The organism is Mesobacillus jeotgali (assembly GCF_031759225.1).
Classification (GTDB): Bacteria; Bacillota; Bacilli; order Bacillales; family Cytobacillaceae; genus Mesobacillus; species Mesobacillus jeotgali_B.
In genome coordinates this window covers 3,065,064-3,121,728 of sequence record NZ_CP134494.1, presented here as the reverse complement: position 1 = coordinate 3,121,728, position 56,665 = coordinate 3,065,064, and the positions used below count along the sequence as shown (strand labels likewise).

At 44.3% G+C, this 56,665-nt stretch carries 62 protein-coding genes (2 of these 62 only partly in view); 48 read left to right on the top strand and 14 right to left on the bottom strand.

Annotation, left to right across the window (positions count from 1 at the left end; translation table 11 throughout):
* From scpA to RH061_RS15715, 8 genes are all read left to right on the top strand, one after another.
* A protein-coding gene (gene scpA, locus RH061_RS15750; protein WP_311071545.1) for a methylmalonyl-CoA mutase crosses the window boundary here: on the top strand, window positions 1–737 show its 3' end. 1,495 nt of this gene lie to the left of the window's left edge; the window shows 737 of its 2,232 coding nt (coding positions 1,496–2,232); the start codon falls outside the window, past its left edge; the stop codon is at window positions 735–737.
* Complete coding sequence (meaB, locus tag RH061_RS15745) at window positions 737–1,864, top strand: methylmalonyl Co-A mutase-associated GTPase MeaB (RefSeq protein ID WP_311071543.1); 1,128 nt, start codon at window positions 737–739, stop codon at window positions 1,862–1,864. The genes scpA and meaB overlap by 1 nt, the downstream gene beginning before the upstream one ends.
* A 251-nt stretch (window positions 1,865–2,115) precedes the next feature.
* Window positions 2,116–2,553 carry a BrxA/BrxB family bacilliredoxin gene (locus RH061_RS15740; RefSeq protein WP_311071541.1) on the top strand — a complete coding sequence of 146 codons (438 nt, stop codon included), beginning with the start codon at window positions 2,116–2,118 and terminating at the stop codon, window positions 2,551–2,553.
* A 218-nt stretch (window positions 2,554–2,771) separates the two neighbouring features.
* Window positions 2,772–3,563 (top strand): transporter substrate-binding domain-containing protein, encoded by a 792-nt coding sequence (locus RH061_RS15735; RefSeq protein ID WP_311071540.1) that lies wholly within the window; start codon window positions 2,772–2,774, stop codon window positions 3,561–3,563.
* A gap of 83 nt (window positions 3,564–3,646) precedes the next feature.
* On the top strand, window positions 3,647–4,306 hold the full coding sequence (locus RH061_RS15730; protein ID WP_311071539.1) for an amino acid ABC transporter permease: 660 nt from the start codon (window positions 3,647–3,649) through the stop codon (window positions 4,304–4,306).
* On the top strand, window positions 4,299–5,021 hold the full coding sequence (locus RH061_RS15725) for an amino acid ABC transporter ATP-binding protein (RefSeq protein WP_311071538.1): 723 nt from the start codon (window positions 4,299–4,301) through the stop codon (window positions 5,019–5,021). The genes RH061_RS15730 and RH061_RS15725 overlap by 8 nt, the downstream gene beginning before the upstream one ends.
* A gap of 205 nt (window positions 5,022–5,226) precedes the next feature.
* Window positions 5,227–6,216 (top strand): aromatic acid exporter family protein, encoded by a 990-nt coding sequence (locus tag RH061_RS15720; RefSeq protein ID WP_311071537.1) that lies wholly within the window; start codon window positions 5,227–5,229, stop codon window positions 6,214–6,216.
* A 26-nt stretch (window positions 6,217–6,242) separates the two neighbouring features.
* Entirely contained in the window at window positions 6,243–6,758 is a 516-nt protein-coding gene (locus tag RH061_RS15715; RefSeq protein ID WP_311071536.1) for a L,D-transpeptidase, read from the top strand.
* A 42-nt stretch (window positions 6,759–6,800) separates the two neighbouring features.
* Here the strand turns inward: RH061_RS15715 and prli42 are convergent, their stop codons facing one another.
* Complete coding sequence (prli42, locus tag RH061_RS15710; protein WP_167831477.1) at window positions 6,801–6,896, bottom strand: stressosome-associated protein Prli42; 96 nt, start codon at window positions 6,894–6,896, stop codon at window positions 6,801–6,803.
* Between the two features lie 265 nt (window positions 6,897–7,161).
* On the opposite strand from prli42, the gene mce reads away from it, so the two are divergent.
* The 5 genes from mce (at window position 7,162) to RH061_RS15685 (ending at window position 13,427) form a co-directional block, all read left to right on the top strand.
* Entirely contained in the window at window positions 7,162–7,575 is a 414-nt protein-coding gene (gene mce, locus RH061_RS15705) for a methylmalonyl-CoA epimerase (RefSeq protein WP_311071534.1), read from the top strand.
* Between the two features lie 2 nt (window positions 7,576–7,577).
* Window positions 7,578–9,128, top strand: coding sequence for an acyl-CoA carboxylase subunit beta (locus tag RH061_RS15700; RefSeq protein ID WP_311071533.1), 1,551 nt, complete (start codon window positions 7,578–7,580; stop codon window positions 9,126–9,128).
* A gap of 74 nt (window positions 9,129–9,202) precedes the next feature.
* Window positions 9,203–10,324 carry a tripeptidase T gene (locus tag RH061_RS15695; RefSeq protein WP_311071532.1) on the top strand — a complete coding sequence of 374 codons (1,122 nt, stop codon included), beginning with the start codon at window positions 9,203–9,205 and terminating at the stop codon, window positions 10,322–10,324.
* 308 nt (window positions 10,325–10,632) lie between these two features.
* Window positions 10,633–12,186, top strand: coding sequence for an IS1182 family transposase (locus RH061_RS15690; RefSeq protein ID WP_311071405.1), 1,554 nt, complete (start codon window positions 10,633–10,635; stop codon window positions 12,184–12,186).
* Between the two features lie 758 nt (window positions 12,187–12,944).
* Complete coding sequence (locus RH061_RS15685; protein ID WP_311071529.1) at window positions 12,945–13,427, top strand: chemotaxis protein CheW; 483 nt, start codon at window positions 12,945–12,947, stop codon at window positions 13,425–13,427.
* A gap of 54 nt (window positions 13,428–13,481) precedes the next feature.
* Here the strand turns inward: RH061_RS15685 and RH061_RS15680 are convergent, their stop codons facing one another.
* Window positions 13,482–15,194: a methyl-accepting chemotaxis protein gene (locus RH061_RS15680; RefSeq protein WP_311071527.1), complete on the bottom strand. Its 1,713-nt coding sequence runs from the start codon at window positions 15,192–15,194 to the stop codon at window positions 13,482–13,484.
* Window positions 15,195–15,384: 190 nt separating this feature from the next.
* Here RH061_RS15680 and RH061_RS15675 point away from each other — a divergent pair, with 190 nt between their 5' ends.
* The 3 genes from RH061_RS15675 (at window position 15,385) to RH061_RS15665 (ending at window position 19,083) form a co-directional block, all read left to right on the top strand.
* Window positions 15,385–16,665: a DNA polymerase IV gene (locus tag RH061_RS15675; RefSeq protein WP_311071525.1), complete on the top strand. Its 1,281-nt coding sequence runs from the start codon at window positions 15,385–15,387 to the stop codon at window positions 16,663–16,665.
* A 130-nt stretch (window positions 16,666–16,795) separates the two neighbouring features.
* Window positions 16,796–18,205: an NADP-dependent phosphogluconate dehydrogenase gene (gndA, locus tag RH061_RS15670; RefSeq protein ID WP_311071523.1), complete on the top strand. Its 1,410-nt coding sequence runs from the start codon at window positions 16,796–16,798 to the stop codon at window positions 18,203–18,205.
* A 134-nt stretch (window positions 18,206–18,339) separates the two neighbouring features.
* The gene (locus RH061_RS15665) at window positions 18,340–19,083 is read left to right on the top strand and encodes an alpha/beta hydrolase (protein ID WP_311071521.1); all 744 of its coding nucleotides are present in this window, start codon (window positions 18,340–18,342) and stop codon (window positions 19,081–19,083) included.
* A 72-nt stretch (window positions 19,084–19,155) separates the two neighbouring features.
* Here the strand turns inward: RH061_RS15665 and RH061_RS15660 are convergent, their stop codons facing one another.
* Entirely contained in the window at window positions 19,156–19,848 is a 693-nt protein-coding gene (locus RH061_RS15660) for a YwaF family protein (RefSeq protein ID WP_311076425.1), read from the bottom strand.
* A 234-nt stretch (window positions 19,849–20,082) separates the two neighbouring features.
* Between RH061_RS15660 and RH061_RS15655 the strand changes: the two genes are divergently transcribed.
* A complete protein-coding gene (locus tag RH061_RS15655) occupies window positions 20,083–20,289 on the top strand; it encodes a zinc ribbon domain-containing protein (protein WP_311071519.1) in 207 nt (68 codons plus the stop codon).
* Window positions 20,290–20,339: 50 nt separating this feature from the next.
* Here the strand turns inward: RH061_RS15655 and zwf are convergent, their stop codons facing one another.
* On the bottom strand, window positions 20,340–21,842 hold the full coding sequence (gene zwf / locus RH061_RS15650) for a glucose-6-phosphate dehydrogenase (protein WP_311071517.1): 1,503 nt from the start codon (window positions 21,840–21,842) through the stop codon (window positions 20,340–20,342).
* Window positions 21,843–22,099: 257 nt separating this feature from the next.
* On the opposite strand from zwf, the gene rnz reads away from it, so the two are divergent.
* From rnz to RH061_RS15625, 5 genes are all read left to right on the top strand, one after another.
* Window positions 22,100–23,029, top strand: coding sequence for a ribonuclease Z (gene rnz, locus RH061_RS15645; RefSeq protein ID WP_311071513.1), 930 nt, complete (start codon window positions 22,100–22,102; stop codon window positions 23,027–23,029).
* 17 nt (window positions 23,030–23,046) lie between these two features.
* Complete coding sequence (locus RH061_RS15640; protein ID WP_311071511.1) at window positions 23,047–23,595, top strand: histidine phosphatase family protein; 549 nt, start codon at window positions 23,047–23,049, stop codon at window positions 23,593–23,595.
* A 410-nt stretch (window positions 23,596–24,005) separates the two neighbouring features.
* Window positions 24,006–24,374, top strand: coding sequence for an ArsR/SmtB family transcription factor (locus RH061_RS15635; RefSeq protein ID WP_311071509.1), 369 nt, complete (start codon window positions 24,006–24,008; stop codon window positions 24,372–24,374).
* Window positions 24,367–26,502 carry a heavy metal translocating P-type ATPase gene (locus RH061_RS15630; RefSeq protein ID WP_311071508.1) on the top strand — a complete coding sequence of 712 codons (2,136 nt, stop codon included), beginning with the start codon at window positions 24,367–24,369 and terminating at the stop codon, window positions 26,500–26,502. Before RH061_RS15635 ends, RH061_RS15630 begins: the two co-directional genes overlap by 8 nt.
* Before the next feature lie 35 nt (window positions 26,503–26,537).
* Window positions 26,538–27,158 (top strand): class I SAM-dependent methyltransferase, encoded by a 621-nt coding sequence (locus RH061_RS15625; RefSeq protein ID WP_311071507.1) that lies wholly within the window; start codon window positions 26,538–26,540, stop codon window positions 27,156–27,158.
* 68 nt (window positions 27,159–27,226) lie between these two features.
* Here the strand turns inward: RH061_RS15625 and namA are convergent, their stop codons facing one another.
* From namA to proC, 3 genes are all read right to left on the bottom strand, one after another.
* Window positions 27,227–28,249 (bottom strand): NADPH dehydrogenase NamA, encoded by a 1,023-nt coding sequence (gene namA, locus RH061_RS15620; protein WP_311071506.1) that lies wholly within the window; start codon window positions 28,247–28,249, stop codon window positions 27,227–27,229.
* Between the two features lie 80 nt (window positions 28,250–28,329).
* Window positions 28,330–29,478 carry a glycosyltransferase family 2 protein gene (locus RH061_RS15615; protein ID WP_311071503.1) on the bottom strand — a complete coding sequence of 383 codons (1,149 nt, stop codon included), beginning with the start codon at window positions 29,476–29,478 and terminating at the stop codon, window positions 28,330–28,332.
* A gap of 58 nt (window positions 29,479–29,536) precedes the next feature.
* On the bottom strand, window positions 29,537–30,382 hold the full coding sequence (gene proC, locus RH061_RS15610; RefSeq protein ID WP_311071501.1) for a pyrroline-5-carboxylate reductase: 846 nt from the start codon (window positions 30,380–30,382) through the stop codon (window positions 29,537–29,539).
* 534 nt (window positions 30,383–30,916) lie between these two features.
* On the opposite strand from proC, the gene RH061_RS15605 reads away from it, so the two are divergent.
* Entirely contained in the window at window positions 30,917–31,882 is a 966-nt protein-coding gene (locus RH061_RS15605; RefSeq protein WP_311071499.1) for an MBL fold metallo-hydrolase, read from the top strand.
* 11 nt (window positions 31,883–31,893) lie between these two features.
* Window positions 31,894–32,685 (top strand): SDR family NAD(P)-dependent oxidoreductase, encoded by a 792-nt coding sequence (locus tag RH061_RS15600; protein ID WP_311071498.1) that lies wholly within the window; start codon window positions 31,894–31,896, stop codon window positions 32,683–32,685.
* A 58-nt stretch (window positions 32,686–32,743) separates the two neighbouring features.
* Here the strand turns inward: RH061_RS15600 and RH061_RS15595 are convergent, their stop codons facing one another.
* Complete coding sequence (locus tag RH061_RS15595) at window positions 32,744–32,935, bottom strand: YqzH family protein (protein WP_311071497.1); 192 nt, start codon at window positions 32,933–32,935, stop codon at window positions 32,744–32,746.
* A gap of 230 nt (window positions 32,936–33,165) precedes the next feature.
* On the opposite strand from RH061_RS15595, the gene RH061_RS15590 reads away from it, so the two are divergent.
* Both RH061_RS15590 and RH061_RS15585 read left to right on the top strand, forming a co-directional pair.
* Window positions 33,166–34,425: a Y-family DNA polymerase gene (locus RH061_RS15590; protein WP_311071495.1), complete on the top strand. Its 1,260-nt coding sequence runs from the start codon at window positions 33,166–33,168 to the stop codon at window positions 34,423–34,425.
* A gap of 21 nt (window positions 34,426–34,446) precedes the next feature.
* The gene (locus RH061_RS15585; protein WP_311071494.1) at window positions 34,447–34,785 is read left to right on the top strand and encodes a YolD-like family protein; all 339 of its coding nucleotides are present in this window, start codon (window positions 34,447–34,449) and stop codon (window positions 34,783–34,785) included.
* Between the two features lie 99 nt (window positions 34,786–34,884).
* Here RH061_RS15585 and RH061_RS15580 read toward each other — a convergent pair whose 3' ends face one another.
* Window positions 34,885–35,109: a CDGSH iron-sulfur domain-containing protein gene (locus tag RH061_RS15580; protein WP_311071492.1), complete on the bottom strand. Its 225-nt coding sequence runs from the start codon at window positions 35,107–35,109 to the stop codon at window positions 34,885–34,887.
* A 137-nt stretch (window positions 35,110–35,246) separates the two neighbouring features.
* Here RH061_RS15580 and RH061_RS15575 point away from each other — a divergent pair, with 137 nt between their 5' ends.
* Window positions 35,247–35,573, top strand: coding sequence for an iron-sulfur cluster biosynthesis family protein (locus RH061_RS15575; protein WP_311071490.1), 327 nt, complete (start codon window positions 35,247–35,249; stop codon window positions 35,571–35,573).
* 89 nt (window positions 35,574–35,662) lie between these two features.
* The gene (locus tag RH061_RS15570) at window positions 35,663–36,208 is read left to right on the top strand and encodes a hypothetical protein (protein ID WP_311071488.1); all 546 of its coding nucleotides are present in this window, start codon (window positions 35,663–35,665) and stop codon (window positions 36,206–36,208) included.
* 371 nt (window positions 36,209–36,579) lie between these two features.
* Here the strand turns inward: RH061_RS15570 and RH061_RS15565 are convergent, their stop codons facing one another.
* From RH061_RS15565 to RH061_RS15555, 3 genes are all read right to left on the bottom strand, one after another.
* Window positions 36,580–37,515 carry an alpha/beta hydrolase gene (locus RH061_RS15565; protein ID WP_311071485.1) on the bottom strand — a complete coding sequence of 312 codons (936 nt, stop codon included), beginning with the start codon at window positions 37,513–37,515 and terminating at the stop codon, window positions 36,580–36,582.
* Between the two features lie 429 nt (window positions 37,516–37,944).
* Complete coding sequence (locus RH061_RS15560; RefSeq protein WP_311071483.1) at window positions 37,945–38,076, bottom strand: hypothetical protein; 132 nt, start codon at window positions 38,074–38,076, stop codon at window positions 37,945–37,947.
* 72 nt (window positions 38,077–38,148) lie between these two features.
* A complete protein-coding gene (locus tag RH061_RS15555) occupies window positions 38,149–39,051 on the bottom strand; it encodes a hydroxymethylglutaryl-CoA lyase (RefSeq protein WP_311071481.1) in 903 nt (300 codons plus the stop codon).
* 150 nt (window positions 39,052–39,201) lie between these two features.
* Here RH061_RS15555 and RH061_RS15550 point away from each other — a divergent pair, with 150 nt between their 5' ends.
* The 6 genes from RH061_RS15550 (at window position 39,202) to RH061_RS15525 (ending at window position 43,596) form a co-directional block, all read left to right on the top strand.
* A complete protein-coding gene (locus tag RH061_RS15550) occupies window positions 39,202–40,389 on the top strand; it encodes an acetyl-CoA C-acetyltransferase (RefSeq protein ID WP_311071480.1) in 1,188 nt (395 codons plus the stop codon).
* A gap of 91 nt (window positions 40,390–40,480) precedes the next feature.
* Window positions 40,481–41,170, top strand: coding sequence for a CoA transferase subunit A (locus tag RH061_RS15545; protein ID WP_311071479.1), 690 nt, complete (start codon window positions 40,481–40,483; stop codon window positions 41,168–41,170).
* A gap of 29 nt (window positions 41,171–41,199) precedes the next feature.
* The gene (locus tag RH061_RS15540) at window positions 41,200–41,868 is read left to right on the top strand and encodes a CoA transferase subunit B (RefSeq protein ID WP_311071478.1); all 669 of its coding nucleotides are present in this window, start codon (window positions 41,200–41,202) and stop codon (window positions 41,866–41,868) included.
* Between the two features lie 137 nt (window positions 41,869–42,005).
* The gene (locus RH061_RS15535; protein ID WP_311071477.1) at window positions 42,006–42,254 is read left to right on the top strand and encodes a YqkE family protein; all 249 of its coding nucleotides are present in this window, start codon (window positions 42,006–42,008) and stop codon (window positions 42,252–42,254) included.
* Window positions 42,251–42,778 (top strand): GrpB family protein, encoded by a 528-nt coding sequence (locus tag RH061_RS15530; protein ID WP_311071475.1) that lies wholly within the window; start codon window positions 42,251–42,253, stop codon window positions 42,776–42,778. The genes RH061_RS15535 and RH061_RS15530 overlap by 4 nt, the downstream gene beginning before the upstream one ends.
* 83 nt (window positions 42,779–42,861) lie before the next feature.
* The gene (locus RH061_RS15525) at window positions 42,862–43,596 is read left to right on the top strand and encodes a hypothetical protein (protein ID WP_311071473.1); all 735 of its coding nucleotides are present in this window, start codon (window positions 42,862–42,864) and stop codon (window positions 43,594–43,596) included.
* 61 nt (window positions 43,597–43,657) lie between these two features.
* On the opposite strand, the gene RH061_RS15520 is transcribed toward RH061_RS15525, so the two are convergent.
* Both RH061_RS15520 and mciZ read right to left on the bottom strand, forming a co-directional pair.
* Window positions 43,658–44,569 (bottom strand): aldo/keto reductase, encoded by a 912-nt coding sequence (locus RH061_RS15520; protein WP_311071472.1) that lies wholly within the window; start codon window positions 44,567–44,569, stop codon window positions 43,658–43,660.
* 58 nt (window positions 44,570–44,627) lie between these two features.
* Window positions 44,628–44,774, bottom strand: coding sequence for a Z-ring formation inhibitor MciZ (gene mciZ, locus RH061_RS15515; RefSeq protein WP_311071471.1), 147 nt, complete (start codon window positions 44,772–44,774; stop codon window positions 44,628–44,630).
* A 75-nt stretch (window positions 44,775–44,849) separates the two neighbouring features.
* On the opposite strand from mciZ, the gene RH061_RS15510 reads away from it, so the two are divergent.
* The 14 genes from RH061_RS15510 to RH061_RS15445 form a co-directional block, all read left to right on the top strand.
* Window positions 44,850–45,401 (top strand): NUDIX hydrolase, encoded by a 552-nt coding sequence (locus RH061_RS15510; RefSeq protein WP_311071469.1) that lies wholly within the window; start codon window positions 44,850–44,852, stop codon window positions 45,399–45,401.
* A complete protein-coding gene (locus RH061_RS15505) occupies window positions 45,402–46,565 on the top strand; it encodes an endonuclease Q family protein (RefSeq protein ID WP_311071467.1) in 1,164 nt (387 codons plus the stop codon).
* A gap of 243 nt (window positions 46,566–46,808) precedes the next feature.
* The gene (gene spoIIM / locus RH061_RS15500) at window positions 46,809–47,450 is read left to right on the top strand and encodes a stage II sporulation protein M (protein ID WP_311071466.1); all 642 of its coding nucleotides are present in this window, start codon (window positions 46,809–46,811) and stop codon (window positions 47,448–47,450) included.
* A gap of 115 nt (window positions 47,451–47,565) precedes the next feature.
* Window positions 47,566–48,027, top strand: a complete 462-nt coding sequence (fur, locus tag RH061_RS15495; RefSeq protein ID WP_311071464.1) for a ferric iron uptake transcriptional regulator — start codon at window positions 47,566–47,568, stop codon at window positions 48,025–48,027.
* A gap of 181 nt (window positions 48,028–48,208) precedes the next feature.
* Window positions 48,209–48,436 (top strand): YqzK family protein, encoded by a 228-nt coding sequence (locus RH061_RS15490; RefSeq protein ID WP_311071462.1) that lies wholly within the window; start codon window positions 48,209–48,211, stop codon window positions 48,434–48,436.
* Between the two features lie 5 nt (window positions 48,437–48,441).
* On the top strand, window positions 48,442–49,335 hold the full coding sequence (gene xerD, locus RH061_RS15485; RefSeq protein WP_311071461.1) for a site-specific tyrosine recombinase XerD: 894 nt from the start codon (window positions 48,442–48,444) through the stop codon (window positions 49,333–49,335).
* Window positions 49,336–49,598: 263 nt separating this feature from the next.
* A complete protein-coding gene (gene deoB / locus RH061_RS15480) occupies window positions 49,599–50,780 on the top strand; it encodes a phosphopentomutase (protein WP_311071460.1) in 1,182 nt (393 codons plus the stop codon).
* Window positions 50,781–50,792: 12 nt separating this feature from the next.
* Complete coding sequence (locus tag RH061_RS15475) at window positions 50,793–51,611, top strand: purine-nucleoside phosphorylase (protein WP_311071458.1); 819 nt, start codon at window positions 50,793–50,795, stop codon at window positions 51,609–51,611.
* A 45-nt stretch (window positions 51,612–51,656) separates the two neighbouring features.
* Window positions 51,657–52,961, top strand: coding sequence for a pyrimidine-nucleoside phosphorylase (locus tag RH061_RS15470; RefSeq protein WP_311071456.1), 1,305 nt, complete (start codon window positions 51,657–51,659; stop codon window positions 52,959–52,961).
* A 141-nt stretch (window positions 52,962–53,102) separates the two neighbouring features.
* The gene (locus tag RH061_RS15465) at window positions 53,103–54,272 is read left to right on the top strand and encodes a D-alanyl-D-alanine carboxypeptidase family protein (RefSeq protein ID WP_311076423.1); all 1,170 of its coding nucleotides are present in this window, start codon (window positions 53,103–53,105) and stop codon (window positions 54,270–54,272) included.
* 145 nt (window positions 54,273–54,417) lie between these two features.
* Window positions 54,418–54,768 (top strand): anti-sigma F factor antagonist, encoded by a 351-nt coding sequence (spoIIAA, locus tag RH061_RS15460; RefSeq protein ID WP_167831432.1) that lies wholly within the window; start codon window positions 54,418–54,420, stop codon window positions 54,766–54,768.
* A gap of 3 nt (window positions 54,769–54,771) precedes the next feature.
* Window positions 54,772–55,212: an anti-sigma F factor gene (gene spoIIAB / locus RH061_RS15455; protein ID WP_311071454.1), complete on the top strand. Its 441-nt coding sequence runs from the start codon at window positions 54,772–54,774 to the stop codon at window positions 55,210–55,212.
* Between the two features lie 13 nt (window positions 55,213–55,225).
* Window positions 55,226–55,984 carry an RNA polymerase sporulation sigma factor SigF gene (gene sigF, locus RH061_RS15450; protein WP_311071452.1) on the top strand — a complete coding sequence of 253 codons (759 nt, stop codon included), beginning with the start codon at window positions 55,226–55,228 and terminating at the stop codon, window positions 55,982–55,984.
* 451 nt (window positions 55,985–56,435) lie between these two features.
* Window positions 56,436–56,665, top strand: partial view of a stage V sporulation protein AA gene (locus RH061_RS15445; protein WP_311071450.1) — the start only. 388 nt of this gene lie beyond the right edge of the window; only the first 230 of its 618 coding nucleotides appear in the window; the start codon lies at window positions 56,436–56,438; its stop codon lies beyond the right edge, outside the window.

Sequence of the window (56,665 nt, the reverse complement as noted above, 5' to 3'; positions counted from 1 at the left end):
ATAATACAGCCGTTCGAGCGAAACAGATTGAAAGGCTCAAACAGTTGAAAGAAAACCGTGATGATGAAAAAGCCGAGTCAGCTCTAAATGAATTAGCAAGGGTGGCTGAAACTGGAGAAGGCAATCTTCTGGAGTTTGCAGTAAGGGCTGCTCGCGCCAGAGCAACACTTGGAGAAATTTCCGACGCAATCGAAAAGGCTGCCGGCAGACATAAAGCGGTCATTCGTTCAGTCAGCGGAGTCTACAGCTCAGCCTTCACAAATGGTGAAGAAATTGCCGAGGTACAGCAAATGACCCAGGAGTTCCTTGAAAATGAAGGACGCAGACCTCGTATCATGATTGCGAAAATGGGGCAGGATGGGCATGACCGAGGAGCAAAGGTCATATCAACGGCTTTTGCGGATTTAGGTTTTGACGTGGATATTGGCCCGCTTTTCCAAACGCCTGAAGAAACAGCGATCCAGGCAGTCGAGAATGATGTCCATGCCATTGGAATCAGCTCTTTGGCGGCTGGACATAAAACATTATTGCCTCTGCTTGTGAAGGAATTGAAAAAGTTAGGCCGCGAGGATATTGTCGTCATTGTCGGGGGCGTGATCCCAGCTCAGGATTATCAATTCCTTTACGAAAATGGGGCGAGCGCGATCTTTGGACCTGGAACGGTCATCCCTGTTGCGGCGCAGAAGGTTTTACGGACGATTTATGAGCGACTGGGCTATGAGGAAGTGTCTAGTTAATGACTGATGAAAAAAAGCCAGAATGGTTCGACCCCGACAAGGCAGATTCGTTTTCCAGCGTTGTGAAGCCTGGAGTCTCAGCTGGAAATACCGAAAGGCCCGCAGCGAAATCCGGGCGTTTCGTCAAGAAAAAGAATGTACCAAGGATTGATCCAGTTTCACTAGCTGAAGACATCAAGGCGGGAGGCAGGACAGCGCTGGCCAAAGGAATCACATTGATTGAAAGCAATGCGGAGCATGACTTTCAAACGGCCCAAACTCTTTTGCAGAAGCTTCTGCCTGAATCAGGTCGCTCCATCCGGGTTGGAATCACAGGTGTGCCAGGAGCGGGCAAGAGTACGTTCATTGAGAGCTTTGGCAGCTATTTGTGCGGATTGGGTCATAAAGTTGCGGTCCTTGCGGTTGATCCTACCTCAAGCCTGACTGGCGGCAGTATCCTCGGGGATAAGACAAGGATGGAAAAGCTTGCTAGGAATCCGAGGGCGTTCATCCGGCCATCACCTTCTGGAGGAAAACTTGGAGGTGTCCACCGCAAAACGCGGGAAACAATGCTGTTATGTGAAGCAGCTGGCTTTGATATCATCCTGGTTGAGACAGTGGGAGTCGGCCAAAGTGAGGTCATTGTCAGAGATATGGTCGATTTTTTCATGCTTCTCGTCCTGACAGGTGCCGGAGATGAACTGCAGGGAATGAAAAAAGGAATCATGGAGCTTGCGGATGCTGTCATTGTGAATAAGGCAGACGGTCCTAATGAACAAACAGCGAAGAAGACCAAAGAAGAGTACAACCGGATCTTGCATTTCCTGCAGCCTGCGACAAAAGGCTGGCAGACAGCGGCCCTGACCAGCTCAGCGGTACAGGAAAAGGGAATTGAAGAAATCTGGGAAACAATCAGAGCCTTTGAGAGTTTTACCAAGAATAGCGGGATCTTTGACGAAAGAAGGCGACTCCAGACAAAACAATGGCTGAATGATATGATCGTCGATCAGCTTCAGGCAAGTTTCTTTCATCACCGGCAAGTTAAACACCTGCTTCCCAAGGTGGAAAATGAAGTCATCTCAGGAAGCAGGCCAGTCGCATCCGGAGTCGAGGAATTATTCAAAGCATTTTTTGAGGCAAAAAAATAAGCTGTCCAATTTTGGGCAGCTTTTAGTCTGTTAAACAAGGCTGTTTTCTCATCGAATATGAAAAGAGCATAAAAAAAGCGGACAACAGAATGTTCTGTTGTCCTTCATCTAGGGAGTTTAGGGGTATGGATCTAGCTGTATTGTTACCTTTCCCGGAATCCGTGGGAGTTAAACATACTTTGAAAAATTTATTTTAATTGGTATCATATATTTATGTACTAGTTATTATTCAGCAGAGGAGAGATGTATCGATGAGCATGGATTTCAATTTTTTCATGAATGATGTAGTCCGCCAGGCACGCCAGGAAATCGTGGCAGCTGGATATACAGAATTAACTTCCAGTGAGGAAGTAGAACAGGCTTTGGCTAAAGAAGGAACAACCCTTGTAATGGTTAACTCAGTTTGCGGTTGCGCCGGAGGCATTGCCCGTCCTGCAGCAGCACATGCAGTTCATTATGATAAGCGCCCTGACCACCTTGTAACTGTTTTCGCAGGCCAGGATAAGGAAGCAACAGAAAAGGCAAGAAGCTATTTTACAGGCTATCCGCCATCATCCCCATCTTTCGCATTGTTGAAGGACGGAAAACTTTGCAAAATGGTCGAACGCCACGAAATCGAAGGCCATGATCCAATGCAAGTCGTTAACAAACTGCAAAATGCATTCGAAGAATATTGCGAAGAAGTATAATAGCAGAAGAACCCCGCATTGCCGGGGTTCTTTTTTTATGATGAAAAATTCTTGTTATTTATATTTAAAAATATTATTGCATATTTATTAATATGTGTTAAAATACATTTTAGTTAATAATTATTAGTTATTATTCATAAATACATAAGTTTAATAGCTAATATATTAATAGACTTGTATAAAATTACAGAATGGACATTATAGGGGGAAAATAACAGATGAAAAAAGCAGTTTCAATTTTTATGATGAGTATTTTATTAATGGGAATTCTCGCAGCATGTGGGACAAGCACTGAAAAAACCTCAGGTGACGGCGGTGAGGAAAAGAAAGTTCTTAAAATGGGGACTTCAGCTGACTATCCGCCATTTGAATATGTGGAAACAGCAACAAGTGATGAAATCATTGGTTTTGATGTAGACCTAGCCAATCTGATCGCAAGTGAATTAGGGTACGAAGTAGAAATTAAGGATATGGATTTCAACGGCCTAATCGGTGCAATCCAGGCAGACCGCGTTGATTTTGTCATGGCAGGCATGACTCCTACTCCAGAACGTCAAAAGAACGTAGACTTCACTGATGTTTACTATACTGCGAAACATATGATTGTTTCTTCTAAAGAAAGCAATATCAAATCTATCGAAAATCTAAAAGGAAAGACTGTTGGTGTCCAGCTTTCATCCATCCAGGAAGAAGAAGCTGAAAAAATTGCCGAAACAGTAGAAATCAAGATTGAGAAACGCACAAGGATCCCTGAACTGGTTCAGGAAATCAAAGCTGGACGTATCGATGCAGCGATTATTGAAGATACAGTTGCAAAAGGTTATTTCGACAACAACCCTGATCTGGAAGGATTCACAATTGAGGATGGCAGTGAGGAAGAAGCTGGTTCAGCGATTGCGTTCCCTAAAGGAAGCAAGCTGACAGAAGAATTCAACAGGGTTCTGAAAGAAAAAATGGAAAACGGTGAAGTAGACAAATTGATCGTGAAATGGTTTGGCGGAGAAAAGTAAGTTTCAAAACAGGCGTTCAGAATGCTAATGTCTTCTGGGCGCCTTTCTCCTTCATGAAATAGACAGAGAGGGCTGTTAAGACTATGAATCTTGATTTTACCGCCATCCTTCCTTCATTGCCATATATCTTGAAGGGAATCGGCGTCACTTTGAAAATAGTAATTGTCGCAGGGCTATTGGGCTTTGCGTTTGGAATTGTCCTGGCAATTTTCAAGATCAGTAAAGCGAAACTACTAAATTGGTTTGCGGATGCCTATACATCGATTTTCCGCGGAACTCCGCTCATTTTGCAATTAATGATTATTTACTATGGTGCTCCGCAGATCATCGGATTTGAGATTTCGTCCTATACAGCTGCAGTCGCTTCTTTTTCTTTAAATTCGGCTGCCTATATTTCCGAAATCATTCGTGCAGGAATTTTAGCCGTTGATAAAGGACAGAAAGAAGCAGCAATGGCTCTTGGTGTTCCCGGCAACCGAATGATGCGGGACATCATTCTTCCTCAAGCCCTGAAAAATATCTTGCCAGCGTTAATGAATGAGTTCATTACCCTGACAAAGGAATCGGCAATCGTAACGGTTATTGCAGTAAATGATATTATGCGCAGGGCTTATGTTGTTGGCGGAGAGCAATATAGATTTTTTGAGCCGATGATTTTTGCCGGCCTGATCTATTACCTCATGGTCATCTCCTTGACATTCATCGGCAAGCTGGTTGAAAGGAGAATGAGACAAAGTGATTAAAGTACAAAATCTTCATAAATCATTTGGCAAGCTGGAAGTTTTAAAAGGTATCTCAACGACAATTGAAAATGGGGAGGTCGTTGCCATCGTCGGGCCTTCAGGTTCAGGAAAGTCGACGTTCCTCCGCTGTCTTAATTTACTCGAGCAGCCTACAGGCGGCCAGATTTTGATTGGTTCAGATGATATTACCAACAAGAAAACGGACATTATGAAAGTCCGTGAAAATGTCGGCATGGTGTTCCAGCACTTTCATCTGTTCCCGCATATGACCGTGCTGCAAAACATAACGTATGCACCAATTAAGGTTAAGGGTGCAGGGAAGGCCGAAGCAGATATGCAAGGCTTGGAGCTGCTGAAAAAAGTAGGTCTCTCCGAAAAAGCAAATGAATATCCGAACAGGCTGTCTGGAGGACAAAAGCAGCGCGTTGCAATTGCACGGGCACTTGCAATGAACCCTGAAGTCATGTTGTTCGATGAACCCACCTCTGCTTTGGATCCGGAGATGGTCAAAGAAGTGCTTGAGGTAATGAAGTCGCTCGCCCATACCGGTATGACAATGGCAATAGTGACGCATGAAATGGGCTTTGCCCGTGAAGTTGCGGATCGAGTGCTCTTCCTTGATGGCGGAGTATTGGTCGAGGATGCCCCTCCAGCAGAATTCTTCAGCAACCCGAAGAGCAGCAGGGCAAAAGAGTTTCTTGAAAAAATGCTGTGATACACTTCCCTAGCTTTTATAAAGGATGTCGAATCTGATAAACTAATGGATGATCATATCTTAGATGTGGTCATCTTTTCATTTTTTGCAAAGAAATTTCCCGAGTTTCAAATGGACATTGGATACAAATTTTGGTGCTAAGAGGATCAGCTTTCGGGTATTTGCAAATTATTAGAGCTTAAGTTTTTTGATGGGAGAAAACATTGTGAAATTCAGAATTGGTTATCGTACGTTAAAAACAGCGCTTGGTACGGCCCTCGCCATCGTCATTGCCCAGTTTTTCGGCTTTGACAATTATGTTTCAGCGGGTATCTTGACGATTCTTTGTATACAGGTGACAAAGAAGCGATCGCTGCAGGCATCCTGGCATAGATTCCTGGCATGTGTAATTGCCATGGCGTTCTCCGCAGTGTTCTTTGAGGGAATCATGTATCACCCTATAGTCATTGGATTGTTGCTGCTCTTTTTCATTCCGACTGTCGTCATGTTCAGGGCGAAGGAAGGAGTCGTTTCCAGCAGTGTCATCATCATGCATATCTACTCTGCCGGAAAGGTAACAGCAGATCTTTTAATTAATGAATTGGGAATCATCACGATCGGAATTGGTGTTGCACTGATCATGAATTTGTATATGCCGAGTGTCGACAACAAGCTGGAGGAATGCCAAAGAGAAATCGAAGCCCAGTTCAAAAAGATATTCAGGGAGATTGCACTCTATCTTAGAAAAAACGATTCGGATTGGGATGGAAGGGAATTGACAGAGACTGCAAGACTGATTGAAAAAGCGAAAAGTCTGGCCATCCAGGATGTAGAAAATCACTTTTTGAGAGATGAAAACCTGTATTATCAATATTTTAAAATAAGAGAAAAGCAATTCGAAATAATTGAGAGGGTTCTGCCTTCTGTCACCTCGATTCCTAAGCATGTAGAGCAGGCTAATATGGTAGCGGACTTTGTTGAAACTCTGTCCAAAGGAATCCATCCGGGGAATACGGTCCTGTTTTATCTTGAAAAATTGTTAAGAATGAGAACGGAGTTTGAGAACATGGAGCTCCCAAAAACACGGGAAGAGTTCGAGGCGAGGGCATCCCTGCTCCATTTTGTGAATGAGATGGAACAATTCCTTTTGCTGAAAAGGTCGTTTAAAGGGTTGAACACTGGGAAGAATAAAAATCAGCCCTCCGAGGCAAACTAACGGAAATAGACCGCGGAGGGATCATCATGCCAGTGTTTATTTCTATGCTTCTAGCAGCTTTCATTTTTTCACCAATTTGGCCGCTTGGACCAAATCCGATGCCTGGAGACCCATTCGTGATTGTGAATAAAGAGACGAACGAAGTCGCTTTAATCAATGAGAACAGAGTCCAGACGGTTGTCAGTGCGGCTACAGGCAAATCTGAGGACCTTACGCCTGAAGGGCTTTTTACCGTCACTGTCAAAGCACCTGATCCTTACTATCGCAAGAAGGACATCCCGGGTGGGGACCCGAAAAACCCACTGGGCAGCAGATGGATTGGATTTGACGCTGAAAATACAGATGGCCGGACATATGGGATCCATGGGACGAACGACCCTTCAAGCATCGGGAAAAGGATATCACAGGGCTGTGTACGCCTCCAAAATGAGGCAGTTGAATCATTGTACGACTATATTCCATTGGGAACAAAAATCCTGATCACATCTACTTCTAAAGATTTTATAGAAATCGGCAAAGAATATGGAGCAATCGGTGAATAGAAAAGGGCTGTCAGATGACAGCCCTTTGATTATTTATATCAATTAAAGAAATGTTGATAATCCCATAAGAAGGGTTGATGCTAGCATAGTAAAAAGCATGATGTATACTACGACCTTCCTGACATTGGTTTTACGCATAAAGAGATCCCCCTTCCAAAACTAAAGCATTCTACCACTACTATTTTACATCCCTGTGTTGATTTGAACAACCCTTTTAGCAAAGCTTGAATGCCAACCTTTAAATAAAATTTATGATAGTGTAAAAGTAAAGTGAACTTAATATTATGTCAATCATAATTTCTCTATTATCCGTAATGTTCATTAAAGTAAGAAGGAATTGTGACATTTTTGTCGAATATTAAAACAGTTAAATATATTTAAATAATAATCTGGAGGGAATTACATGATTAAAAAGGTCGACCATATCGGCATTGCTGTCAAATCTATTGAGCATGCCCTCCCATTTTATACAGATGTGCTGAAGCTGCCATTACTTGGGATAGAGGAAGTGGAAAGCGAGAAAGTAAAAGTAGCTTTCCTGAAAGCAGGGGAAACGAAACTAGAGCTTCTTGAACCGTTATCTGAGGAAAGCGCCATCGCAGGTTTTATTGAGAAGCGTGGGGAAGGAATCCACCATGTTGCCCTTGGCGTAGAGTCGATCCAGGAAAGGATCAATGATATGAAGGAAAATGGAATCAGGATGATTCAGGATGTTCCTAAGAAAGGTGCAGGGGGAGCGTTAGTCGCATTCATGCATCCAAAATCGACAGGAAGTGTTTTATACGAACTTTGCGAGAAGAACGGGGAGGCTGAATAGAAATGCCAGACATCTATGAGAAAATCAATGAACTATATGATAAACGCAGGGAAATCGAACTGGGCGGCGGTGACGAACGGATCGAAAAGCAACATGAAAAAGGGAAGCTGACTGCTCGGGAACGAATAGAGTTGCTAGTCGATCCAGGCAGTTTTGTGGAGTTGAATCCATTCATCCAGCACCGGAGCACAGACTTTGGACTTGAGAACCAGAAGGGCCCAGGGGATGGAGTTGTAACCGGTTACGGTAAGGTGAATGGCAGGCCGATTTACTTGTTTTCCCAGGATTTCACCGTGTTTGGCGGAGCCTTAGGTGAAATGCATGCAAAGAAAATTGCCAATGTGATGGATCTGGCTGCTAAAAATGGCGCTCCATTCGTGGGTCTGAACGATTCCGGCGGAGCAAGGATCCAGGAGGGTGTCGTTTCACTCGATGGCTATGGGCATATTTTTTACCGCAATTCTATCTATTCTGGTGTAATCCCGCAAATTTCCGTGATCATGGGTCCTTGTGCCGGCGGAGCGGTATACTCGCCAGCCATTACCGACTTTGTATTCATGGTCGAAAAAACGAGCCAGATGTTCATTACCGGTCCCAAAGTAATCGAGACGGTTACCGGGGAGAAAATTTCTGCTGAAGATCTCGGCGGAGCGATTGTACATAACACGATCAGTGGCAATGCACATTTCCATGGCCAGTCTGAAGAAGAAACACTGGAGCAGGTAAGGCTGCTGTTAAGCTATCTGCCGCAAAGCTATGAAGAAAAGCCGCCGAGGCTAGAGGCAGATGATGAAGATGACTACAGGCCAGATTTGACGGATGCCATTCCTTTCGATGCAATAAGACCATATGATGTGCGCAAAGTGATTGAGCAGGTAGTCGATTCCGAATCATTCCTGGAGATACAGAAGGACTTTGCCAAAAATATTGTCATTGGGCTTGCAAGAATTAAAGGCGAGGTCGTCGGTCTTGTCTGCAACCAGCCGAAGGTGATGGCAGGCGGGCTTGATATCGATTCTTCTGATAAGGCATCCCGCTTCATCAGATTCTGTGATTCTTTCAATATCCCAATCATCACTTTTGAGGATGTCACAGGATTCTTCCCGGGCATCAAGCAGGAGCATGGTGGCATTATCCGTCATGGCGCGAAAATCCTTTATGCTTATTCAGAAGCAACAGTTCCTAAGCTCACCGTTATTTTACGAAAAGCGTACGGCGGAGCATATGTCGCCCTGAACAGTAAATCGATCGGGGCGGATCTTGTTTTTGCGTGGCCGAATGCTGAAATCGCCGTAATGGGACCGCAGGGTGCTGCCAATATTATTTTTGCGAAGGAAATCCAGAACAGTGATAATCCGGAACAGATAAGGCAGCAGAAAATCGATGAGTACCGTGAGAAATTCGCGAATCCTTATGTCGCTGCAAGCCAGGGAATGGTCGATGATGTCATCGATCCGCGGGAAACTCGAATCAAACTGATTCAGTCCCTGGAAATGCTCCGGACGAAGAAGGAAGACAGGCCAGGCAAAAAACACGGCAACATCCCACTGTAGGATTTTGTGTTTGGTATTGAGATTCAATTAGCGTTATACTCTAGTAGTATATACATAATTGGAGGTCGGCTAGGATGATTAATCACGAACGTTTATTGAATGAATTTTTAGAGCTTGTCCAAATTGACTCTGAAACAAAGTATGAAACTGAAATCGCACGCGTCCTCAAGAAGAAATTCGAGGACCTCGGCGTAGAGGTTTTCGAGGACGATACTACTGCACAAACTGGCCATGGCGCTGGAAACCTGATCTGTACTTTACAAGGTACAAAAGAAGGAGTAGATACAATCTACTTTACTTCCCACATGGATACGGTCATTCCTGCTAATGGCGTTAAGCCATCCATTAAAGATGGTTATGTTGTGACGGATGGTACGACGATCCTTGGTGCTGATGACAAGACTGGGCTTGCTGTCATGCTTGAAACAGTGCGTGTCTTAAAGGAACAATCGATTCCGCATGGTACAATCCAGTTCATCATAACTGTTGGAGAAGAATCCGGCTTGGTTGGTGCAAAGGCATTGGATTCTTCATTGGTTAAAGCAAAATATGGCTACGCCCTCGACAGTGATGGCAAGGTAGGGAACATCATTGTTGCAGCACCTACGCAGGCAAAGGTAGCAGCTGTCATCCATGGTAAAACTGCTCATGCAGGTGTTGCTCCAGAAAAAGGTGTTTCAGCCATTACAATCGCAGCCAAGGCAGTTTCAAGAATGCCGCTTGGCCGTATCGATGAGGAAACAACGGCGAACATCGGCCGCTTCCAGGGCGGAACACAGACAAACATCGTCTGCGATCGTGTAGAGATTCTTGCAGAAGCGCGTTCGTTGATTCCGGAAAAAATGGAAGCGCAAGTGGCAAAAATGAAAGAAGCATTTGAATCAGCAGCTCAGGAAATGGGCGGCAAGGCAGATGTCGATGTTCAGGTCATGTACCCTGGCTTCAAATTTGGCGAAGGCGACCTGGTCGTCGAGCTTGCAAAAAAAGCAGCTGCAAAAATCGGCAGAAGCTCAGAATTGCTCCACAGCGGCGGCGGAAGCGATGCAAACGTCATTGCCGGCTTTGGCGTCCCAACCGTCAACCTTGCTGTAGGATATGAAGAAATCCACACAACGAATGAAAGAATGCCAATCGAAGAGCTCAACAAGCTTGCCGAAATGGTCATCGCATTGATTGAAGAAGTAGCAGCACAGTAATACCTTAAAGAGGGTGTCCCAAAAGTATAAACTTTTGGGCACCCTCTTTATTTTTGAGACTACTTGTAAAAATGGTCCGTTGATTTCCGTTCCAGGCGCTTCGCTTTCCGCGGGGCTGGCGCTGAGCCTCCTCATCGCTTCGCTCTTGCGGGGTCTCACCTGACCAGCTGCGCCCGCAGGAGTCTACGCGCCTTCCACTCCAATCAACTCAGGTTTCTAAATTCATTTTTTGTGCAAAAAAATACAAGAAAAACCTCTTTTGTTATAATTAAGTCACCACAACCAACTATACAAAAGGAGAGATTTTCTTGTATAAAAATTATAACACAAACCAATTGACCCTTCCAATGGACATTCAAGTTTTGATTCCTCAACAGCACCTTGTTCGATTGATTGATTTTGCCGTCGACCAGATGAACCCCAATATCTTTCTCTCTCTTTATCCTGGTGGAGGACGGCCGCCTTACCATCCTCAAATGATGTTAAAAGTCATTCTTTATGCATATGCCAACCGTATTTATTCCTCTCGACAAATCGCGAAACAGCTAACAGAGAATATTATGTTCATGTGGCTCTCCGGCGAACAGAAGCCTGATTTTCGTACCATCAACCGTTTCCGTTCCGAACGCATGAAAGATGTCATCTATGAGACGTTCTTTTCCATAGTCGACCTCCTTCGGGAGGAAGGACTTGTGAAGCTAGAAGACTATTTCCTGGATGGGACCAAATTGGAGGCAAACGCCAACAAGTATACTTTTGTTTGGAAGAAGTCCACTGAAAAATACGATAAAAAGTTGGACGAGAAATTCCGCCAGATTGTCTTTGGGATTGAACAAATCACCAAAGAAGATGAAGAAGCAGAAAGGGAACAAGATTTTCAGGAAAAGCTCGAAGAGACACCCATCTCTTCTGCAAAAATTGAAGAAACCATTAAAAAGCTGGAAGAGAGACTGGAACAGGATCCAAAAAACAAACCTTTAAAGAAGGCAAAGCGCCAACTGGAAAAAGACCTTCTACCTCGAAAGCAGAAGTATGAACTTCAGAAACAGACTTTTGGAGAGAGAAACAGCTTTTCTAAGACGGATACCGATGCCACTTTTATGCGAATGAAAGAGGACCACATGATGAACGGGCAGTTAAAGCCTGGATATAATGTTCAGATTGGAACAGAAAATCAGTTCATCACCAACTTCAGCCTCCATCAACGGGCTGGAGATCCTGGATGCATGATTCCCCATCTTGAACTTTTGGAAAAACATAACCGCCCGAAGCCAAAGGCCGTTATTGCCGACTCTGGTTATGGAAGCGAAGAGAACTATGCACATTGTGAAGAACAGGAAATAGAAGCGTACATTAAATACAATACTTTTGACAAGGAACAGACAAAGGCATGGAAGGAACAAATTGGCCGAGTTGAAAATATGGAGTATGACGAAGAGCTAGATGAATGGATTTGTGCAAACGGAAAACGCCTGGTTTTCCAGTATGAGAGTCAAAGAAAGTCCGACAACGGTTACGATTCCGTGAAGCGCACGTACCGCTGTACCGATTGTATGAACTGTCCATTCCAAACAACCTGTGCCAAAGACAAAGATACAAAGACCGTACAGGTCTCAGTGAAAAACCAACAACAACGAAAAGAAGTTCGGGAACGATTGGCTGCGGAAGAAGGAAGCCAAAGATACAGGCAGAGAAAAATAGATGTCGAGCCAGTATTTGGGCAGATTAAACACAATCGAGGGTTTAAAAGATTTGGGTTAAGAGGCCTCTCCAAAAATACCACGGATTGGGGTCTTATTTGCGCTGCACACAATCTTTTGAAGTGGGCAGCCAACAAGGAAAGCGAACAAAAATTAGGGTAACTAAGGGGAGGAATATCCCTCTTTCCCTTATAAATCCATCAAATCCAAACCCATAAATTGGATAAAAAGTAAAAGAGGCGACTCTCAGGTCGAATTTATTCAACCTTTTGAGTCAGCCTCTTTTTTAAATGAATACGCCTAAGGGAAGAATTTGCGGGATACGAATTTTGCAGACAATTTCATAAGTAGAGAGTCTAGTTCAAGATAATAGACATTTTGGGGAGAGAAAGAAGTCAAAATGTCCAAGAACCAAGCTTTAATAGACATTTCGGAGACAGCACGACGTTAAAATGTCCAAGAACCGAGCTTTAATAGACATTTCGGAGACAGCACGACGTTAAAATGTCCAAGAATCATGCTTTAATAGCCATTTTGGAGCGAGCAGGAAGTCAAAATGTCCAGGAACCATGCTTTAATAGACATTTTGGAGAGAGCAGGAAGTCAAAATGTCCAAGAACCATGCTTTAATAGGCATTTTGGAGAGACCAGGAGTCAAAATGTCCAGGAACCAAGCTTTAATAGACATTTTGGAGAGAGCAGGAAGTCAAAATGTCCAGGAACCATGCTTTAATAGACAATTCAGAGAGAGCACGAAGTCAAAATGTATATTACATACACTCATTCTTCAATAATCCTAAAGATGCCCCTGAAGACTCCGATATAATACATGGAATGGTCTACCAGATTTCCAATCTGGAATCATATGAGGATTAAACAGAGTGATAGATAGAAATTTAATTAAAGGAAGTGTACTCCAAATGGCTGATAGCAATAAGACGGTTGTATTCCAGGCAGGAAATGAAGAATACGCTTTTCCGATCCTTTATGTCATTTCAATTGAAAAATTGGAAGGGATGACAGCGATTCCGCATATGCCTGATTATGTCACCGGAATCACGAAGGTACGGGGAGAGTTGATTCCGGTCATTGATCTTGAAAAGGTCCTATACCATCGGGATATTCGGGCTGATGACAAGACGAGACTGATCGTGCTTGAGACTTCGGAAATCTCATTGGGTGTCCTCGTCAGGGATGCAAAGGAAATCCTTGAGATTCCTGAGGTAAATATGAAGCAGCCTGGCCTTATCGCCTACCAAAATACGATATTCATTACGGGAATAGCCAATTTGGATAAACGGATGATCATGATCATTGACCCGCAAACCCTGATCAATTCACTAGAAGGAATAAAAGAAATCAAAGACTATATGAAACAGCAAAAGCAGGAAATACATAATTAATGGCATCAAAATAAACAAGCTGACCCCATCTAATCCGGGTCAGCTTGTTTCCTTTTATAGTTTGAAGCTGGAGAATGACTTTCTCAAGTCCTCGGCCATGTTGGACAGCTTGTTGGATGATTCTAACAGCTCTTGCATTGTAGCATTTTGTTCTTCGGTTGTTGCGGCAACCTGCTCCAAGAATAGTGCAGACCTAGAGGAAGCAGTGATCACTTCATTGGCTGACTGAGCCATTGATTCCATCTTTTCATTTGCATTCATGACAGCACTGCTCACTGTGTTTCCCTTCGAGCTGACTTCCTCAATCGATTGCGCTATTTCAGTGAAGATTTTCGCTACTTTCTCAACCAGTTCATTTCCTTTTTGTACGGTCGTCTGGCTTTCATCCATGACGTTTACGGCCTGATTCGTTTCTTTTCCAGTCTCCTCAAGGATGGTACGGATGCTGTCTGCTGCACCGGCTGATTGTTCAGCGAGCTTGCGGACCTCCTGTGCGACGACACCAAAACCTTTTCCATGCTCCCCGGCTCTTGCTGCTTCAATTGCAGCATTCAATGCCAGCAGATTGGTCTGATTTGAAATATCCGTGATGATTTCGATGATTCGATGAATTTCCAGAGAATTGTTTTTCAGTGAATGAATCACACTCGCTAATTCTGACACTTTTCCATTGATCTGGTCCATTTGTTCTGTGACACTAAATGCATATAGTTTGCCTTCCTCGATTTTATCCTTCGTGCTAGAGGTTGTATAAAGGGTCTCTTTTAGCGACCCGGTGACTTCAATTAATTGGGAAGATACATCTTCGACCGCTTCATTTGTACGTTCAGAAATTTTCACTTGTTCGTCAGATGAAGATGCCACCTGCATGATGGATGCAGTAATTTCATTATTGGCTTCAGTCGTGGCTTCCGCATTAAGTTTTAGGTTCCTAGACATATCATTTACCAGGTCCGATGATGCCAGGATACTGGAAATCGAAGTTTTCAAGTTCCCGGATAATTGGTTCATGGCGAGGATGATCTGCCCAACTTCGTCCTTACTCTTCGCTTCCAATGCTTTGACATTCAATTCACCATTAGCGAGTCTCTTACAGTAAGCTACCACTTTTTTGAGATTCTTGCTGATATTGCGAGAGACAAAGTACATGGCTACTGAAGAGAGGATAAAGGCTAATATGATAATAATGAACGTATTCCGTATCATCGAGGCAATCGTAGAATGAGTTTCCTTCATGATCCTTGTACGTTCATCAAGAATCGATGTCCTGAGTTCATTAAGCTTATCGATGTTCATATCGCGAATCGTTTCAGCCTTGTTGGCCAGACTGATTTGGGTGAAAATATCAACCTGTTCGCCGTTAGTCTTGAAATTTTCAACAGTCCTTAAAATTTCATCTTCCCAGATTTTGTCCATATGCTTATCTGTTTGGACAATTGCATTGAACAAGCTTTTGGCTTCCTCTGTTTTTACGTTGTTTTTCAGCTTGTCAGCAGAGCTGTTAAATTGATCAGTTTCTTTTTTGTACAGTGTAAGAAGCTCTGGTTTCGGTTCGGTTATGTAGTCTGTGATAATGATATACTTCTGGCGAAATGTGGCCCCCATTTCACTGATCATGATTGCATAATCACTTTTTTCTTCGGCAAGGTCGATTGCATTCTGAAGGTTTGATAAAACAGTCGTTACATAAATGAAGCTGCCTAAAAAGATAAACATAATGAATGCGAAAACGCTTGCATACTTTCTGCCAATAGACCAATGCTGCATAAAAATTCCCCCATCTTTTCTATATCCTCATGGTTATTTATCGGTTTCTGTATAAAAATATTAAACGTTTAAAGCCTTTTCTTCACATAATGTTCAAAACTGCACCTTAACCTAAATTCAAGCCCGATATAAGTAATGAATGAGTTTTTTTGATACACTAGAAGGGAACGTATATTTGGGAAGTGGGATCATGAAAGAAATGTATCCAAAGAACGGCAAAGTCATTTTGCATGTTGATATGAATAGCTTCTATGCCTCAGTTGAAATGGCTTACGATCCTGAATTGAAGGGTAAGCCACTCGCGATTGCCGGCAATCCAGAAGAAAGACGCGGTATTATTGTCACGTGCAGTTATGAAGCGAGGAAATTCGGCGTCAAGACGACAATGCCTTTATGGGAAGCCAAAAAGCTTTGCCCCGAATTAATCATAAAGAAACCGAACTTTGATAGATACCGTACAGCATCAGCTGCAATGTTCGATATTTTGCGCCAATACACAGAGGTTGTAGAACCTGTTTCCATTGATGAAGGATATATGGATATAACGGATTGCTCAGAACTGGGGGCGCCGCTTGAAATCGCAGGAAGCATCCAAAAAAGAATTTATGAGCAGCTAGACTTGCCCTGCAGTATCGGGGTGGCTCCAAACAAATTCCTGGCGAAAACGGCTTCCGATATGAAGAAGCCAATGGGAATCACCGTTTTAAGAAAGCGAGAAATCCCACGGATCCTCTGGCCGCTTGAGGTCGGTGAAATGCATGGAGTAGGAACAAAAACAGCGGACAAACTAAAAAGTATTGGAATCCATACAATAGGCGGATTGGCGGCAGCAAATGAAATCCAGCTGAAAGGACTCCTGGGCATCAATGGATTAAGATTGAAAGAAAGAGCAAATGGACAGGATAACCGCCGGGTGGATCCCGACTCTGTCTATGATTTCAAGAGCATAGGCAACTCGACTACACTGCCGCGTGATATTTCGAATCAGCATGAGCTCCTGAAAGTTCTTGATGTGCTGTCAGAGCAAGTAGCGGCAAGGATGAAAAGGAAGGAAGCTGTCGCGACTAGCATTAGTGTGACGATCCGCTTTAAGGACAGGAAGACGATCACCAGGAGCCAGAAGCTGCAGAACCCTGTATCGAAGCAGGACGAAATAGCCACAGCCGCCAAAGCGCTTTTCTTGAAGCATTGGAATGGAGATCCTATCAGGCTGCTAGGAATTACTGGAACCGACTTGCTTGAAGCAGATAAAGCTGTCAAGCAGCTAGACCTTTTTTCTTATGAGCTGGATGCGAAAAAGGAGCCGCTGATCAATACGATGAGCCAGCTGCGTGAGAAATACGGCAAGAGCATCATTGAAAGTGCAGGTTCACAGGTGAAAAAGCCCCGAACCAGCGAGAATCCGGGGGCTGGGACGAGCTTCAATAAAGATTTCCTCCAGGGGCGTAAAAGAGAGAAAAAAGATTTTTAATGACGTTTAGCATAACAAGGTTAAGTCAAAATAAAGAGGGACAAACCAGATTGTTTGCATCAGTTTGTTATCATTGTTAAATTAGTGTGTATGTCTAAAAACCTATTCTAAAATGAAGGGAAGTTATCATATGTCAAAACAGCAAATCGGAGTCATTGGCCTTGCTGTCATGGGAAAGAACCTCGCCATGAATATCGAGAGCAGAGGCTATTCTGTTTCAGTATATAACCGCTCCAGGGAAAAGACGGATGAAATGCTTGAGGAAACGAAAGGCAAGAAGGTCGTCGGAACTTATTCTATCGAGGAATTTGTTCAATCTCTTGAAAAACCAAGGAAAATCCTCCTGATGGTAAAAGCGGGAGCCGCAACGGACGCGACGATCGAACAATTAAAACCTCATCTGGAAAAGGGAGATATCATCATTGACGGTGGCAATACATATTTTGCAGATACTCAACGTCGTAACCAGGAATTACGCGAGCTCGGTCTTCACTTCATCGGCACTGGCGTATCTGGCGGGGAGGAAGGGGCACTTCACGGACCTTCCATCATGCCTGGCGGACAAAAAGAAGCGTATGACCTGGTGGCCCCAATCTTCCAGGATATCGCTGCAAAGGTCAATGGTGAAGCATGTACTACTTACATCGGTCCGGATGGTGCAGGACATTATGTAAAAATGGTACACAACGGCATAGAATACGGAGACATGCAATTGATCTCTGAATCCTATTTTATGTTGAAGCATGTACTTGGCTTAAATGCTGACGAGCTGCATGAAGTATTTGCAGAATGGAACAAAGGTGAGCTTGATAGCTATCTGATTGAAATTACGGCTGATATTTTTACAAAGAAGGATGATGAAACCGGCAAGCCGCTTGTTGATATGATTCTCGATACCGCTGGCCAAAAAGGCACTGGGAAATGGACGAGCCAGAGTGCGCTTGATTTAGGGGTGCCGCTGCCAATCATCACTGAATCTGTTTTCGCACGCTTCATCTCGGCAATGAAACAAGAGCGTGTGGAAGCAAGCAAAGTACTCTCTGGTCCTGAAGTTAGATCATTTGATGGCAATCGTGAGGCCTTCATTGAATCAATTCGAAAGGCGCTTTATTTGAGCAAAATTTGTTCTTACGCACAGGGATTTGCCCAAATGAGAGCGGCGTCCGAAGAGTATGGCTGGGATCTGAATTACGGCGATATTGCGATGATCTTCCGTGGAGGCTGCATTATCAGAGCTCAGTTCCTTCAAAAAATCAAAGAAGCATACGATCGCGATCCAGCTCTGAAAAACCTACTGCTCGATCCATATTTCAAGGAAATCGCAGAAAGCTACCAGCAGTCGTTACGTGAAATAATCTCAGCTGCGGTCATGAATGGAATTCCAGTGCCAAGCTTCTCTGCTGCACTTTCCTATTTCGACAGCTACCGGACGGAAACACTGCCTGCCAACCTGATCCAGGCGCAACGTGATTATTTCGGTGCCCACACATATCAGCGAATTGATAAAGAAGGAATCTTCCACACTGAGTGGATGGAATAACAAAGAAGCACAGCGAATTATTAATGTTCGCTGTGTTTTTTAATATTATAAAAGTTTATTCAGCAGCAGGGAGGGTTTTCAAAAGGCCCAGTCGAACCCTTTAAATGATGGTATTAAGATTGGAGGGATTGAGTATGGCAGAAGATTATCCAGTTTTAAAGGGGGCGGAACCCTTTTATTTTGAAGGGAGTTCAGTAGGTATATTGGTATCGCATGGTTTCACTGGTTCTACACAGAGTATGCGGCCGCTTGGCGAGGCATTCGCTGCTGCGGGATATACTGTTTGCGGACCGCGATTGAAGGGGCACGGAACCCATTATGAGGACATGGAACAAACAACCTATCAGGATTGGATTGCTTCGGTAGAAGAAGGGTTTCAGTGGCTAAAAGAACGATGTGATAAGATTTTTGTAACTGGACTGTCAATGGGAGGAACGCTGACTTTATACATGGCTGAAAAATACCCTGAAATCAGGGGAATTGTCCTGATCAATGCGGCTATTGATATTCCGGCAATGGAGCCGGTCCTTCAGTTGGAAGGAACTAGATTCCTGGATGCCATTGGTTCCGACATCAAGAAGCCAGGAGTTGTAGAGCTTGCCTATGAAAAAACCCCGGTTCAATCCATTAAAGAGATATTGCCTTTTATGAAAGCTGTAAAAGAAAATCTCTCAAAAGTTTCTTGTCCAGCCTTAATTTTCGTTTCGGATGAGGACCATGTTGTCCCGCCAGATAACTCGCAAAGAATCTATAATGATATCAGCTCGGAAATAAAAGAGGTCCTTCGTCTTAAAGAGAGCTATCATGTGGCTACACTTGATAACGACCAGCAAATGATCATCGATAACACACTGGCATTCATAAAAAAAATTAGTTGATATCTGATTTGCTTCTTCGAGGCTTGCGGAGTTCTTCCGCAAGCCTTTTATAGGTACAATCAATAAATCCACTCATGACTCTGAATAAGAGCTTTTTTTCTCACCTCTTAGCCAGCTTCGCATGCACAGCCATGCAATTAAACTTAAAATCACCAATAAACTTTCCAAAGAAAAGATGTACCATGGGTAGGGGCCGAGTAAGTCCATGAAGCTTGGACTCTTCGGTTTATGGCGCAAAAACCAGTAATTTCCGTCAGCTGTCTTATTAATGAACAGGATAGCTGGCAGCAGCAGGTTTATAAAGAGAACTACTTTTATGACTGAACTGAAAGTAGGATAAAAACCTTTAGCCCATAAAAAATACAGAGTCACCCAAACAATCATCATATGGGCATAGAAAAAGTGGAAAAATCGGAAGTGGGGAAAATCATAGGTTAATGCAGGTGTTATTATAGCTTGTGTTGCCCCTAATAAAGCAATGAAAAATAAAAGCTCAAACAGTATTTTTTTCCTGGTCAGTAATAAACCGATCGCGAGCAAAAGCCCGATATTGCATAATTCCAGCGGCATTGACCGTCCAAATTTCCAGACAGCATGCTTGTACATCCAAAGATGGTTGGTGATCTCGATCAATATTAATGATAGGGCTGTGGCCAGCTCGGCTTTCCTCCATCGCTTATCACTTAATTTCTTTCGATGAATGAAAATGAAAGTGCTAATGAAAAAAAAGATAGTCAGAGTCACAAAATGACTCAAAGAAAACATGTCAAAGGTAAAAGCTTTATTGCTATGACCAAACCACTCCATGCTGCCACCTCTAGTCTGTAATAGAACAAACATAAGTTATCCTTTTTCGGTGATTTTTATGTAGGCCAGGAGCATTAACTTGCCCTCATCGTTAACGAGAGTAAGGTGAGCTGTTAGAATGATGAAAAAAGTGAAACCAAACATTGCTTGATGCGTAAATGTAATATAGCTTAAAAAAGGGAGATGGATTACATGAAAGGAAATGGCTGTATTAAATGCGGAAGCAGAGATGCAGGGCAGAAAGATGTGGCAATGACCGGAACAGGCTTATCTAAGATGTTTGATATCCAGAATAATCAATTCACCGTCGTTTACTGCAAGAATTGCGGATACTCAGAGTTCTATAATAAGAATGCATCTGCTGGCTCTAATATCCTTGATTTCTTTTTTGGAGGCTGACCAGTGCAAATACAAAAATCCCGCCTGTTAACAGGCGGGATTTTTGTATTTTAACAATTTTCTACGTCGATGTCATTGAATGGCCACCAGAAGAACCCGTCTTGCTCAAGCAGTTTGTCTGCTGCATCGGGACCCATTGAACCTGATGCGTAGTTCGGGAATGACGGTTCCTTCGTGTTTTCCCAGACTTTTGAAATATTATCAACGAAACTCCACGATAATGCGACTTCATCCCAATGCGTGAAGTTTGTAGCATCACCGCGCAATGAATCATACAGCAGTTTTTCATAAGCTTCCGGCGTATTCAGTCCGTCAATGCCTTTATTGGCGTAATTCAATTTCACAGGAGTAGCATCTCCCTGGCCGGATTTCTTTGCATTCAGATGGAGCGTGATCCCTTCTTCGGGCTGGATATGAATCACAAGCAAATTGGGATTGACGGTCTTTTCTGGCTGATAATACAGATCCATCGGGATATCTTTGAATTGAATCACGATTTTTGTGGACTTGGCCTTCATCCTTTTTCCAGTACGGATATAGAATGGAACTCCAGCCCAGCGGAAGTTATCAATCATTAGCTTTCCAGCTACAAATGTTTCTGTATTGGATTCAGGATCAACCATCTCTTCCTGGCGGTAAGCAGGTACTTCTTTTTCGTTCATGACGCCTTTGTCATACTGTCCGCGAACAAAGTATTCATTGACCTCACCGTCCTTTATTGGGCGGAGGGCACGGAAAACTCTAACTTTTTCCGAACGGATTTCATCAGTCGTCAGCTTGATCGGCGGCTCCATCGCTAGCAAGGAAACCATTTGCAGCATATGGTTCTGGACCATGTCCCTTAGTGCACCGCTTTTCTCGTAATATCGCCCGCGTTCTTCGACTCCAAGAGTTTCGCTGGATGTCACCTGGATATTTGAAATGTAGCGGTTATTCCAGAGTGGTTCAAACATCGCATTCGCGAAACGGATGACTTCGATATTTTGGACCATTTCTTTTCCAAGGTAGTGGTCAATCCGGTAAATTTCATCTTCTGTAAAAGCGGTCCGGATTTGCTTGTTCAATACTTTGGCTGACTCAAGATCATGTCCGAACGGCTTCTCAATGACCAGGCGCTTGAAGCCGGAAACATCGGTAAGCTTATCCTTCTTTAAGTGCTCGGCAATTGTCCCAAAGAATTCTGGTGCCATTGCCAGATAAAAAATCCTATTGCCGTTAAGTCCATAGTGGCTGTCCAATTCTTCCGAAAGCTTTCCCAGGGCAAGATAAGAACTAGAATCAGTTACATCATGGGAATGATAATAAAACTTGGAGACAAACTCGTCGAGATCGGCCTTTGGATCTGTCTCCCCATTCTCCTTAACAGACTCTTTTACCTTAAGCTGGAATTCTTCATTTGAAAGTGCTCGGCGGGCAACGCCAACGACCGCGAATCTGTCCAGTTTTCCTTTTTCAAACAAATTATAGAGGGAAGGAAACAATTTACGGTTTGCCAGGTCTCCCGTAGCTCCGAAGATCATAATTAAAGCTGTTGGTTTTTCGGTATGTGCCACAATATAGAACCTCTCTTTTATGTGAATTTAAATGTATGTAAAAAAACACTCTACAAATACAAAATTTTATCTGTTTCGAGAACAATTAGCAACTGTTTGAACTGTACTTAGTTTTGTTCCAATTAAGTGGAACTATCCCTTTCTGTTCAAATCCGGTGTTTGTTTTAGAGGAATAATGGCAGTTGTGATATATTGAAAGGAATAATGAACCTGCCTGCCAGGATTGCAGGCGTTTTGTACGGGAGGATGTTAGGATTATGGATGTGTTTTTTCTTGGAACAGGTGCGGGTGTACCGGCCAAGCTGAGGAATGTGACGTCAATCGCATTGAAATTGCTGGAGGAGCGCGGAGCTGTCTGGCTGTTCGATTGTGGCGAAGCAACTCAGCATCAAATTCTACATACTAGCTTAAAGCCGCGCAGGATCGAGAAAATATTCATCACCCACCTGCATGGAGACCATATTTATGGCTTGCCAGGACTGCTGTCCAGCCGTTCCTTCCAGGGAGGGGAATCGATGGTTACCGTTTATGGACCTCCCGGGATTAAAGAGTATATTGAGGTATCTTTGAAAATTAGTAAATCCTACTTGAAATATCCGATTGAAATCATCGAGCTGGAAGAAGGCGTAATCTTTGAAGATGAACAGTTCATCGTAGAAGCAAAGCTACTGGAGCATGGAATTCCTTCGTATGGGTATAGAGTAATGGAAAAAGACCGTCCGGGCACTCTTCTTGCAGACAAGCTCCAGGCAGCGGGAGTTAAACCAGGGCCTGATTACCGGAAAATCAAGAATGGTGAAGAAATCCTGCTTGATGATGGAAGTGTCATCAACCCTGTGGATTTCGTCGGTCCGCCGCAAAAAGGCAGAGTTGTTACGATTCTGGGTGATACAAGAGTGTGTGAAAATGCTGCATTGCTTGCGCAAAATGCAGACCTTCTCGTCCATGAAGCAACTTTTTCAGCAGATGAAGGCACACTTGCTTATGAATATTTTCATTCGACCACTCTGCAGGCTGCAGAAACAGCATTGAATGCCGATGTGAAACAGCTTTGCCTGACCCATATTAGCTCCAGATATGACCGGAATGACTGGCAGGAGCTTGAAGCGGAAGCTCGAACCGTGTTTGCCAATACGGTAGTCGCGGAAGATTTTATGGAAATCTCCGTTTCTTATGACCATGACTGAGTGAAGGGGTGTTATGTATGAAAACAATCTATCTTGTACGACATGCAAGTGCTGCCGGACAGCCTGTTGAATCTCCCCTGACTGAACAGGGCAGGAAACAGGCACTGGCGCTCGTTGACTTTTTCAAGCAAAAAGAAATAGACATCATCTATTCAAGTCCTTTTAAAAGAGCGATCGATACAATCAGACCACTTTCTGATTCAAGAGGAATAAGTGTTCAACAAGATGAACGACTCGGAGAAAGAGTGCTCAGCACGGTCAACCTTGAGGACTGGCGGGATAAATTAAAGCAAAGCTTTGAAGACTTCGAGCTTGTATTTGAAGGTGGGGAGTCCCATTCAACGGCGATGAATCGCGCGAAATCGCTTTTAGAGGATGTATTATGCTCAGAACATGACCATATTTTACTGGTCAGCCATGGCAACATGACCACACTGCTCATGAGGTATTTCAATGAGAGCTTCGGATACGACTGCTTGATGGAAATGACGAACCCGGATGTTTTCGAACTTGTCGTTTCTAGTGAAAAAACAATGCTTAATCGAATATGGGATGATAGAATTTAAGTTTTTATATGGCTCAGTATTCCTTTGGTGTAGATTTGTGTATTCATAAGCGGAGCATTTCCGGCTATTGTATATAGAGGCCGCTTTTGAAGCAGTAAGGCGGAGATATTCCGGTTACTTGCTATAAATAAGACAAAATCCAATGATTTTGATTAAATAAACGGAAAAACGCCCCTTATTTTTCATAAAATAAGGGCCTTTTCCAATTAAGCGGAATCTCTCCGTTTATTTTTCGTACACTGTGAAATCAACATTCAGTTTTCACAGCGCCTAGGGTTTAAGGTAGGAACCTAAGTGGTGGACATCTAAAACTGGGAAATCTCCTGGTTTTTTTATTTTTGTTTGACAATCAAACATTCATTTGAATAAGATATAATCAAATGAACATTTGAATGAGTGAGGTGAGCAACTTGAAGGAGCAAGATGTCTGCCAGATCAATTGCGTCCACGATGAAAAAGTGGAGCAGGTTTCAGCAGAAGTGAAAGAACAAAATACTTCTGCAGCAGCAAAAATTTTCAAGGCTTTATCAGATGAAACAAGGATTAAAATCGCATACTCACTATATGTAGGCAACGAACTTTGTGTTTGTGATGTAGCTGCAGTCGTCAATTCGTCCACTGCTACTGCTTCTCACCATTTGAGGCTTTTGAAGAACCTTGGGCTCGCTAAATACCGCAAGGAAGGTAAGCTTGTTTATTATTCACTTGTCGATGACCATGTAAAGCAATTGATTCACCTGGCGTTTGAACATCAAAAGGAGATGGATGTGAATGACTGAAGCAGCACAATCTGGAGAGAAAACCATATACCGGGTACAGGGCTTCACCTGAGCGAGCTGTGCCGGGAAGTTCGAAGAGAACGTAAAGCACCTGGATGGTGTTTTTGATGCAAAAGTTAATTTTGGCGCTTCCAAGCTGACGGTTTACGGGAAAGCCTCGATTGAGGCCCTGGAGCATGCGGGCGCTTTTGAGAACCTGAGGCTTTATCCAGATAAAGCCGAGATTCTTCCTGAAAAAAAGAAGCCGTTCTGGCAGGAAAATTCTAAGGTACTGATCAGCCTCGTGATGATCATTGCCGCCTATTATTTTCAGTTTAATTATGGTGAAGGAAGTGTGCCCGCGATCTTTTTATTCTTAGGCGCGATTATCATAGGCGGCTTCTCCCTTTTCAAAAGTGGAATCAAGAATCTTCTCAAGCTTGATTTTGACATGAGGGCACTGATGACTGTGGCCATTATCGGTGCTGCCATCATTGGCGAATGGAGCGAGGGAGCCGTCGTCGTCATTTTATTTGCGATTAGTGAAGTGCTTGAGAGGTATTCAATGGATAAGGCGAGGGCCTCGATCCGTTCGTTAATGGATATCGCCCCAAAAGAAGCGCTAGTTCGCCGGAATGGCAGGGAATACAGTGTTCATGTAAATGAGATACAAGTCGGCGATATCATGATTGTAAAACCTGGTGAAAAAATTGCGATGGATGGTGAAGTCGTTGCTGGTTCATCGGCTGTCAATCAGGCGGCAATTACAGGTGAATCTGTACCAGCATATAAGAAGATAGGCGATGAGGTGTTTGCCGGGACACTGAATGGGGAGGGTCTCATCGAAGTTGAAATCACTAAACTGGTCGATGATACAACGATTGCCAAAATCATTCACCTTGTCGAAGAGGCACAGGCGGAAAAGGCACCTTCGCAGGCTTTCGTGGACCGGTTCGCAAAGTATTATACACCGATTATTATCTTGGTTGCCTTCCTGGTTGCGATTGTACCGCCGCTTTTGTTTAATGCAGATTGGAGTGATTGGATCTATCAGGGGCTGGCTGTCCTTGTTGTCGGCTGCCCATGCGCACTCGTGATTTCGACACCGGTGTCTATCGTGACCGCGATTGGCAATGCGGCTAAAAATGGTGTATTGGTTAAGGGCGGAGTCTATTTGGAAGAAATGGGCATGCTCAAAGCAGTTGCCTTTGATAAAACCGGGACGCTGACTAAAGGTATTCCAGCAGTTACTGACTTCGAGATGCTTGCATCTGCAGACCACACCGAGCTTTTATCAGTGGTGGCAGCTGTTGAAAACAAATCACAACATCCGCTTGCTGCTGCAATCGTCCGCAAGGCAGAAACGGAAGGAGTTCTTTTCAGGGAAAAGCAGGTTGAAGATTTCACTTCGGTAACTGGTAAAGGGATAAAAGCTGTTGTTGACGGAGTCAGGTATCATGTTGGCAGCCCTAAATACCTTGAGGAAATAGTGGATGGGGGAATACCATCTGCTGTCTCTGAAAAAATTGCTGGTATGCAATCGGAAGGGAAAACCGTTATGGTAGTAGGCTCACAAACCAGCTTGCTTGCGTTAATTGCGGTTGCCGATGAAGTGAGAGAGTCAAGCAAGGAAGTGGTATCTCGTCTGCACGAGCTTGGCGTTGAAAAAACAATCATGCTGACAGGGGACAATAAAGGGACTGCCCGGGCAATTGGCAGCCAGGCAGGCGTGTCGGATATCCAGTCCGATTTGCTTCCTGAAGAGAAGTTGAATTTCATAAAGGCTTTACAGAAAAACCATGGGAAAGTCGCGATGGTTGGTGACGGGATCAATGATGCGCCGGCACTTGCCGCAGCTACAGTCGGTGTCGCAATGGGCGGAGCTGGAACCGATACTGCACTCGAAACCGCTGATATCGCCTTGATGGCAGATGATTTGAAAAAACTGCCGTTCACAATAAAATTAAGCCGCAAAACACTGGCTATTATCAAGCAAAACATTGCTTTTTCAATTGGCGTGAAATTGCTGGCCCTGCTGCTTGTCATTCCTGGCTGGCTCACCCTGTGGATCGCGATTTTCGCAGATATGGGAGCGACCTTGATTGTCACTCTGAATGGCTTGAGGCTTTTGAGAGTCAAAGATAAATAGATGTAGCACATACTGATTCTGGCTGGAGGATTCCCATGAATAATTCCTGGAATAAGCTCATTTACAAAGGCTGGGCCCCGATCTACGACAGATTCTTCAATGCTGGCCCTTTTTCGAAAGCAAGGGACATACTGTTCAACGAAATCCAGTTCCGTCCGGGGGACAGGGTGCTGTTCGTAGGTGTAGGCACTGGGGCAGATATCGAGAGATTGCCATATGACCAATTGGAGATTACGGCAATCGATTACTCTGAGGATATGCTGCAGAGAGCAAAAGATAAATTCAGGGATTCTTCGATAACCTTTTTAAAAATGGATGCCCAACAGCTTGAATTTGACGTTTCATCTTTCGATTATGTGATCGGAAGCTTGATATTATCAGTAGTACCCGACAGCAAAAAGGCATTTGGCGAAATGATCAGAGTTTGCCGCAGGGAAGGTCTGGTGGTCATTTTCGATAAATTTGCACAGCCTGGCAAAGAACTTTCATATGTTAAAAAAGCGTTTAGAAATGTGATTAAACTGCTTGGCACGGACATCGGTGTATCTTTTGAGGAAATCAGCTCAACAGAAACAGCCAGAGTTAAGCGGATTTCAGATGAAGGGGTCATGTTCGGAGATATGTACCGGAGAATATTGCTGGAGAAAGTCTGTTAAAAGAATGATTTCATAGAAAAAGAGGCTGTTTGAATGACAGCCTCTTTTTCTATATTGATGGTTCTATCTTAAAAAATCCATCCTCGTTCATATTGCTTAGGTGATTCAATGCTTGTGCCGAGCTCTTTTGCTGCTGTCCTTGGCCAGTATGGATCGCGCAGCAGTTCGCGTGCGATGAAAATTAGATCAGCGCGTTCATTTTGGAGGATTTCTTCAGCCTGGATTCCGGTGGTGATCAAACCGACCGCGCCAGTAGCCACATCGGCTTCATGTTTGATTTTTTCAGCGAATTTAACCTGGTAGCCTGGATAGGCATGGATCCTTGCAGGTACAACCGCACCTGAGCTGACATCAATCAGGTCTACTCCCAGTTCCTTGAGCGATGCACCGATTGATACATAATCATCGACAGTCAAGCCTTCTTCATGATAATCGCTTGCAGAAACCCTGACAAACAGAGGTCCATCCCAAACTGTTTTTACCTCTTCAAGGACTTCCCGAAGGAAGCGGAAGCGGTTCTCGGCAGTGCCGCCGTATTCATCTTCGCGTTTGTTCGTAAGCGGGGAGAGGAACTGGTTGATCAAATAGCCATGTGCAGCATGGATTTCGATCACATCGAAACCAGCACGTTTTGACCTCTCAGCAGCCAGCCTGAACGCCTCGACAGTTTCCTTGATTTCTTCAACCGTCATTGCCTTTGGTTCCTTATACTTTTCATCAAATGCTAAAGCAGAAGGAGCGATGATTTCATCACGCAATGCGGCTTTTCGGCCGGCGTGTGCAAGCTGGATTCCTGCTGCAGCACCGCTCTGCTTGATTTGTTGAGTCAATTTTGTCAGGCCGGGCACATGCTCATCGTTCCAGATTCCCAGGTCCTGATGCGAAATCCGGCCCTGCGGTGTGACGGCAGTTGCTTCGAGAATGACCAATCCCACCTGGCCGACAGCACGGCTCACATAGTGTGCGATATGAAAGTCTGTGACGATCCCATCTTCTTTTTCACATGAGTACATACACATCGGAGCCATGACAATCCTGTTTTTCAGTGTTAAATCCTTGATTTTATAAGGGGAAAATAATTTCTTTTCCAATCCAGAAGCCTCCTTTTATTTCGTTAACCAAAATATATTTTAAGTATAACAGGGCTTAATCAGGAAAGGAAAAATTGTACTCACCGCAATGTGTTTTTTCTTAATTCAGCCAGGGTATATTTCGTTCCGCGCCAGATGATGCCGCCTCTTTTAATAGTCAGGTAGCTGGCTCTCAGGATGGAGAAAATGAACAGCAGGGCAGTGAACGGAAGGACAAAGAACAGCCATGGTGAAAATCGAGTCATCTTCTTTGTGACCATCACATAAAGAAAAGCCAGGAATACGAGATTAACAGCACTTAAAATAGCCACAGCCTGATTTTTCGAAAAAAGAGTGAAAAAAGGAACGACTTGGGATACAAAGACACCGAATACTGAGAAGAGTACCATGCTGATCCTGTAGTGTAGGCCGGCGAAGGTGTTCTTCTCCAGGCCTCCTAATGCTTCACTCAGGCTCTGGTACCATTCTACTTCAATGAGCGTCATGGCGGTGACGATCCGCTGCTTGAGACCCAGCCGCTTTACCATCATTCCCAGCTGCAAATCATCATCAGGCCGCATCTTTATATATTCATGTGTGCCGACTTTTTCATAGGCCGACCGGGTGATCATATTGAATGCGCCGATGCCGACTCCCGTTTTCGAACGTGGATTATTGCCGAGCCATGGTCTCTTGTAATAGGAAAAGCCAAATAAGAAGAAGGCAACAAAGGCCTTCAGCCAAAAGGGCTTTGCGCTAAGATTTGGAGCAGCAGTCAAATGATCAAGGCTATGTTTCTCGAAATAGCCAACCGCTTTTGAAAAAGCCTCAGGATGATACAAGACATCAGCGTCTGTAAATAAGATAAGGTTCCCTGTCGCATGCTTATAGCCTTTATAGAGTGCGTGGTTCTTGCCAAGCCACCCTTCTGGCAAACTTTCGATGTGGATTACTTTGATTCTTGAATCGAAACTTTTCAAGCTTTCCATCACACTTCCGGTGCCATCTTCGGAGCGGTCATTGACCAGGAGCCACTCGGTGTTTTTGTAGGTTTGGTTCAGCTGCGTGCGAACGCTTTGTAAAATATGTTCTTCTTCATTCCTGGCAGCCACGATCACGCTGAGCTTTTGTCCTTGCTCAACAGCCTCGGCCTTTTCGAGTGGATCCATTTTCCTGAAACCAATCAAGGCATCGATTGTCGCTAAAATCCAAATGAGCAATGTTAAAGACAGTAAGGTTAGGATCACCATGTACACGTCCCTGTTGTTTTTCTCCATTGTAGAGAAACAGGGGACACTTTTGCAATTTTTATAGCGGGCGGTTTGCAGCTGCCAGTTGATCGCCAAGTAGGTGGCCCAGCCTTTTTGATTGAGCGGTGGCTTCCTTGATGCAGGATACGAATGCTGATTGGACGCCATGCTGCTCGAGAATGGTGATGCCTGCTTCAGTCGTGCCTCCCGGGCTGGTCACTTCAAAACGGAGCTGGGCTGGCTCCTTATCAGACTGCGTGAGCATCTCAGCTGCGCCCAGCAGCGTCTGGATAATCAGCTGCTTTGCTGTCTGCTTTTCGAGACCGATTTCAGCCGCGCTTTTTTCCATCGCTTCGACAAGGTAATAAATATAGGCAGGTCCGCTTCCTGATAGGCCTGTAACGGCATCAAGCTGGTATTCCTCTACGATCGTCGTCAGGCCAACAGTGTTAAAAAGCTCCTGCACCAGCAACTTTTGCGCTTCACTCACATGGGAGTTCACTGCCAGGGCAGTTGCCGATTTGCCAATCGCTGCCGAGGTGTTTGGCATTGCCCTAACCACAGCAAGCGATTTTTCCGCAACCGTTTCAATGGCGTCAATGGAAACTCCGGCGAGCACGGAAATGATCAGCATTCCGTCGGATAAATAAGGTTTAATCTCCTCAATCGCTCCTGCTGCATCCTTTGGTTTCATCGCCAGGACGATTGCATCAGCGTCCCTAAAAAGCACTTCATAATCATATGTCGCTTTTATTCCATATTTCTGTTCCAGTGTTTTTAATCTGTCAGTATCCTGTCTATTCGTGACCCACATTTGCTCTCCCGGAAGAAGCCCGCTTGCCCCTATTCCGGAAATCATCGCTTCTGCCATCGAACCTGCCCCAACAAAAACAAGCTTCTTCATCAAGATCGCCTCCATAATTTTTCTTCTGTTTGTTACAACTTTCACTGGAAAAACAAAAAGGCCCTTCATCCAAAAAAGGACGAAAGGCCATGCTTCCGTGGTACCACCTTCATTCACTTCCTCGGCCAGTGCCGAAAAAGTGCAGCTCAACATCCGTTAACGCCGGTTTACGTCCAGGTTTGCCTGGCAGCTCGCAAGGTAGGGTTCAACATGAAGAGGGCGGCGGAGCCTTTCAGCCGGTGGACTCCACTCTCTATCACCATTCCTGTCTACTGATCTTGCTCGAATGCTTTTTAAGATTTACGAAATTTTAATAGTGATTATGCAAGAAAGACAACCTCTATGTCAAGAGGAAAATGATAAATTTTTAGTTTTTTCTGATAACAAAAAGTGAATATAATGACATTTGTCTCCTTTAAAGGTAAACTTATCTTTATATTGGAAAAATGCCAGGTCCATTAAAGTTTAATGATTATCACGACAATCACTGTGTTTACCTTATAGAAAAATAATGTTTTGGGGTGTATGGATAATATGGCTGAATGGAAAAATGGAATTGCCAAACTGACTTTGCCGACGCCTTTCCCGGTCGGTGATGTGAACGCATATTTAATAAAAGGGGACAGGTTGACCCTTGTTGACGCGGGAACGAAGACGGAGCAGTCCTGGGAGTCATTCAAATCACAGCTTGCCGATTTGAAACTGAAGCCGGAGGATATCGAGCAGGTCATCCTGACTCACGATCATCCTGATCATGTTGGAATGCTGGATTATTTTTCGCCAGACCTCAGCGTATTTGGCCATCAGCTGAATGAAAGGTGGATCAACAGGACTTTGGCATTCGAGAAGGAACATCAGGAATTCTATGAGCAGTTCTTCCTGCAATCGGCAATACCTGAACAATATTTTGTGCCATCGATGAAAATCATGAAAAAGACATTGGTATTTTCATGCAATCGCTCGTTGACTGGGACTATTTCGGAAAACGATGTTCCGCCGGCGCTGCCAGGGTGGAGGGTGATCGAGACGCCGGGACATGCCCAGAGCCATATCGTGCTGCTGCGTGAAAAAGACGGCACAATGATTGCCGGGGATACAATCCTTGCAGGAATCTCACCCAACCCATTGCTTGAGCCGCCGCTGCCAGGTGAAACGGACAGACCGAAGCCGCTGGTACAATATAATGCATCACTGAAAAAACTGCAGCAGTATCCGATTGGGCTAGTATACACCGGACATGGGACGGAAATAACAGAATTACATAGCCTGATTGAAAAAAGGATCGCCCGCCAGCATGATAGGGCCTTACAGGTAAGGGGAATGCTCGAAGGCAGGGAGCTCACTGTTTTTGAAATCTGTAAATTTCTATTCCCGACAGTTTATGAGCGGGAACTGAATCTGACCATTTCGGAAACAGTCGGCCAGCTTGATTATTTACAATCCCTGGACGCAATTTCAGTCAGGGAAGAAGGTACCTCCTTCGTTTATACAGCAAAATGAGGTGAAAGACGATGCCATCCTTAAAAGGAAAAAATATTATCATTACCGGAGCTTCCGGGGGAATAGGGGCAGAGATTGCCAAGCTTTGTGCAGCGCGCGGTGCGAACCTCGTCCTTTTGGCCCGGAGTATCGATAAACTGGAGACTTTAAAAAAGGAATTGCAATCGAAGTATGCGATCAATGTCCATGCCCAGCAGCTGGATGTTGCAGATCCAGAAGCGGTCAAGCGGGTTTTTGCAGAAGTTCTTTCGGACATCCGCTATGTGGATATACTGGTCAACAATGCAGGCTTTGGTATATTTGATTATGCACATGAAGCGAAAATCGATGAGATCAAAACGATGTTCGATGTCAATGTCGTCGGCTTGATGGCATGTACGTCGATGGTACTGCCTGCAATGAAGCAGAGAAGAAGCGGCCATATCATCAATATTGCTTCCCAGGCTGGCAAAATTGCCACACCTAAATCAAGTGTCTATTCGGCAACAAAGCATGCGGTGCTTGGCTACACGAACAGCCTGCGGATGGAGGTTGCTGATGACAACATCTATGTCACTGCAGTCAATCCAGGCCCAATCGCTACGAACTTCTTTGAGGTCGCAGATAAACAGGGAACATACGTCAAAAACGTAAAACGTTTTATGCTGCAGCCTGAATACGTCGCGAAACAAGTGGTCAATCGCATGATGACGAGAACACGTGAAATCAACCTGCCGCGATGGATGAGTCCAGGAAGCATCTTTTATTCGCTGTTTCCACGGACATTCGAGCTCTTTGGAAAAAGAGTTTTCAACCAGAAATAGTATGTCAATCAAAAGGCTGTCCTGTTTTCCAGGGCAGCCTTTAACTTTCAGTTTTTTTTTACGTTGCTAAAAATTCATATACCGCATCATTGATGATGTCATGCAAATCCGCCTCAGGGTCCTCATTTTTCTGTTCCAAAATCTTTAGGTATATTTCTTCGAACTCCGCCTCGCTGAACGGCAGTGAATCATCATGCCGGTACTGCACGAAGCATTTCTGGACCATTTTGCGAATGAGTTTTTTATCCATAAAAAAGCACCTCTCCACTCTTGATTATACTTGGAATTCTCCTTGAAAACACTCATCCATAAAAATCTCCAGTCCTGGCATGACTCACCATTTACACCTTAATTAAGTCAGTCAACCGGAAAATTACCATTGAAACCGAACGCATATTCGCTTAATATAATGGGTATAATGAAACGGAACAGATGTTCTTATTATTGGTGGATTACCCTTGCGGAAAGGAGAGAAGAAAAATGGTCGATTACAGCGAAATGCCGCAAAATAAAATTTTATGCGTGGACATGAAGAGCTTCTATGCGAGCTGTGCTGCCGTGATGCTCGGCCTCGACCCTCTTGAATGCTACCTGGCTGTCGTAGGGAATCTTGATCGCCCGGGAAGCGTCGTCCTCGCAGCCTCACCACGTTTGAAAAAGGAGTTTGGCATCAAGACGGGGTCACGGAAATTTGAAATTCCCGATGATCCGCGAATTATTGTCGTTGATCCGCAGATGTCCACATACCTGCGCATTTCCACAGAAATCTCCCGCGTATTCAATCGCTATGTACCAAAGGAAGCCATCCATACCTACAGTGTTGATGAAAGCTTCATAAAGGTGGACGGAGCTTCGAAGCTTTGGGGAGACGCTGCTTCGATCGCCAAAAAAATCAAAGATGATATTGAGCGCGAGTTCCAGCTTCCCTGTGCAATTGGAATCGGGCCGAACATGCTTATGTCAAAACTCTGCCTTGACCTTGATGCTAAAAAGAAGGGCATTGCTGAATGGACGTATGACGATGTCCAGACGAAGCTGTGGAACGTCTCACCTCTCAGGGAGATGTGGGGAATTGGCCGCCGCGTCGAAAAAACACTGAACAGCATGGGGATTTTTACAGTAGGCCAGCTGGCCCGCTATGATCTCGAGAAATTGGAGAAGAAGTTCGGCATCATGGGCAACCAGCTGTACTGGCATGCATGGGGGATCGATTTTTCGGATATCGGCGCGCCGATCATGGAAGGGCAGGTCAGCTTTGGGAAAAGCCAGATTCTGCTTCGCGACTATAAGGAAGAAGAGGAAATCAAGCATGTCATCCTTGAAATGTGCGAGGAGGTCGCTCGCCGGGCAAGGAGCCATGGGAAGGCAGGCCGGACCATCAGCTTCGGGGTTGGCTACAGCCAGGATGAATTCGGCGGTGGCTTCCATCGCTCAAGGACAATTGAAGAACCGACAAATATCACAATGGATTTATATCGTGTCTGCCTTGAGCTTTTTGCCGAGAACTATGCAGGAAAAACGGTACGGAGCATTTCCATTGCACTTGGGAATCTCGTCACCGATAGCGAATTCCAATTGAATCTTTTTGAAAAAAACGGCTGGAAAAAGAAAGAGCTTGGCTACGCAATGGACCGGATCCGCAGCCGTTACGGATCGACAGCGCTCCTAAGGGCAGTATCATATACGGCAGCCGGGACAGCAAGGCATCGCGCCGCACTCGTTGGCGGGCATAAGGGTTGATAAAAAGAGGAGGAGAGCAAGATGATTCGCGACCGCGGAAGAATTAAATGGACATCAATGATGCTTCCTGAACATGTAAAGATGCTGCGTGACTGGTCACAGGAGGACGAACATGAAAAGGAAAAGCAGCTGGATGAACAGCAGCTGGAACAATTGAATGATACGATCCTCGAAGCAATGGAGTATAACCGTCCGCTCAGCATCACCTATTACAGGCAAAGAAAATATGAATTGGTGATTGGAAAAATCCATTATTGGAATGAACTTGGGCAGAAGCTCCATATAGTTGACCGATTCGAAGAAATCCATCGGATCGGGATTTCCAGCATTGCCGATGTCAGGCTTGCGGAAGAATGGTAGCTGAACATTGATCAGCCCAAAGGGACCACCTTTTAAGGTGTTCAATAGAAAGACTCCCCGTAAAAAAGAGCAATGGATGAACCATTGCCCTCACATGAATTATTCCGTTTCATCAGCTTGCGGAGCACGGACAACCGATTCGAATTTCCCTTTATGGGAAGCATCGCAGAACGGCATGTTCTTGCTCATGCCACAGCGGCAAAGCGAGAATACAGGCTTTGTCTCATACTTGTTGCCGGCACCATCCAGCAACTCAACATCACCAGTAATCCTTAATGAACCATTATCATTTACTTTAATTGTTACTTTAGACAAAAAAAGCACCCCTTTCCAAAATTGTCAGAATTATATTTGATAGTAAGAGTTAAACTGAAAAAAAGCAAGACATTTCGGCAAAGGGTTCTGAAACGAAAAAATTTCCCCACTATGATAAAATGAAGCATCGAAAGGGGATGGCGAGCATGAAATTAAAAATCACCGAAGCAGCATCGAATAAATTGAGCGAAAAAATATCAGATAAACAAGGGTATGTAAAGTTGAAATACGATATAGATGGATGCGGCTGTGCAGTAAATGGGGTAGCTGCCCTCTGGTTTGAAAGTGAAAAAAATGAGGAAGAACAACAAATAGAAACGGGTGGAATTCCAATTTACATTGAAAAAGCAAAAGAGGTCTTTTTTGATGAGGAAATGACGCTGGATTTTAAAGCTAGCAATGGATGTTTCCAGTTAAAGAGCCCGAATGAATATCTGAATCCAAGAATGAGCTTTTATGATAAAAGAAGGTAATAAGTTTACAAAAAATTGAAAAAAAGGTTAAATAAGAGAGAGGAATGCAGAAATACATAGAAGTTTGACGCAAAGGCAGGGGGAGAAAGATGGGGAAATTGTGGAGGTCAGCGATCACCATTTTATGCGTGCTGGTGCTATCGGCGTGTGCCTATAAAACTGCGGGGGAAGCAATCCAAAACGACATTCCGTTCAACATCAAACAAATCGTCCACAAGGAAAAGGTGGAGGATGGATATCTCATCTTTTACACAACAGAGCAAAAAGACGGCTCAAACACATTCGACGCGCTGGCAGTCGCCTATATCAAAGGCAGCGAAAAAGAAGGCTGGGAAAATGCTGGGCATAACCACTGGACTTATTATAAAAGTGATTTCATGATCCTGTATGCCGACACTTTCACAACCTTTGATGAAGACGGAACATTGGACACAAAGATTCCCGTGATTTTCGGGAAAGTCGTGAATCCGGACATCAAAACAGTTGAAGCTGCAGGACCAGATGGCAAGTTTACCAAAATAGAAATCTTAGAAAAAGAAAACGAACGCTTTTATTACGCAATTGGCGATTATAAGGAAGTCAGGGCATTGGACGGCGCCGGCAAAGAAATGGATCGCCAGGGAGAAAAACAATAAAAGATTGGCTCAGGAGATGAGCCAATCTTTTTTTGCGCTCAATAAACTAGTGACAGGGTGCCTAAAAGCCAGGGTGAAACCGCGCCCCGGAAAAATGTCAATAGGAAAGGTCTATCGGACAAACAGGAGCTGGAACGGAAGAAAAGTGTCCGATAGAAAGGCTCTATCGGACAACCGGAAGCTGGAATAAGAGAAATATGACTCATAGGAGGGCTCTATCGGACAAACAGGAGCTGGAACAAGAGAAAAGTGTCCGAAAGAAGGGGTCTATCGGACAAACAGAAGCTGGAACAAGAGAAAAATGTCCGATAGATAGGCACAATTGGCTACACGAGCCTGATAACAGACTAGATCGTAGGATACGGCCTCGCTCAATCAGCATCTGAGGTTTCATGATCGGCAAAGACATATTCCTCCAGGAATTCATCGAGCACCTTTTCATACTGCTCCCGGTTCTCGCTATAGGATTGGGCATGGAGTCCGTTTTCAGCCATGAATAGCTTCTTCGGTCCTTGTTTCTGTTCGAACAAAGCTTCAGTCATCGAGGGGAGGATGAAATCGTCTTTGCGGCTGTGGACGAAAAGGATTGGATTCTTGATATTTTCGATAACCGCAATCGGTGATACCTGACTCAAAGAATATTTATCACGGATGCGGACGAACATGCTGGCGACTGGCAGCAATAGTTTTGGCGGCAAAAACTTGACCTCTTCCTTGATGCGGTAAGCAAGCTGTTCGCTGAAGTCAGAGAATGGACAATCAGCAACATAGAAGTCAGCACCATCCTCAAGCATGCCAGCATAAAGGAGGAGGGTTGCCGCTCCCATTGACTCCCCGTGGATGCCTAGAAGCAGATCAGGACCTTTCTCTTCCCTGAGCCAGTCAACTACCGACTTCAGATCGAACTTCTCATAATATCCATAGCTGGTGGTCTTCCCCCCTGATTCACCGTGACGCCGATGGTCGTAGATGACAGCATTAAAGCCTCGATTCAAAAAAAGGTTCATATATTTTACCGAATTCGTCTTGCTCTGGGTCACTCCATGGGCAATGATGATGTAACGGTTTGTGTCATGTGGTTCAACGAGGACGGCCTTCAATGAGTAGCCAAAGGACGAAGGGATGGTGACTTCCGTTTTTGGCAGCAAATCATATTCATCAGGCACCAGATGCCCAGCTTTCGTTTCTCGGTTGAAGATTTCTTCGTCATCTTTCCTTTTTAGGAACATGACTTTATTGGATATAAAAACCCCGAGAGAGGTCAGGACAAACAAAAAAGAAAATAGCACGCGGAACGCTCTTCTCAAGCTCAACCCTCCGATAACCTGTTTTCTTTATTTTACCATTAGTCTGGGCAGTACAAACATGAAAAAGACCGCCGAATCAGGCGGTCCACCGTAAATTTAGTGAATGAATTATATCACTTCGAGAAATGTCCAGCTCCAGCGCCTAGCCAGTTTTCATCACTGAGAAGGCTTCATGGAGTATCTTGCGAGAAGCGTTAGCTTCAAGCAGCTCGAGTCGCTTGTCTAGCTGCGGCTCCTAACTCCTCGAGACGCTTCGGTCCTGCCCATGAAGTCAAAGAACGACTTCACGGTCAGGCCCTCCAGCGCTTTTCGGAGTTGAGCAGTCGCCTCCGCTTTTCGATTTCGATCCGCCCAATGAAGTCAAAGAACGACTTCACCGGTCGGCTCTCCAGCGCTTGTCGGGGCTGACCAAGGCGCTTACGCTTTTCTTTATTGCTGTGAATTTTGGCGCTTTGTCGGATGAAGCGCTTTTTCAAGATCCTCTGCGGCAATCTGCTGTTTTACATTATCTGCGTTTGGCTTGCCTTGCTGGCTGTAGCCTTTGTCCCGTTTTTGGCTCATGCAACATGCTCCCTTCATCAAAATTACCTCATCTAATAAGATGGATTTTAAATCAGGAGCTTATGCAAAAAGTTAAACAGTCACAGAATTCAGCTTGAAATAGGTGCTTTCGATCGGCCTTGAGAGATGAGGCTTGACCACCTCGATGGCTTTGAGCATCCTGTCAAGGTCGACACCGGTTTCGATTCCCATCCTGTGCAGCATATAGACGACATCCTCAGTAGCGGCATTGCCTGCAGCACCAGGGGCGAAAGGGCATCCGCCCAGGCCGCCCGCAGAAGTGTCAAATCGGGTGACTCCTGCCTGGAGAGCGGCGAATATATTCGAAAGGGCCAGTTTCCTTGTATCATGAAAATGCGCAGTCAACAGAACATCTGGATAGGCATCCTTCAATTTTGTGAATAAAGAATAGGACTCATGGGGTGCAGCCATGCCTATTGTGTCGGCAACACTTAGTTCATCGACTCCGGCACGAACGAACTCCCCACATAGTGCAAGGACTTCATCTTCGTCAATCTTGCCTTCATATGGGCAATAAAAAGCAGTTGAGATGCACGCACGCACAAAATAGTCTTTCTCCTTAAGCTCAGCGATCAGCGGCAGAACCTCCGCAAGGCTTTCGGAAGTCGTTTTGTTAATATTTTTCTGGTTGAAGGTATTGCTGACACCAACGAAGACAGCGACCGCTTTGCAATCTGTCATATAAACTCGTTCAATTCCTTTTTTATTAGGAGCAAGGACGATATTCCTTGTATTGCAGTCAAGACAGTCAGCAACAATTTCGGCGGCATCCCCCATTTGCGGAACCCATTTAGGGGAGACGAAGGAAGTAAGCTCCATCTCTTTAACTCCCGCATCCTTCAATGAATTGATAAATTCTTTTTTCACTTCCGTGGGAACAAAACTTTTTTCATTTTGAAGCCCATCTCTCGGGCCAACTTCTATTATTTCAACCTTCTCGGGAAGCTTTAGCATTTGAAATACCCCTCCTCTTAAGATATCTTAATTGTAAATAGAATATTTTTAAAAATGCAAGAATAAATAAAATTTTGATAAAATAAAAGGGATTTTATCAAAAGCAATAGAAGTTATTAAAATGTGAGAATCAGAGAAAGGGTGAGCAGTTTGAGTAAGACAGAAGCAGTAATCGTAGCTGCTGTAAGAACGGCTATTGGCAGTTTTAATGGGAGTTTAAAGAATATATCCGCACCAGATCTCGGGGCTGCGGTAATTAAAGATGCATTGAAGCAGGCAGGTGTACAGCCTGATCAGGTGGATGAAATCATTATGGGGAATGTTCTTCAGGCAGGTCTTGGGCAGAACCCTGCTAGACAGGCAGCTATTAAGGCGGGAATCCCTGAAAGCGCTTCCTCTATGACCATCAATAAAGTATGTGGTTCAGGATTGAAAGCCGTCCATCTGGCAGCACAGGCGATTATCGCAGGAGATGCTGAGGTTGTCGTTGCCGGCGGAATGGAAAACATGAGCCAGGCACCTTATTTATTGAAAAATGCCCGTGATGGCTTCAAAATGGGTGACCAGAAGCTCGTCGACAGCATGACTTCCGACGGACTCACGTGTGCTTTCAATGACTATCATATGGGTGTAACCGCAGAAAATTTATGCTCTCGATACGATATAAGCCGCGGAGAACAGGACGAGTTCGCAGCATCCAGCCAGGAAAAGGCTGCAAAAGCAATTGAAGAAGGAAAGTTCAAAGATGAAATTGTACCGATTGAAATTCCTCAGCGAAAAGGAGATCCGGTTGTTTTCGATACAGATGAGTATCCGAAAAAAGGAACTACTGCTGAAAAGCTTGGCGGACTGCGTCCTGCATTCAAAAAAGATGGCAGCGTAACAGCGGGGAACGCATCTGGAATCAATGACGGAGCTGCAGCTCTCGTTGTCATGAGCAGGGCAAAAGCGGAAGAGCTTGGCCTGAAACCGCTTGTCGTGATCAGGGCTAACGCAAGTGCTGGTGTTGATCCGAGTGTCATGGGCATCGGACCGGTTGACGCAGTTAAGAAAGCTTTGAAAAAAGCAGGCATGACAATGGAAGACATGGAGCTGATCGAGGCGAATGAAGCGTTTGCTGCACAGTCACTCGCTGTCGACCGTGAGCTGAAATTCAACAAGGAAATCCTGAATGTCAATGGCGGAGCAATTGCTCTAGGCCATCCGATTGGAGCCAGCGGTGCAAGGATCCTTGTTACGCTGATCCATGAAATGCAACGGAGACAAGCGAAAAAAGGCCTTGCCACGCTTTGCATCGGAGGCGGACAGGGTGTCGCCACTGTTGTGGAACTTGCATAAAGCTATTAATCTTTCATACTAACAAGCAACTCTGGCAGCCTGTCATTTAGACGGAGGACCAGGGCTATCCATTGTAAAAGGGGGAAAAACGATGAAAAGAATTTGCACATCCTTTCAAGATGCCGTAGCGGATATCCATGATGGCGCAACCCTGATGGTGGGAGGATTCGGTCTCTGCGGAATTCCTGAAAACGCCATTCTCGCACTTGTTGAAAAAGGAGTAAAAGACCTGACAGTCATTTCAAATAACTGCGGTGTCGACGATTGGGGCCTTGGCCTTTTGCTTAAAAACAAGCAGATCAAGAAAATGGTCGGTTCCTATGTAGGGGAGAACAAAGAGTTCGAAAGGCAGGTACTGTCTGGTGAAATCGAAGTCGAATTGATTCCTCAAGGAACACTGGCTGAAAAAATCAGGGCTGGCGGTGCTGGAATCCCAGCATTCTATACCCCGGCAGGAGTGGGCACTCCAATTGCAGATGGCAAAGAGACCCGCATGTTCAATGGCAAGGAATACCTCCTGGAAGAGTCGCTGACAGCGGATTTCAGTATTGTCAGGGCATGGAAGGGCGATAAGATGGGCAACCTTGTCTACCATAAAACGGCAAGGAACTTCAATCCTATGATAGCAGCAGCCGGCAGAATCACGATTGCCGAAGTCGAAAATCTATATGAAGTTGGGGAATTGGAGCCGAACAGTATTCATACTCCAAGCATCTATGTCCAAACGCTGATTGAAGGAAACCAGGAGAAGCGGATTGAAAGGCTGACGGTGAGAGGTTAACTCTGGCTGAACATGAAAGGAGAAGGCTTATGATTAAAAACAAAGGGAATGTCCGGGAGAAAATCGCGCGCCGGGCTGAAAAAGAAATTCAAAATGGTTTTTACGTAAACCTTGGAATCGGAATGCCGACGCTCGTGGCAAACTTCATCTCTGATGACAAGCAGGTTGTCCTTCAATCAGAAAACGGCCTCCTCGGTATCGGACCGTACCCAACGGAAGAAAGCGTCGATCCTGATCTGATCAATGCAGGAAAGGAAACGGTCACTGCCATTCCAGGTGCTGCGTATTTCGATTCTGCTGAGTCCTTTGCCATGATTCGCGGCGGACACATCAATATAGCGATTCTCGGCGGGATGGAGGTTGCTGAATCAGGTGACCTGGCAAACTGGATGATTCCAGGCAAGATGATCAAAGGAATGGGCGGAGCGATGGACCTTGTTCACGGTGCCCAAAAGATCATTGTCATTATGGAACACGTAAATAAAAACGGCGAGCCGAAAATCCTGAAGGAATGCAGTCTGCCACTCACCGGAAAAGGTGTGGTCAATCGGATCATAACCGACATGGCAGTCCTAGACGTGACACCTTTCGGGCTAAAGCTGGTTGAAGTAGCTGCCGGCTACTCTGTCGATGATGTCATCAAATCAACAGAACCAGAATTGCAGGTAGACGACTCAGTCATCTTAGACGCATATTGATAAAACGGGAACGCCTGATAAAGGGCGTTCCTTCTTCATGAAATCTCTGCTTATTTAACCTGAGAGATTTCATGATATAATCTTAAAAAATAGGCTAAGCAGCTATGCTTCTGCTGAGTAAAAAAGAGGGATCAACGATGAAAAAGAAACAAAAACGCCAGCAACAAGTGAAAAAAGAGGATAAGCCAGCAACACTAGGCGATCTCCTGAATCAAGATATCATGCAAAAGCTAAAAGACCAGCAGCAACAATTAAAGGACGAAGAAGAAAAGAAAAAGCAGGCTGAATTGGAGCGCAAGAAGGAAGAAAAGCGTCTAAGGGAGAAGAATAAATCGTTTGAAGAATTGCTTTCGGAAAGCGACATGGATTGGAAGAAGTTCAAATGACCCGGAGAAGAGTGGAGGTAGTTCCATATAATCCCGAGTGGGAAACTCTTTTTGAAAAAGAGAAGCAGCTTCTTGAATCCATCTTTGAAGCAGCAGACGTTGAAATCCATCATATCGGCAGTACATCTGTCCCGGGCCTCAGCGCCAAGCCAATCATAGACATCATGTTAGCAGCGGAAGCCCTTGATCAAGTTGAAAGGGCGACACCCGCGATTGAGGCAGCCGGTTACGATGCGAAAGGGGAAAACGGCATCCCCGGGCGGCGTTATTTTCAAAAACATGACGAAAACGGGATTCGAAAAGTTCATTTGCACTCTTTTGAAAAAGGCAGCCCCCAATTATACAGGCACCTTGTTTTTCGTGATTACTTAAGGGCTCACCCATCGGAAGCCAGCAAGTATGCTGAGGTAAAAGAGATAGCTGCCCAAAAATATGAATATGACATTGATTCCTACATTGCTGAAAAGTCACCAATCGTGAAGGAGCTTGAGCAAAAAGCAATGTTATGGAGACCGGCAAGATAAAGGGTGGAAAAGAGGTTGGATAAAATGTTTTGCTTCCTGTGCGAAAGGGCAATTAGGTAACAAAAAGCAAAGGAGCAGAGCATTTGTTACTAATTACTTTCATGCTGGCCGCTGGATTTGTCTGCATCCATTTATTTTCAAGATATTTACCTTTCCTCGACGATTTTCCTCGCAGCAGATTGCTTTCTGCTGCAGGAGGCATTTCTGTTGCCTATGTGTTCATCCACCTGCTTCCTGAGTTGAATAAACATAACGAGGTCCTAGACAAGAATATCCAAACAGATGCCTTGAAGTTCTTCGAAAACCATACATATATTGTTGCCATGATTGGTTTGGGCATTTTTTATGGACTGGAACGGTTGGTTAAAACCTCGAAAAAAAGACAGCAAGAGAAACACAATTTGGACCGTGCTTCGAAAGGAGTGTTTTGGGTCCATATCGTTTCGTTTTTTCTTTATAACAGTTTGATAGGATATTTGCTGCTTCATGGTGAACAGGAAACAAAAACGGGACTCATCTTTTACTTTATAGCACTGGCGGTGCATTTTATCACCAGTGACCATGCACTTAGGGAAGCTCATCAGGAAATATATGATCGTATAGGGAGATGGCTTCTCGCTGCCGCCATATTGGTTGGGTGGGCAATCGGGATCACCTGGAGAGTGAATGAAAACGTCATTGCCGTGCTTTTTGCTCTTCTAGCAGGCGGAGTCATCTTAAATGTAATGAAAGAAGAGCTCCCGGAGGAAAGGGAGAGTAACTTTTGGGCCTTTGCCGCTGGAATGGCAGGCTATACATTTCTGCTGATGCTCGCTTAGAAGTTGGATTAGATCAAAAAAAAGGACACCTTCGCATTGCACGCGAAGGTGTTCCTTTTTCTTATCTATGTTGTTCATATTTATTTGCCTTCGTAATGGACTTGATTAACTTGATTTCTTCAACAGACAGTGAAGCGGAACTCGCAGCCCTTGCATTTTCCTTGATTTGTTCAGGCGTGCTTGCTCCTGCAACAACGGAAGCGACTGCAGGGTGTGCTAAATTATATTGAATGGCGACTTCGGCAAGGGATCTGGATGAAGCGACCTTCTCTTTCAATAGAGGAAGGACCTCTGCCAATTCGTCATAGCTATAATCAAGATACCCTTTGGAAGCTGCTTTCTCGAGCATTTTGTCACTAAGCATGCCTTTCGCGACCGTGCCTCTTGTTACCACACTGATGTTTTTATCATGAAGGAGCGGGAGAGCTTCTTCTTCCGGGCGGCGATCCAGAATACTGAGCTGCATCATGACGGAGACGAGGTTTGATTTTTGAGCATATTCTCGAATGACATTCGGTCTTATGGACGATATGCCATAAAATTTAATATAGCCTTCATCTTTCAATTCTTCAAAAGCCTCAATTGTTTCGTCCATATTGTCATCGATTGTCCCGCCATGCAGCTGGTAGAGATCAATATAATCGGTATCCAGTCTTTTCAAGCTTTGCTTGACGGCTTCTTTGATGTAAGCCTTTGAAGGATCCCAAGTCCAGCTGTCTTTCGAGTCGGTCCAGCGATTGCCGGCCTTCGTTGCGATGACGACTTGCTCCCTGACATTTTTCAATGCTTGTCCGACGATTTTTTCATTCTCCCCGAAGTCATACAAATCAGCGGTATCAAAATAGTTGATTCCCTCTTCCAGGGCAGCTTCAACCACTGCCTGTGCCTTTGGGTAATCTGTTCCAAGCGACATACAGCCAAGTCCGATTTCACTGACAAACAAATCAGATGTACCTAGTTTCCGTCTTTTCATAAAATCACTCCGTTCCGATGTTGCTTCCATCTTAACGGATAAAAAGAAGTGTATTCAACTATTCTGGTCGGCGTGCAGGCTGATTGACTGCGTCTACCCAATCTTTTACAAGTTCATGCTTTTTGCCATACTCTTTCAGGATGGTTTTGATTTCCCATGCCTTGCCCGCAAGTGTGATCCCCTTGCCATGGACGTATATTTTCATCAGCATACTCCTCTCGGATAAGTATGATAAAATGTATGAGCAATCGATATCGGATTAGAACAGGAGTGGACATGAATGAAATCTCTTGAAGAAAAAACATTGAAGACAGAGCAGATTTTTACAGGAAAGGTCATTAGCTTGCAAGTGGACGATGTAGAGCTGCCAAATGGAAAAACATCAAAAAGGGAAATCGTCAAGCATCCTGGCGCGGTCGCGGTCATCCCAGTCACTGCTGACAATAAAATTATCATGGTGGAGCAATATAGGAAGGCACTTGAAAGGACAATCATTGAGATTCCCGCCGGCAAGCTGGAGGCAGGCGAGAAGCCTGAAATTTGTGCTGCCCGTGAGCTTGAGGAAGAGACTGGATATGAATGTGCCAATATGGAATGGCTGATCTCCTTCTACACTTCTCCTGGGTTCGCAGATGAGATTATCCATGTCTATAAAGCAACCGGGCTTGCAAAAAAAACCAATCCAGCGGCAGCGGACGAGGATGAGTTTGTCAACTTGCTGGAAATCACCCTTGAAGAGGCAATCCAGTTTGTGAAAGAACAGAAAATTTACGATGCGAAAACGGCTTACGCGGTACAGCATCTGCAATTACAGGAGGCATTGGATAAGTAAATGAAGAATTACTTCGTTGATCTCCACATCCATATTGGCAGGACAAGATCAGGCCGTGCTGTTAAAATCACCGGAGCAAAATCACTGACGTTCAGCAATATCATCCGCCATGCAAGAGATTATAAAGGTTTGAATATGATAGGGGTCATTGACAGCCATTCACCGGAAGTGCTTGATGAGATGGAAGACCTGCTTAAGGCAGGTGAACTGCAGGAACATCCTGAAGGTGGATTGAATTATGGCGGGATGAGTGTGATCCTTGGTTCTGAGCTTGAGATTAATGATGAGAGCACCCAGGGGCCAATTCATGTATTATGCTATTTGCCAACTCTCCAGAAGATGAGAGATTTTTCAAAATGGCTAAAGAATTACATGAAAAACATTCATTTGAGCTCTCAAAGAATCTATATATCTGGCCGTGTTTTGCAGAAGAAGGTTAAAGAGCTTGAAGGTATCTTCATTCCTGCTCATGTATTTACGCCCTTTAAAAGCTTATATGGAAAAGGTGTCAGGAATTCTCTTGCCGAGGTGTTCGATGCAGACCTCATCGATGGAATAGAATTAGGCTTAAGCTCAGATACGAGCATGGCAGACCAGCTTGCCGAGCTGCACCGTTATACGTTTGTAACGAATTCCGACGCCCATTCGCTTGCCAAAATCGCGAGAGAATACCAGAAGATTGAAATGGCTGAGCCATCTTTCCGGGAACTGGGACTTGCGCTAAGCAAAGCGGAAGGCAGGGGCATCAAAGCAAATTACGGTCTGGATCCTCAGCTTGGAAAGTATCACCGTACGGTCTGTGCTGAATGCCTGGCATACAATCCATCATTTGATGAGGCGTGCTCTGTTTGCGGATCTGTTAAAAAGGTAAAAGGTGTCGCCGATAGGATACAGGAACTAAGGACTTCTAAGGGTAATCAATATGAAAGGCCGCCATATATCCACCAGGTGCCGCTCGAATTCATACCGGGCCTGGGACCGAAAATGCTAGAAAAGCTTATGGACCATTTTGGTACAGAAATGGCCGTCCTCCATTCAGTGCCTCTTGATTCCTTGAAACAGGTAATCCCTGAAAAGACTGCTATAACTATTGATAAGGCAAGGAAAGGCCAGCTCGCCTTTCACGCAGGCGGTGGGGGAAAATACGGAAAGATAACTGATTAATTAAATCCGGTCTTGAGGCCGGATTTTTTGTTAATCCAGCTCCAGCGCCTAGCCCCTCGAGTCGCTTCGGTCCGCCCAATGAAGTCAAAGAACGACTTCACCGGTCGGCCCTCCAGCGCTTGTAGGGGCTGACCAAGGCGCTTATGCTTTTTGTTCTCTATTAATTGAAATTGAAAGCTTTGCAGTCATAGACTCTCTGTCCATGCATATGATGGTAGTAACCAATATGCAGGAGGAAAAGAGATGAAGAAACGAAGGTACCAGGACGTCGCAGTAACCCATTTAAGAGAATATTCCTCAATCTATCTTTTTGTCATTGTCCTGTTTTTGATGGGAGTCATATTTGGGGCCATAATCGTGAATAGCCTCAGCTTCACTCAAAAAGAGGATTTATTCTATTATTTATCGCAGTTTTTTGGCCAGGCTGCATCTGGAAAAGTAGCGGACGGAAAAGATTTGTTTTTGCAAAGCTTTTTACACAATGGGAAATTCATTGGACTCATCTGGATTCTTGGAGTGTCAATCATAGGGCTTCCTGTCATTCTGATCCTGCTTTTCATGAAAGGGATGGTTGTTGGCTTCACTGTCGGTTTTCTTGTTAACCAAATGCAATGGGACGGATTCCTCTTATCTTTTGTTTCCATCCTTCCGCAAAATTTCATTATTATCCCGGTATTCATCATCACAGCAGCAATGGCGGTGACTTTTTCATTGAAAATGATCCGGAACCAATTCATGAAAAAAATCAACCAGCCAATCATGCCGCAGTTTTTCAGGTATATTTTTGCGTTTGTCGCAGCGCTTGTTTTCCTGGCTCTGGCGGCAGGAGTGGAGGCTTATTTATCCCCGGCATTGTTGAAGGCTGTAATCAACTCAATAAATTAAAATAAATATTAAATAAAAATAACTATTGTTTCTTATTTGTAATAATTTTATTTTGAATCTCATTCCCCTTCTGATATAATATAAGAATAGTGGCGGGGGAGTGAGAGTTATCGAAATGGAAAACAGAATTGAGAGAATCAAGAAACAGCTGCATTCGTCCAGCTATAAATTAACGCCGCAGCGTGAAGCTACTGTTCGCGTGTTGCTTGAACATGAAGAAGACCACTTGAGTGCGGAAGATGTCTATTTGCTTGTCAAAGAGAAATCTCCTGAGATCGGTTTGGCAACAGTATACCGGACACTTGAATTGCTGACTGAACTGAAAATTGTCGATAAAATCAACTTCGGCGACGGTGTATCCCGTTACGATCTCCGCCAGGAAGGCGCAGCCCATTTCCACCATCATCTCGTCTGTATCGAATGCGGTGCAGTGGATGAAATCCAGGACGACCTTCTTGAAGATGTGGAAGAGATCGTTGAAAGAGACTGGAAATTTAAAATCAAAGATCATCGCCTGACTTTCCATGGCATTTGCCATAGGTGTCAGGAAAAAGAAACAACTGAGACTGATGAATGATTCCAAAACCCTTTTTCCATTGAAGAAGGGTTTTTTATTTTCTATTGAAATTGCTTCAGCATTAGGTATAATTCTTGTCCAAATTGGCATACAGATTAGTAAATAAGTATAGTCGATAGAACATGTTGCGACTTTAAACAGCAGCAACAATTGTTCTATGTGTCGGTTTGGAGGCAAGAAAATGAAATCTTGGTTTGGATTGGTCCTGCATACATTAAAGGTGTTTATATTATTCACTGGATGCACAATCTTATTTTATTATGGTATCATGTGGATTAACGAAGAGTATGAAAGCTATCATCGATATGACGCACCAGAGGGAGCAGCAATAAAGGTGTCAGGAACTTTTGGTGAAGAAAAGGGTAGTATGCTTGAAAGGCTGATACTGTTTTATCTGAATGGAGAGTAATAAGAATGGAAGACAGGCTCGACGACTTTATCCACTTTTTAGTTGTTGAAAAGGGACTTTCGAAAAATACGATCGTTTCCTATAAACGTGACTTGAACAGTTATATCACATATCTTAAAAATGTTGAACAGCTAGGGGATTTAAACGGTGTACAGCGTCCCCAGATTGTGCATTTCCTTGGTCATTTGAAAGACACAGGGAAATCATCGAAAACACTGGCAAGGCATATTGCCTCAATCAGGGCTTTCCATCATTTCCTGCTGAGGGAAAAGGCGGTCGACCATGATCCGACGGTTCATATCGAGAGCCCTCAGCATGAGAGGTCCTTGCCGAAGGTATTGAGTATGGAAGAGGTTGAAACATTGCTCGAGAGCCCGAAACTGACAGACCATTTTGGCTATCGGGACAAGGCAATGCTTGAAATGATGTATGCGACCGGAATCCGTGTGAGCGAGCTGATAGGATTGAAACTATCAGATGTCCACCTGACGATGGGATTTGTCCGCTGCATGGGGAAAGGCAGCAAGGAAAGAATCATCCCTATTGGCAAAACCGCTTCAGATGCAATTGAGCAATATCTTGAAAATGGCCGCCCGAAGCTTATCTCCAAAAAACATAAGGATGACTCTTTATTTTTGAATCACCATGGGAAGGGCCTTTCACGTCAAGGGTTCTGGAAAATCCTCAAACGGCTTGCAACAGAAGCCGGAATTGAGAAAGAGCTGACACCGCATACGATGAGACATTCATTTGCCACCCACCTGCTTGAAAATGGCGCCGATCTTCGCGCTGTACAAGAAATGCTGGGCCATGCAGACATCTCGACAACCCAGATTTATACTCATGTCACGAAGACAAGATTGAAGGACGTCTATACAAAATTTCACCCCCGTGCCTAACACCTTGATGCATTCCGTGTTTACGACAATGGCCAAAAAGTTCAGCAATCCAAACAGTAGTATAATAGTTTCATAGAATTGTCATAAAAGGCCGGCTAAAAGTCGGCTTTTTTTCTTGTATTTTTCATTTTATTTAGTACAATGAGGATGTCAGACTTCTGACAAATGAAAACGCAAGCATTCGATTATCTGAAATAAAAAAGGGTATCATAAAATTGTAAAAAAGGTTAGTAACGCATTCACTATTTTAAGGAGGAGAAAGAATGTCGACTACATATAAAAGAGTGTTCCTGATCGTCATGGATTCAGTCGGGATTGGTGAAGCCCCAGACGCTGAAAAATTTGGAGATAAAGGTTCACATACACTGGGCCATATCGGAGAAAGAATGAATGGCCTGAATATGCCGAACATGGGAAAACTCGGACTCAGCAACATCGAGGAAATCAAAGGCATCGCTCCGGCCGACAAGCCACTGGCTTACTACACAAAGATGGAAGAAGCTTCTAACGGAAAAGATACAATGACTGGACACTGGGAGATCATGGGCCTGAACATCCAGACGCCATTCCAGGTATTCCCTGATGGCTTCCCGGATGAATTGATAAATGAGCTCGAATCCCGTACCGGCAGGAAAGTCATCGGGAACAAGCCGGCAAGCGGAACGGAAATCCTTGTTGAACTTGGCGAAGAGCATATGAAGACAGGCGCATTGATCGTTTATACATCTGCTGATTCAGTACTCCAGATTGCTGCTCACGAAGAAATCATCCCAATTGAAGAGCTATATGATATTTGTAAGATTGCCAGGGAATTGACACTTGATGAAAAATACATGGTAGGAAGGGTCATCGCAAGACCATTTATCGGTGAACCAGGGGACTTCAAACGTACATCCAACCGCCATGATTATGCCCTGAAGCCGTTTGGAAGAACAGTCATGAATGAACTTAAGGACTCAGGCCTCGACGTGTTGGCCATCGGTAAAATCTCAGATATTTATGATGGAGAAGGCGTAACTGAATCTCTTCGTACAATTTCCAATATGGACGGAATGGATAAATTGCTGCAGACACTGGATCAGGATTTTACAGGCTTGAGCTTCCTGAATCTTGTGGATTTTGATGCTTTGTTCGGACATCGCCGTGATCCTGAAGGGTATGGAAAGGCGTTGGAAGAATACGATGCACGCCTTCCAGAGGTATTCGAGAAATTAAATGAAGATGACCTGCTAATCATCACTGCTGACCATGGAAATGATCCGGTTCATCACGGAACAGACCATACGCGTGAATATGTGCCGCTTCTCGTCTATTCAAAAGGAATGAATGAAGGGAAAAAACTGCCTGTCCGTAAAACATTTGCAGATATCGGTGCAACTGTTGCGGAAAACTTCAATGTGAAAATGCCAGACCACGGAACAAGCTTCCTAAATGAATTGAAATAAGGAGTGGATTTTATGGATTACAATCATATTCAAAATGCAGCATCTTTTATTAATGACAAGCTAAAGCAACAGCCGAAAATTGGTTTGATTCTCGGTTCCGGGCTTGGCGTACTTGCGGAGGATATCGAAAACCCGGTTAAGATCCCTTACAACGAAATCCCTGGCTTTCCGGTTTCGACAGTAGAAGGACACGCAGGCCAACTGGTCTGCGGACAGCTCAGTGGTGTCGAAGTGATCGCGATGCAAGGACGTTTCCATTATTATGAAGGCTATAGCATGGATAAAGTTACTTTTCCAGTGCGCGTAATGAAGGAACTGGGAATTGATAAGCTGATTGTTACGAATGCAGCGGGCGGTGTGAATGAAAGCTTCGAGCCTGGCGATTTGATGATCATTACTGACCATATCAACAATATGGGAACCAATCCGCTAATCGGCCCAAATGAATCACGTTTCGGCGTACGCTTCCCAGATATGAGCGAAGCTTATTCCAAGAACTTAAGAGGAATCGCGAAAGAAGTTGCTGACAAGAACAACCTCACAATCAAAGAGGGAGTATATGTCGGTAATCCTGGACCAGTATACGAAACCCCTGCCGAAGTACGGATGATCCGCACAATGGGCGGTGATGCAGTCGGAATGTCCACAGTACCGGAAGTGATCGTTGCGAAGCATTCAGGCCTTGAAGTGCTCGGCATTTCGTGTATCTCTAATATGGCAGCAGGAATCCTCGATCAACCATTAAGCCATGATGAGGTAATTGAAACGACTGAAAAGGTGAAATCGAGCTTCCTTTTACTCGTAAATGAAATTGTAAAAACGTTAGGTTAAGAAATCAATAGCTTCCCGGCTAAATAATGATAAGTGGTGATAAGGATGAGAATGGTTGACGTTATCGAGAAAAAGCGTGACGGACATGAATTATCAACTGAAGAAATCCAATTTTTTGTTGATGGCTATACAGATGGATCGATTCCAGACTATCAGGTAAGTGCTTTGACAATGGCGATTTTCTTCCAGGGTATGACAGAAAAAGAACGCGCCGACCTAACTATGGCCATGGTGAAATCTGGAGACCAGATCGATCTATCAGCCATTGAAGGTGTGAAAGTCGACAAGCACTCTACAGGCGGTGTTGGTGATACAACGACTCTTGTTCTGGGACCTTTAGTAGCAGCTTTAGGTGTACCGGTCGCAAAAATGTCCGGACGCGGACTTGGCCACACAGGAGGGACCATAGACAAGCTTGAGGCTGTTGAAGGCTTCCATGTTGAAATCGATAATGAGGAATTCATCAATCTTGTAAACAAAAATAAAATTGCCGTCATCGGCCAAAGCGGAAACCTGACTCCGGCTGATAAAAAGCTGTATTCATTGCGTGATGTAACCGCTACTGTTGACAGCATCCCATTGATTGCGAGCTCCATCATGAGCAAGAAGATCGCTGCAGGAGCTGACGCTATCGTCCTTGATGTTAAAACGGGTGCAGGCGCATTCATGAAGACTCTTGATGATTCTCGTGAACTGGCAAAGGCAATGGTCCGAATCGGTAATAATGTTGGCCGCAGAACGATGGCTGTCATTTCGGATATGAGCCAGCCACTTGGCTATGCAATCGGCAACGCCCTAGAAGTTAAGGAAGCAATTGACACATTGAAGGGTGAAGGCCCTGAAGACCTGACTGAACTTTGCCTGACTCTTGGCAGCCACATGGTTTTCCTTGCTGGAAAAGGTGAGTCACTTGGAGAAGCACGCAGCAAGCTGGAAGAAGTGATCAAGAACGGATCTGCACTTGAAACATTCAAAGTATTCCTGGCATCCCAGGGCGGTGATGCTTCGGTTGTGGATGATCCAAGCAAGCTTCCTCAGGCAAAATACACATTTGAACTTGAGGCGAAAGAGGCAGGATATGTTTCTGAAATCATTGCTGACGAAGTAGGGACAGCTGCCATGCTTCTTGGAGCAGGAAGAGCTACGAAAGAATCTGTAATCGACCTGGCAGTAGGCCTGGTATTGCGCAAGAAAATCGGCGATAAAGTCGAAAAAGGTGAATCACTTCTAACGATTTACAGCAACTTTGAGGATGTAAACGAAGTGAAGGAAATGCTGTATGAAAATATTAAGGTAACAAGTGAACATGTTGATGCACCGATTTTGGTTCATGAAGAAATCACTGAATAAATAAAAGCGGAATGAAGCGAAGAGGCGACTCTTCGCTTTTTTGTGTGCAGAAAATTAAGGTTTTATATGCCCTGATTGTATAAAAATGGATTCATTGGAAAAAATAGACCTTATAAAGATAGGAGGGTTATGGCCATGAATCTGAAAAAGTTGACGAGTATACTGCTTGTTTTTATGATGGGCGCTGCAATTACATCCCCAATTGGGTACGCCAATGAAGGAGACCCGGGACTGGCTGATGATGCCAGTTCAGCTATTTTGATTGAACGTGATACTGGTCAGGTTTTATTCGATAAAAACAGTCATGAAAAACTCCCGCCTGCCAGCATGACAAAAATCATGACTATGCTCTTGATCATGGAAGCATTGGATGAAGGCAGGCTGAAGATGGACGAAAAAGTCCGAGCCAGTGAATATGCTGCTTCAATGGGAGGTTCTCAAATCTTCCTTGAGCCAGGAGAAGAAATGACAGTTGAGCAATTGCTGAAAGGAATCGCAATTGGCTCAGGTAATGATGCATCAGTAGCGATGGCTGAGCGAATTGGAGGCTCTGAAGAAGCATTTGTCAAAATGATGAATGCGAAAGTAAAGGAGCTTGGCCTGAAGAATACAGTATTCAAAAACACTACCGGATTGCCTGTCGATGGACATTACAGTTCAGCGTATGACATGGCCATGATGGCAAAAGAGTTGCTGAAATACGAAAAAATCACAAAATTCACTGGAACGTATGAAGATTATCTCCGGGAGGATTCTGAAAAGAAATTCTGGCTTGTCAATACGAATAAGCTCGTTCGTTTTTATCCTGGAGTGGATGGACTGAAAACAGGTTTCACAAATGAAGCGAAATATTGCCTGACGGCTACAGCACAAAAGGATGGTATGCGTGCGATTGCTGTTGTTTTTGGGGCCCCAACCTCAAAGGCAAGGAACGCACAGGTAACGAAAATGCTGGATTATGCCTTCAGCCAATACCAGACCCATCCTATGTTCAAAAAAGGGCATGCACTTGGCAAAGCAGCCATCAGCAAAGGTGACCAGAAGACAATAAACGCTGTCACATCTGAAAGCGTCTCCCTATTGACTAAAAAAGGTGCCGACGTCAAGGATGTGAAGCAGAAAATCACTCTCAATAAGAGCATTAAAGCACCAGTCCAAAAAGGGGACAAGGTGGGTACTTTGAAGCTGGTTAAAGACGGCAAAACACTTGCTGAGACAGCTCTTGTTGCTGATGCGACGGTAGAGAAAGCCAGCTGGTGGGCCTTGTATAAACGCTCATTTGGAATGTTTACGAGAGCGGGAAATCAGTAAAAATGCTGATTTTTGAAAGGGAATGTCGAAAACTCCATCATTCCATCTAGTTTTAGCGAATGGGCACTAGTTTTGTTCTTAAGAAGGATTTGACTGAATCAATGGAGAATTTGACTCACTATACCAGATAAGGAGGCTTTGGATAGTGAGTCTTAACATTGATATCGAAGTGAAGCATGACGTCTTATTGATTCGAGTAAGTGGTGAATTGGACCACCATACTGCAGACCAGCTTCGCGAGCAGGCAACAAAAGCCCTTGAAAACGAAGAAGTCCGCCACATTGTCTTGAACCTCGAACATCTTACATTTATGGATAGTTCAGGTCTTGGGGTAGTTTTAGGAAGGTATAAACAAATCAAGCAGCTTCATGGAGAAATGGTTGTATGCGCGATTTCTCCGCCAATCAAGAGATTATTTGATATGTCGGGACTTTTCAAAATTATCCGTCTTGAACCGACAGAAGAATATGCATTAGAGAGATTGGGGGTTGCTTGATCCATGAATAATGAGATGAATCTTCATTTTAGCGCATTAAGCCAAAACGAGTCTTTCGCCCGCGTTACTGTTGCTGCCTTCATTGCGCAGCTGGATCCAACGATGGACGAACTGACCGAAATCAAAACAGTTGTATCGGAAGCTGTAACGAACGCGATTATTCATGGATATGAGAGCAATCCGGATGGGAAAGTTTTCATTTCAGTGATGCTTCAGGATGGAATGGTAGATATGGTGATTAGGGACGAAGGTATAGGAATTCCTGATATCGATGAAGCCATGCAGCCTCTGTATACATCTAAGCCTGAACTTGAAAGGTCCGGTATGGGCTTTACGATTATGGAAAATTTCATGGACGAAGTACAAGTGAGATCAGAGCCCGGCTTTGGGACAGAGATTCGTTTGAAAAAGCACCTGTCAAAGAGCAAAGCGCTGTGCAATTAAGGGAGTTCTGCTTATGGATGTGGAGGTAAAAAAGGATAATAGCCAAACGTATCTTAAGGACCATGAAGTCAAAGAACTGATTTTGAGAAGCCAGCAGGGTGACCAGGCAGCCAGGGATTTAATCGTCCAGAAGAATATGCGGCTCGTATGGTCTGTCGTTCAGCGCTTCCTCAACAGGGGATATGAACCGGACGATCTGTTCCAGATTGGCAGCATCGGCCTCTTGAAATCAGTTGATAAATTTGACCTTTCTTATGACGTGAAATTCTCAACGTATGCCGTTCCGATGATCATTGGTGAAATCCAGCGATTCATCAGGGATGACGGAACCGTGAAAGTGAGCAGGTCGCTAAAAGAAACCGGTAATAAGATCCGGAAAGCTAAGGATGAGCTTTCCAAGAATTTTGGCAGGGTACCGACTGTCAACGAAATAGCCGAGTTTCTGGAGCTTTCACCGGAAGATGTGATCATGGCACAAGAAGCAAGCCGCAGTCCGGCGTCCATCCATGAAACGGTGTACGAAAACGACGGCGACCCAATTACCCTGCTAGACCAGATTGACAATGGGGAAGAAGGGCGCTGGTTCGATAAAATTGCATTAAAAGAGGCGATTAACGAGCTGGACGAACGGGAAAGGCTGATCGTATATTTAAGGTACTATAAGGATCAGACCCAATCTGAAGTCGCAGTCCGACTTGGCATATCCCAGGTTCAAGTCTCACGCCTCGAAAAGAAAATACTCCAGCAAATGAAAGGCCGTATGGATCTTTGAATCCATATGGCTTTTTTGTGTCCTACAGAAAAAAGGGCATCAATAAAGCGTATTGGCGCCCTAAAAACCAGGATTCCAGAAAAAGAGGTCACCAATAAGGCGTATTGGCGCCCTAAAAACCAGGATTCCAGAAAAAGAGGTCACCAATAAGGCGTATTGGCGCCCTAAAAACCAGGATTCCAGAAAAAGAGGTCACCAATAAGGCGTATTGGCGCCCGAAAAATCAAGATTCAGAAAAAAGAGGTCATCAATAGAGCCCATTGGCGCCCGAAAAATCAAGATTCAGGAAAAAAAGGTCACCAATAATTTTTGAGTCCTTGAAATAACCAGATTATGAAAAATGAAGTGTTAAATCCGGCTTGCCACCTTAACCAATTATTGGACTTCATGAAATAACTGATGGAATACATACTAAATATACGAGGAAAACACTGTGTTGGAAGTGAACCTGATGGAAAAAACGATTTATATCCGCATGAGGAATCGCGTCCAGGTCAAACCTGAGCAAACGCTATTTATGAAGGATATTGCGCAGATCATCGCTAGTGAAGAGATATATCAAGACCTGGCCGCTCTTCAAGTTAAAAAGATTTTGCCGCAGGACCATATACACATTGTCGATGTCATGAAGGTCATTCGTTTCATTTCAGGGATATACCCTGATCATGAAATCCAGACTGT

What these genes read in the sequence shown, in the direction of transcription:
- mce (WP_311071534.1), top strand. Translation starts at nt 7,162, where the DNA reads ATGATTAAAAAGGTCGACCATATCGGCATTGCTGTCAAATCTATTGAG.
- RH061_RS15505 (WP_311071467.1), top strand. Translation starts at nt 45,402, where the DNA reads ATGAAGAATTACTTCGTTGATCTCCACATCCATATTGGCAGGACAAGA.
- proC (WP_311071501.1), bottom strand. Translation starts at nt 30,382, where the DNA reads ATGAAGAAGCTTGTTTTTGTTGGGGCAGGTTCGATGGCAGAAGCGATG.
- RH061_RS15685 (WP_311071529.1), top strand. Translation starts at nt 12,945, where the DNA reads ATGGCTGATAGCAATAAGACGGTTGTATTCCAGGCAGGAAATGAAGAA.
- spoIIM (WP_311071466.1), top strand. Translation starts at nt 46,809, where the DNA reads ATGAAGAAACGAAGGTACCAGGACGTCGCAGTAACCCATTTAAGAGAA.
- rnz (WP_311071513.1), top strand. Translation starts at nt 22,100, where the DNA reads ATGGATGTGTTTTTTCTTGGAACAGGTGCGGGTGTACCGGCCAAGCTG.
- RH061_RS15660 (WP_311076425.1), bottom strand. Translation starts at nt 19,848, where the DNA reads ATGTTTTCTTTGAGTCATTTTGTGACTCTGACTATCTTTTTTTTCATT.
- xerD (WP_311071461.1), top strand. Translation starts at nt 48,442, where the DNA reads ATGGAAGACAGGCTCGACGACTTTATCCACTTTTTAGTTGTTGAAAAG.
- RH061_RS15545 (WP_311071479.1), top strand. Translation starts at nt 40,481, where the DNA reads ATGAAAAGAATTTGCACATCCTTTCAAGATGCCGTAGCGGATATCCAT.
- RH061_RS15510 (WP_311071469.1), top strand. Translation starts at nt 44,850, where the DNA reads ATGAAATCTCTTGAAGAAAAAACATTGAAGACAGAGCAGATTTTTACA.
- deoB (WP_311071460.1), top strand. Translation starts at nt 49,599, where the DNA reads ATGTCGACTACATATAAAAGAGTGTTCCTGATCGTCATGGATTCAGTC.
- RH061_RS15530 (WP_311071475.1), top strand. Translation starts at nt 42,251, where the DNA reads ATGACCCGGAGAAGAGTGGAGGTAGTTCCATATAATCCCGAGTGGGAA.
- mciZ (WP_311071471.1), bottom strand. Translation starts at nt 44,774, where the DNA reads ATGAAAATATACGTCCATGGCAAGGGGATCACACTTGCGGGCAAGGCA.
- sigF (WP_311071452.1), top strand. Translation starts at nt 55,226, where the DNA reads ATGGATGTGGAGGTAAAAAAGGATAATAGCCAAACGTATCTTAAGGAC.
- RH061_RS15575 (WP_311071490.1), top strand. Translation starts at nt 35,247, where the DNA reads ATGAAATTAAAAATCACCGAAGCAGCATCGAATAAATTGAGCGAAAAA.
- RH061_RS15585 (WP_311071494.1), top strand. Translation starts at nt 34,447, where the DNA reads ATGATTCGCGACCGCGGAAGAATTAAATGGACATCAATGATGCTTCCT.
- RH061_RS15695 (WP_311071532.1), top strand. Translation starts at nt 9,203, where the DNA reads ATGATTAATCACGAACGTTTATTGAATGAATTTTTAGAGCTTGTCCAA.
- RH061_RS15665 (WP_311071521.1), top strand. Translation starts at nt 18,340, where the DNA reads ATGGCAGAAGATTATCCAGTTTTAAAGGGGGCGGAACCCTTTTATTTT.
- RH061_RS15640 (WP_311071511.1), top strand. Translation starts at nt 23,047, where the DNA reads ATGAAAACAATCTATCTTGTACGACATGCAAGTGCTGCCGGACAGCCT.
- RH061_RS15535 (WP_311071477.1), top strand. Translation starts at nt 42,006, where the DNA reads ATGAAAAAGAAACAAAAACGCCAGCAACAAGTGAAAAAAGAGGATAAG.
- RH061_RS15595 (WP_311071497.1), bottom strand. Translation starts at nt 32,935, where the DNA reads ATGGATAAAAAACTCATTCGCAAAATGGTCCAGAAATGCTTCGTGCAG.
- RH061_RS15600 (WP_311071498.1), top strand. Translation starts at nt 31,894, where the DNA reads ATGCCATCCTTAAAAGGAAAAAATATTATCATTACCGGAGCTTCCGGG.
- RH061_RS15740 (WP_311071541.1), top strand. Translation starts at nt 2,116, where the DNA reads ATGAGCATGGATTTCAATTTTTTCATGAATGATGTAGTCCGCCAGGCA.
- RH061_RS15730 (WP_311071539.1), top strand. Translation starts at nt 3,647, where the DNA reads ATGAATCTTGATTTTACCGCCATCCTTCCTTCATTGCCATATATCTTG.
- RH061_RS15625 (WP_311071507.1), top strand. Translation starts at nt 26,538, where the DNA reads ATGAATAATTCCTGGAATAAGCTCATTTACAAAGGCTGGGCCCCGATC.
- prli42 (WP_167831477.1), bottom strand. Translation starts at nt 6,896, where the DNA reads ATGCGTAAAACCAATGTCAGGAAGGTCGTAGTATACATCATGCTTTTT.
- RH061_RS15540 (WP_311071478.1), top strand. Translation starts at nt 41,200, where the DNA reads ATGATTAAAAACAAAGGGAATGTCCGGGAGAAAATCGCGCGCCGGGCT.
- RH061_RS15490 (WP_311071462.1), top strand. Translation starts at nt 48,209, where the DNA reads ATGAAATCTTGGTTTGGATTGGTCCTGCATACATTAAAGGTGTTTATA.
- RH061_RS15520 (WP_311071472.1), bottom strand. Translation starts at nt 44,569, where the DNA reads ATGAAAAGACGGAAACTAGGTACATCTGATTTGTTTGTCAGTGAAATC.
- RH061_RS15555 (WP_311071481.1), bottom strand. Translation starts at nt 39,051, where the DNA reads ATGCTAAAGCTTCCCGAGAAGGTTGAAATAATAGAAGTTGGCCCGAGA.
- RH061_RS15470 (WP_311071456.1), top strand. Translation starts at nt 51,657, where the DNA reads ATGAGAATGGTTGACGTTATCGAGAAAAAGCGTGACGGACATGAATTA.
- RH061_RS15655 (WP_311071519.1), top strand. Translation starts at nt 20,083, where the DNA reads ATGAAAGGAAATGGCTGTATTAAATGCGGAAGCAGAGATGCAGGGCAG.
- spoIIAB (WP_311071454.1), top strand. Translation starts at nt 54,772, where the DNA reads ATGAATAATGAGATGAATCTTCATTTTAGCGCATTAAGCCAAAACGAG.
- gndA (WP_311071523.1), top strand. Translation starts at nt 16,796, where the DNA reads ATGTCAAAACAGCAAATCGGAGTCATTGGCCTTGCTGTCATGGGAAAG.
- RH061_RS15735 (WP_311071540.1), top strand. Translation starts at nt 2,772, where the DNA reads ATGAAAAAAGCAGTTTCAATTTTTATGATGAGTATTTTATTAATGGGA.
- RH061_RS15615 (WP_311071503.1), bottom strand. Translation starts at nt 29,478, where the DNA reads ATGGTGATCCTAACCTTACTGTCTTTAACATTGCTCATTTGGATTTTA.
- meaB (WP_311071543.1), top strand. Translation starts at nt 737, where the DNA reads ATGACTGATGAAAAAAAGCCAGAATGGTTCGACCCCGACAAGGCAGAT.
- fur (WP_311071464.1), top strand. Translation starts at nt 47,566, where the DNA reads ATGGAAAACAGAATTGAGAGAATCAAGAAACAGCTGCATTCGTCCAGC.
- RH061_RS15605 (WP_311071499.1), top strand. Translation starts at nt 30,917, where the DNA reads ATGGCTGAATGGAAAAATGGAATTGCCAAACTGACTTTGCCGACGCCT.
- RH061_RS15560 (WP_311071483.1), bottom strand. Translation starts at nt 38,076, where the DNA reads ATGAGCCAAAAACGGGACAAAGGCTACAGCCAGCAAGGCAAGCCAAAC.
- RH061_RS15570 (WP_311071488.1), top strand. Translation starts at nt 35,663, where the DNA reads ATGGGGAAATTGTGGAGGTCAGCGATCACCATTTTATGCGTGCTGGTG.
- RH061_RS15715 (WP_311071536.1), top strand. Translation starts at nt 6,243, where the DNA reads ATGCCAGTGTTTATTTCTATGCTTCTAGCAGCTTTCATTTTTTCACCA.
- RH061_RS15700 (WP_311071533.1), top strand. Translation starts at nt 7,578, where the DNA reads ATGCCAGACATCTATGAGAAAATCAATGAACTATATGATAAACGCAGG.
- RH061_RS15680 (WP_311071527.1), bottom strand. Translation starts at nt 15,194, where the DNA reads ATGCAGCATTGGTCTATTGGCAGAAAGTATGCAAGCGTTTTCGCATTC.
- RH061_RS15590 (WP_311071495.1), top strand. Translation starts at nt 33,166, where the DNA reads ATGGTCGATTACAGCGAAATGCCGCAAAATAAAATTTTATGCGTGGAC.
- RH061_RS15675 (WP_311071525.1), top strand. Translation starts at nt 15,385, where the DNA reads ATGAAAGAAATGTATCCAAAGAACGGCAAAGTCATTTTGCATGTTGAT.
- RH061_RS15475 (WP_311071458.1), top strand. Translation starts at nt 50,793, where the DNA reads ATGGATTACAATCATATTCAAAATGCAGCATCTTTTATTAATGACAAG.